Annotated in this window: 53 protein-coding genes, 1 tRNA gene and 1 pseudogene (2 of these 55 only partly in view); 21 read left to right on the top strand and 34 right to left on the bottom strand. The window is 65.0% G+C overall.

Features of this window, described 5'->3' with window-relative positions:
* Positions 1–527, top strand: partial view of an HNH endonuclease signature motif containing protein gene (locus G6R19_RS01035; RefSeq protein ID WP_163161481.1) — the 3' end only. The gene continues 1,594 nt to the left of window position 1, outside the view; only the last 527 of its 2,121 coding nucleotides appear in the window; its start codon lies beyond the left edge, outside the window; it ends in the stop codon at positions 525–527.
* Positions 528–798: 271 nt separating this feature from the next.
* On the opposite strand, the gene G6R19_RS01030 is transcribed toward G6R19_RS01035, so the two are convergent.
* Positions 799–1,623, bottom strand: a complete 825-nt coding sequence (locus tag G6R19_RS01030) for a putative protein N(5)-glutamine methyltransferase (RefSeq protein ID WP_163161479.1) — start codon at positions 1,621–1,623, stop codon at positions 799–801.
* A gap of 181 nt (positions 1,624–1,804) precedes the next feature.
* On the opposite strand from G6R19_RS01030, the gene G6R19_RS01025 reads away from it, so the two are divergent.
* Both G6R19_RS01025 and G6R19_RS01020 read left to right on the top strand, forming a co-directional pair.
* Positions 1,805–2,851, top strand: coding sequence for a beta-propeller fold lactonase family protein (locus G6R19_RS01025; protein WP_163161477.1), 1,047 nt, complete (start codon positions 1,805–1,807; stop codon positions 2,849–2,851).
* Positions 2,852–3,329: 478 nt separating this feature from the next.
* Positions 3,330–6,311, top strand: coding sequence for an alpha-amylase family glycosyl hydrolase (locus G6R19_RS01020; RefSeq protein ID WP_346010070.1), 2,982 nt, complete (start codon positions 3,330–3,332; stop codon positions 6,309–6,311).
* Positions 6,312–6,434: 123 nt separating this feature from the next.
* Here the strand turns inward: G6R19_RS01020 and G6R19_RS01015 are convergent, their stop codons facing one another.
* A complete protein-coding gene (locus G6R19_RS01015; RefSeq protein WP_163161475.1) occupies positions 6,435–7,343 on the bottom strand; it encodes an SDR family oxidoreductase in 909 nt (302 codons plus the stop codon).
* Positions 7,344–7,364: 21 nt separating this feature from the next.
* Positions 7,365–9,599 carry a 4-alpha-glucanotransferase gene (malQ, locus tag G6R19_RS01010; RefSeq protein WP_240341714.1) on the bottom strand — a complete coding sequence of 745 codons (2,235 nt, stop codon included), beginning with the start codon at positions 9,597–9,599 and terminating at the stop codon, positions 7,365–7,367.
* A 401-nt stretch (positions 9,600–10,000) separates the two neighbouring features.
* Here malQ and G6R19_RS01005 point away from each other — a divergent pair, with 401 nt between their 5' ends.
* From G6R19_RS01005 to G6R19_RS20310, 3 genes and pseudogenes are all read left to right on the top strand, one after another.
* Complete coding sequence (locus G6R19_RS01005) at positions 10,001–11,047, top strand: aldo/keto reductase (RefSeq protein ID WP_163161473.1); 1,047 nt, start codon at positions 10,001–10,003, stop codon at positions 11,045–11,047.
* A 96-nt stretch (positions 11,048–11,143) separates the two neighbouring features.
* Positions 11,144–11,677, top strand: a complete 534-nt coding sequence (locus G6R19_RS01000; protein ID WP_163162817.1) for a DUF488 domain-containing protein — start codon at positions 11,144–11,146, stop codon at positions 11,675–11,677.
* A 95-nt stretch (positions 11,678–11,772) separates the two neighbouring features.
* A pseudogene (locus tag G6R19_RS20310) lies at positions 11,773–11,952 on the top strand (DUF3040 domain-containing protein); the annotation flags it as partial.
* Here G6R19_RS20310 and G6R19_RS00990 read toward each other — a convergent pair.
* Positions 11,908–13,044 carry a DMT family transporter gene (locus G6R19_RS00990; protein ID WP_240341713.1) on the bottom strand — a complete coding sequence of 379 codons (1,137 nt, stop codon included), beginning with the start codon at positions 13,042–13,044 and terminating at the stop codon, positions 11,908–11,910. The pseudogene G6R19_RS20310 and the gene G6R19_RS00990 overlap by 45 nt on opposite strands.
* Positions 13,041–13,637, bottom strand: a complete 597-nt coding sequence (locus G6R19_RS00985; RefSeq protein ID WP_163161469.1) for a TetR/AcrR family transcriptional regulator — start codon at positions 13,635–13,637, stop codon at positions 13,041–13,043. Before G6R19_RS00985 ends, G6R19_RS00990 begins: the two co-directional genes overlap by 4 nt.
* A 219-nt stretch (positions 13,638–13,856) precedes the next feature.
* Between G6R19_RS00985 and G6R19_RS00980 the strand changes: the two genes are divergently transcribed.
* Positions 13,857–14,741 (top strand): SDR family NAD(P)-dependent oxidoreductase, encoded by an 885-nt coding sequence (locus G6R19_RS00980; RefSeq protein WP_163162813.1) that lies wholly within the window; start codon positions 13,857–13,859, stop codon positions 14,739–14,741.
* A 50-nt stretch (positions 14,742–14,791) separates the two neighbouring features.
* Here the strand turns inward: G6R19_RS00980 and G6R19_RS00975 are convergent, their stop codons facing one another.
* The 3 genes from G6R19_RS00975 to G6R19_RS00965 are packed head-to-tail and all read right to left on the bottom strand — an operon-like array spanning position 14,792 to position 16,388.
* Complete coding sequence (locus G6R19_RS00975; RefSeq protein ID WP_163161467.1) at positions 14,792–15,232, bottom strand: SRPBCC family protein; 441 nt, start codon at positions 15,230–15,232, stop codon at positions 14,792–14,794.
* A 52-nt stretch (positions 15,233–15,284) separates the two neighbouring features.
* Complete coding sequence (locus G6R19_RS00970; protein WP_163161465.1) at positions 15,285–15,563, bottom strand: hypothetical protein; 279 nt, start codon at positions 15,561–15,563, stop codon at positions 15,285–15,287.
* A 51-nt stretch (positions 15,564–15,614) separates the two neighbouring features.
* The gene (locus G6R19_RS00965) at positions 15,615–16,388 is read right to left on the bottom strand and encodes an SDR family NAD(P)-dependent oxidoreductase (protein WP_163161462.1); all 774 of its coding nucleotides are present in this window, start codon (positions 16,386–16,388) and stop codon (positions 15,615–15,617) included.
* Positions 16,389–16,594: 206 nt separating this feature from the next.
* On the opposite strand from G6R19_RS00965, the gene G6R19_RS00960 reads away from it, so the two are divergent.
* From G6R19_RS00960 to G6R19_RS00940, 5 genes are all read left to right on the top strand, one after another.
* Positions 16,595–17,932, top strand: a complete 1,338-nt coding sequence (locus tag G6R19_RS00960) for an MFS transporter (protein ID WP_163161460.1) — start codon at positions 16,595–16,597, stop codon at positions 17,930–17,932.
* A gap of 35 nt (positions 17,933–17,967) precedes the next feature.
* Complete coding sequence (locus tag G6R19_RS00955; protein WP_163161458.1) at positions 17,968–18,876, top strand: transketolase; 909 nt, start codon at positions 17,968–17,970, stop codon at positions 18,874–18,876.
* Positions 18,873–19,892: a transketolase C-terminal domain-containing protein gene (locus G6R19_RS00950; protein ID WP_163161456.1), complete on the top strand. Its 1,020-nt coding sequence runs from the start codon at positions 18,873–18,875 to the stop codon at positions 19,890–19,892. Before G6R19_RS00955 ends, G6R19_RS00950 begins: the two co-directional genes overlap by 4 nt.
* Positions 19,893–20,013: 121 nt before the next feature.
* Complete coding sequence (locus tag G6R19_RS00945) at positions 20,014–20,673, top strand: GntR family transcriptional regulator (protein WP_163161454.1); 660 nt, start codon at positions 20,014–20,016, stop codon at positions 20,671–20,673.
* Between the two features lie 119 nt (positions 20,674–20,792).
* Entirely contained in the window at positions 20,793–21,245 is a 453-nt protein-coding gene (locus G6R19_RS00940; protein ID WP_163161452.1) for a DapH/DapD/GlmU-related protein, read from the top strand.
* Between the two features lie 11 nt (positions 21,246–21,256).
* Here the strand turns inward: G6R19_RS00940 and G6R19_RS00935 are convergent, their stop codons facing one another.
* The 12 genes from G6R19_RS00935 to G6R19_RS00880 form a co-directional block, all read right to left on the bottom strand.
* Positions 21,257–22,321, bottom strand: coding sequence for a nickel transporter (locus G6R19_RS00935; RefSeq protein WP_163161450.1), 1,065 nt, complete (start codon positions 22,319–22,321; stop codon positions 21,257–21,259).
* A complete protein-coding gene (locus tag G6R19_RS00930) occupies positions 22,321–23,157 on the bottom strand; it encodes an urease accessory protein UreD (protein ID WP_163162811.1) in 837 nt (278 codons plus the stop codon). Before G6R19_RS00930 ends, G6R19_RS00935 begins: the two co-directional genes overlap by 1 nt.
* A 146-nt stretch (positions 23,158–23,303) precedes the next feature.
* Positions 23,304–23,921, bottom strand: a complete 618-nt coding sequence (gene ureG / locus G6R19_RS00925; RefSeq protein ID WP_163161448.1) for an urease accessory protein UreG — start codon at positions 23,919–23,921, stop codon at positions 23,304–23,306.
* Positions 23,922–23,946: 25 nt separating this feature from the next.
* The gene (locus G6R19_RS00920; RefSeq protein ID WP_163161446.1) at positions 23,947–24,615 is read right to left on the bottom strand and encodes an urease accessory protein UreF; all 669 of its coding nucleotides are present in this window, start codon (positions 24,613–24,615) and stop codon (positions 23,947–23,949) included.
* A gap of 144 nt (positions 24,616–24,759) precedes the next feature.
* Positions 24,760–25,239 carry an urease accessory protein UreE gene (gene ureE / locus G6R19_RS00915; RefSeq protein ID WP_163161444.1) on the bottom strand — a complete coding sequence of 160 codons (480 nt, stop codon included), beginning with the start codon at positions 25,237–25,239 and terminating at the stop codon, positions 24,760–24,762.
* Positions 25,240–25,257: 18 nt separating this feature from the next.
* Complete coding sequence (gene ureC, locus G6R19_RS00910; RefSeq protein WP_163161442.1) at positions 25,258–27,060, bottom strand: urease subunit alpha; 1,803 nt, start codon at positions 27,058–27,060, stop codon at positions 25,258–25,260.
* Positions 27,057–27,416 (bottom strand): urease subunit beta, encoded by a 360-nt coding sequence (locus G6R19_RS00905; RefSeq protein WP_163161440.1) that lies wholly within the window; start codon positions 27,414–27,416, stop codon positions 27,057–27,059. Before G6R19_RS00905 ends, ureC begins: the two co-directional genes overlap by 4 nt.
* Before the next feature lie 10 nt (positions 27,417–27,426).
* The gene (locus G6R19_RS00900; protein WP_163161438.1) at positions 27,427–27,729 is read right to left on the bottom strand and encodes an urease subunit gamma; all 303 of its coding nucleotides are present in this window, start codon (positions 27,727–27,729) and stop codon (positions 27,427–27,429) included.
* A 217-nt stretch (positions 27,730–27,946) separates the two neighbouring features.
* Positions 27,947–28,498, bottom strand: a complete 552-nt coding sequence (locus G6R19_RS00895) for an isochorismatase family cysteine hydrolase (protein WP_163161436.1) — start codon at positions 28,496–28,498, stop codon at positions 27,947–27,949.
* Between the two features lie 61 nt (positions 28,499–28,559).
* Positions 28,560–29,564: a LacI family DNA-binding transcriptional regulator gene (locus G6R19_RS00890; RefSeq protein WP_163161434.1), complete on the bottom strand. Its 1,005-nt coding sequence runs from the start codon at positions 29,562–29,564 to the stop codon at positions 28,560–28,562.
* A 100-nt stretch (positions 29,565–29,664) separates the two neighbouring features.
* Complete coding sequence (locus G6R19_RS00885; RefSeq protein WP_163161432.1) at positions 29,665–30,255, bottom strand: HhH-GPD-type base excision DNA repair protein; 591 nt, start codon at positions 30,253–30,255, stop codon at positions 29,665–29,667.
* A gap of 149 nt (positions 30,256–30,404) precedes the next feature.
* Positions 30,405–31,895 carry an alpha-L-arabinofuranosidase C-terminal domain-containing protein gene (locus G6R19_RS00880; RefSeq protein WP_163162809.1) on the bottom strand — a complete coding sequence of 497 codons (1,491 nt, stop codon included), beginning with the start codon at positions 31,893–31,895 and terminating at the stop codon, positions 30,405–30,407.
* A gap of 580 nt (positions 31,896–32,475) precedes the next feature.
* On the opposite strand from G6R19_RS00880, the gene G6R19_RS00875 reads away from it, so the two are divergent.
* A complete protein-coding gene (locus G6R19_RS00875; protein ID WP_240341712.1) occupies positions 32,476–33,288 on the top strand; it encodes an ANTAR domain-containing protein in 813 nt (270 codons plus the stop codon).
* Between the two features lie 85 nt (positions 33,289–33,373).
* On the opposite strand, the gene araA is transcribed toward G6R19_RS00875, so the two are convergent.
* Genes araA through araB form a run of 3 tightly spaced genes read right to left on the bottom strand, consistent with a single transcriptional unit; the run spans position 33,374 to position 37,380 of the window.
* Positions 33,374–34,894 (bottom strand): L-arabinose isomerase, encoded by a 1,521-nt coding sequence (gene araA, locus G6R19_RS00870; RefSeq protein WP_163161428.1) that lies wholly within the window; start codon positions 34,892–34,894, stop codon positions 33,374–33,376.
* Between the two features lie 51 nt (positions 34,895–34,945).
* Positions 34,946–35,635 carry an L-ribulose-5-phosphate 4-epimerase gene (locus tag G6R19_RS00865; protein WP_163161426.1) on the bottom strand — a complete coding sequence of 230 codons (690 nt, stop codon included), beginning with the start codon at positions 35,633–35,635 and terminating at the stop codon, positions 34,946–34,948.
* Positions 35,632–37,380 carry a ribulokinase gene (gene araB, locus G6R19_RS00860; RefSeq protein WP_163161424.1) on the bottom strand — a complete coding sequence of 583 codons (1,749 nt, stop codon included), beginning with the start codon at positions 37,378–37,380 and terminating at the stop codon, positions 35,632–35,634. The genes G6R19_RS00865 and araB overlap by 4 nt, the downstream gene beginning before the upstream one ends.
* A 188-nt stretch (positions 37,381–37,568) precedes the next feature.
* Between araB and G6R19_RS00855 the strand changes: the two genes are divergently transcribed.
* Positions 37,569–38,048, top strand: coding sequence for a hypothetical protein (locus tag G6R19_RS00855; protein ID WP_163161422.1), 480 nt, complete (start codon positions 37,569–37,571; stop codon positions 38,046–38,048).
* A 72-nt stretch (positions 38,049–38,120) separates the two neighbouring features.
* On the opposite strand, the gene G6R19_RS00850 is transcribed toward G6R19_RS00855, so the two are convergent.
* The 4 genes from G6R19_RS00850 to G6R19_RS00835 all read right to left on the bottom strand — a co-directional run bounded on the left by G6R19_RS00850 (position 38,121) and on the right by G6R19_RS00835 (position 41,366).
* Complete coding sequence (locus G6R19_RS00850) at positions 38,121–39,137, bottom strand: LacI family DNA-binding transcriptional regulator (RefSeq protein WP_163161420.1); 1,017 nt, start codon at positions 39,135–39,137, stop codon at positions 38,121–38,123.
* Between the two features lie 137 nt (positions 39,138–39,274).
* Positions 39,275–40,306, bottom strand: coding sequence for a hypothetical protein (locus G6R19_RS00845; protein ID WP_163161418.1), 1,032 nt, complete (start codon positions 40,304–40,306; stop codon positions 39,275–39,277).
* A gap of 515 nt (positions 40,307–40,821) precedes the next feature.
* Positions 40,822–41,046, bottom strand: coding sequence for a hypothetical protein (locus tag G6R19_RS00840; RefSeq protein WP_205484185.1), 225 nt, complete (start codon positions 41,044–41,046; stop codon positions 40,822–40,824).
* 247 nt (positions 41,047–41,293) lie between these two features.
* Positions 41,294–41,366: transfer RNA gene (locus G6R19_RS00835), tRNA-Lys, on the bottom strand.
* 189 nt (positions 41,367–41,555) lie between these two features.
* On the opposite strand from G6R19_RS00835, the gene G6R19_RS00830 reads away from it, so the two are divergent.
* The 4 genes from G6R19_RS00830 to G6R19_RS00815 all read left to right on the top strand — a co-directional run bounded on the left by G6R19_RS00830 (position 41,556) and on the right by G6R19_RS00815 (position 44,799).
* On the top strand, positions 41,556–42,215 hold the full coding sequence (locus tag G6R19_RS00830) for a hypothetical protein (RefSeq protein WP_163161414.1): 660 nt from the start codon (positions 41,556–41,558) through the stop codon (positions 42,213–42,215).
* 296 nt (positions 42,216–42,511) lie between these two features.
* Positions 42,512–43,129: a nuclease PIN gene (locus tag G6R19_RS00825; RefSeq protein WP_163161412.1), complete on the top strand. Its 618-nt coding sequence runs from the start codon at positions 42,512–42,514 to the stop codon at positions 43,127–43,129.
* A 1-nt stretch (position 43,130) separates the two neighbouring features.
* Entirely contained in the window at positions 43,131–44,144 is a 1,014-nt protein-coding gene (locus G6R19_RS00820; protein ID WP_163161410.1) for an inorganic phosphate transporter, read from the top strand.
* 247 nt (positions 44,145–44,391) lie between these two features.
* On the top strand, positions 44,392–44,799 hold the full coding sequence (locus G6R19_RS00815; RefSeq protein ID WP_205484183.1) for a hypothetical protein: 408 nt from the start codon (positions 44,392–44,394) through the stop codon (positions 44,797–44,799).
* Positions 44,800–44,833: 34 nt separating this feature from the next.
* Here the strand turns inward: G6R19_RS00815 and pstB are convergent, their stop codons facing one another.
* From pstB to pstS, 4 genes are all read right to left on the bottom strand, one after another.
* Positions 44,834–45,613, bottom strand: a complete 780-nt coding sequence (pstB, locus tag G6R19_RS00810; RefSeq protein ID WP_163161406.1) for a phosphate ABC transporter ATP-binding protein PstB — start codon at positions 45,611–45,613, stop codon at positions 44,834–44,836.
* 71 nt (positions 45,614–45,684) lie between these two features.
* Positions 45,685–46,797, bottom strand: coding sequence for a phosphate ABC transporter permease PstA (pstA, locus tag G6R19_RS00805; protein ID WP_163161404.1), 1,113 nt, complete (start codon positions 46,795–46,797; stop codon positions 45,685–45,687).
* Positions 46,798–47,730 carry a phosphate ABC transporter permease subunit PstC gene (gene pstC / locus G6R19_RS00800; protein ID WP_163161402.1) on the bottom strand — a complete coding sequence of 311 codons (933 nt, stop codon included), beginning with the start codon at positions 47,728–47,730 and terminating at the stop codon, positions 46,798–46,800. It abuts the gene before it with no gap.
* A gap of 109 nt (positions 47,731–47,839) precedes the next feature.
* Positions 47,840–48,961, bottom strand: coding sequence for a phosphate ABC transporter substrate-binding protein PstS (gene pstS, locus G6R19_RS00795; RefSeq protein WP_163161400.1), 1,122 nt, complete (start codon positions 48,959–48,961; stop codon positions 47,840–47,842).
* 232 nt (positions 48,962–49,193) lie between these two features.
* Between pstS and G6R19_RS00790 the strand changes: the two genes are divergently transcribed.
* Positions 49,194–50,321 carry an FUSC family protein gene (locus G6R19_RS00790; protein ID WP_163161398.1) on the top strand — a complete coding sequence of 376 codons (1,128 nt, stop codon included), beginning with the start codon at positions 49,194–49,196 and terminating at the stop codon, positions 50,319–50,321.
* Positions 50,322–50,353: 32 nt separating this feature from the next.
* Here G6R19_RS00790 and G6R19_RS00785 read toward each other — a convergent pair whose 3' ends face one another.
* The 3 genes from G6R19_RS00785 to G6R19_RS00775 form a co-directional block, all read right to left on the bottom strand.
* Complete coding sequence (locus tag G6R19_RS00785; RefSeq protein ID WP_163161396.1) at positions 50,354–51,220, bottom strand: PRD domain-containing protein; 867 nt, start codon at positions 51,218–51,220, stop codon at positions 50,354–50,356.
* Positions 51,221–51,341: 121 nt separating this feature from the next.
* Positions 51,342–52,763, bottom strand: a complete 1,422-nt coding sequence (locus G6R19_RS00780; RefSeq protein ID WP_163161394.1) for a glycoside hydrolase family 1 protein — start codon at positions 52,761–52,763, stop codon at positions 51,342–51,344.
* Positions 52,764–52,802: 39 nt separating this feature from the next.
* A complete protein-coding gene (locus tag G6R19_RS00775) occupies positions 52,803–54,716 on the bottom strand; it encodes a beta-glucoside-specific PTS transporter subunit IIABC (RefSeq protein ID WP_163161375.1) in 1,914 nt (637 codons plus the stop codon).
* 339 nt (positions 54,717–55,055) lie between these two features.
* Here G6R19_RS00775 and radA point away from each other — a divergent pair, with 339 nt between their 5' ends.
* Entirely contained in the window at positions 55,056–56,429 is a 1,374-nt protein-coding gene (radA, locus tag G6R19_RS00770) for a DNA repair protein RadA (protein ID WP_163161373.1), read from the top strand.
* A 124-nt stretch (positions 56,430–56,553) separates the two neighbouring features.
* A protein-coding gene (locus G6R19_RS00765) for a HAMP domain-containing sensor histidine kinase (protein ID WP_240341711.1) crosses the window boundary here: on the top strand, positions 56,554–56,635 show its 5' end (the start). Its footprint extends 1,616 nt past the window's final position; 82 of the gene's 1,698 nt are visible here — the first part of the coding sequence; it begins with the start codon at positions 56,554–56,556; the stop codon falls past the right edge of the window.

Raw genomic sequence — 56,635 nt, 5'->3', positions numbered from 1 at the left:
ACCGCCCCCAAATCATCGCCACCATCAACTACCAGGACCTCCTCCCCCACCACACACGCCCCAGTGGTACAGCCCCCGGCACCGGTACTGGGAACTTCGCCTTCACCGGCCCCGTCGCCGCCGCGACAATCCGCAAAATCGCCTGCGACGCCGACATCATCCCCGCCCTCCTCGGCACCCACGGCGAAATCCTGGACCTCGGCCGCAAAACCCGGCTCTTTACCCCCGCCCAACGCCAAGCCCTCAACGCCCGCGACCAAGGCTGCACCTTCCCCAACTGCACCGTCCCCGCCCCCTGGTGCGAAGCCCACCACATCACCTACTGGTCCCGCGGCGGCCCCACCAGCACGGACAACGGCGCGCTCCTCTGCTCCGGCCACCACCACCTGATCCACAAAGAACAATGGACCATCACCATCATCAACAACACCCCCTGGTACACACCCCCAAAACACCTCGACCCACACCAAAAACCCCAACAAAACACCTACTTCAAACCACCACCCCCACCAAGACCCCGGGAATGAACCCGGGCCGCTGGGCCTGATAAGTCGTTCAGCCAACAATCAACCCGCTTCTGCCGCTTCCCGCCGCGGGTGTCGAGGCCGGGAACCTGCAGGATCTTTCCCCTCGGTTGCCGCGTCCACGGTTACTGCACGAGTTACTGCTGTATAGGCTGCACGAGTTACTGCAGGACTTACTGCACGAGTTACTGCACGAGTTACTGCAGGAGTGTCGGCCCCGGTTCTTGGAAAGTTCCGGGCCCACAAGAGATGGCGCTGAACTCCGGAATGCGGACTATGCCCGTGCAGTTCCGACCACAACCGTGCCGTCCAGCTCGTCGGAGTGGACAGTCCGCGCCCCAAGCCCTGCAGCAACCATGATTGCAACGGTTCCAGCGGCTTGGCGCTCACTGGTTTCGATGACGAGGTGGCCAGCTGGATCCAACCATTCTGAAGCTTCTTCGATCACCCGCCGGTGCAGGTCCAGCCCGTCGGGACCACCGTCGAGCGAGATCTGCTGTTCGTAGATCCTGGCTTCAGGCGGCATCGTCGGCAACACGCTAGTGGGCACGTAGGGGGCGTTCGCCACGATGAGCTGCGCTTGCCGCTTGAGCCTGGAAGGAAGTGCAGCATACAAATCACCCTGATGGACGTACCCGCCCAGCGGTGACAAGTTTCGTCGGGCACACTGCACTGCAGCTGAATCAATATCCGCCGAGTGGAGTTCCCTCACGGAAACTCGGGAGGCTAGTCCCAAGCCCACTGCCCCCGATCCGCAACACAGGTCCACAACGACGGCGGATGCCGACGAGCCGGGCGGCGTCAAGCTCTCCCGCAGCAGCGAGGCAGCTTCCGAGACGAGCAGTTCGGTGCGTCGTCGCGGCACAAAAACACCTGGGTCAACGGTTACCCGGAGACCGCAGAATTCCGCCCAGCCCACGATGTATTCAAGGGGTTCACCGGAAACGCGGCGCTCCACCCATTCGAAAAGCTCGGCGGGACTGGACGCTTCCGCCAGGAGCAGCTGCGCCTCGTCTTCGGCGAAGACACAGCCAGCCGCCCGCAGCATGGGCACGAGCTCCGCGAGAGTGGGCGAAGCAAGTGAATCAGCAGCGGGCATACAACGCCTTTCGGTGATCCGGGGCCTTCCCTCTCTACCAGGCCAAGAGGCCCGAACGGCACAATAGGAGCCACCCGAAACGGATGAAGCAGGAATCGGACCCACCTCTTTTCAACCGCAGGAGTCCAATGCTAATCCGCAATTCCCCGGTTTGGTGGGCTTTTCTTGGCAGGATAGAGCTATGACTTCCCCTGGCCCGCACTCCCTGATTTGGATCGGCACCTACACCCCCGACGGCGGCGGACGCGCGGAAGGGATCGGAGCGTTGTCGGCCCGCCCCGACGGCTCGCTCGAATGGTTGGGAACGGCCGTCAAGACCGACTCGCCATCGTTCGTCGCCGTTCACCCCACTTTGCCCGTGGTGTACGCGGTGGCCGAGCAGCGCAAAATGGTCAGGGCCTTTCGCCGCACCGGAGATTTCGGGCTGGAGCCGCTTGGTGACCCGCAACCCTCCGGAGAAGCGACCTGCCACGTTGCGGTCGACCCGCAGGGACGCTTCCTCACCGCCACTTGTTGGGGGGACGGCCAGGTCCTGCTGTACGAATTGGATTCCGACGGCGGCATCACGGCACGCTTCCCAGCGCTGCCCTCGGTGGATCCGCACGCCAGCCAGACCCCGGGCGAGCCCCGGCAGAGCCGTGCCCACGCAAGCCTGATGCTGACGGACGGTCGCATTATGACGACGGATCTGGGCCACGACACCCTCCGGATCTGGAATTATGTGCCCGGGTCGGGCCTAGTGGCGGACCACGAGGTGGCCCTCCCCTTCGGCTGCGGCCCGCGACACCTGGTGCAGCATCCCAGCGGCAACGTGTTTGTGGTGTCTGAATACTCGGTTGAAGTCTTCGTTGTCAGGCCGGAAGCGGGGACGTTCGAACTCGTCTTCCGGGGCCCTGCCACATCAGGCGCCAGCCAGCCGGATGATTCCGCAGCAGAAATCTGCCTCGGCCACGAGGGCAAGCACGTCTATGTGGGCGTGCGCGGCTCCAACCTGGTAAGCGTGCTGGAGGTCGGAGCCGACGGGACGGAACTGGTGCCGGTACACGACTTTCCGAGTGGAGGAAACTGGCCGCGGCATCATCTGGTCAGGGGCCGCTGGCTCCACGTGGCCCACGAACGTTCGGACAACATAGCCACTTTTGAGCTGGACCCCGCCACGGGCTTGCCCATGGCCATGATCCACAACCTGGAGGTGCGCTCCCCCACCGCTTTGGTACCCGCAGGATAAACTTCGGCGGCCCGGGCATCAGGACCGGGAGAGCCCGCTTCATCGCGAACAGCAGACATAGCGCGCAAACCTACAAGCGGCATTTCCTAAACGCTGGAGTTATTCAGTGCAAGCGCTTACAGTTGTGACTTGGTTCACAGGGCCGCTGGGTTGCCCGATGAACCTGGCATCCCCACGCCACCCCCCTTGCCCCGGCAAGCCTGTACAGCAGCGCAGCTACCAGGAAAGGTCTCCTGCCTTGAAATTCCGCACCCCCTCGAGCATGCCCCCAAGCGACAGAACAGGCGTGAGAAAACGCGCCAAGGGAAGCACAACAAAAGACGCAAGAACGAGCACAGAAACAACTTCCACTTCAGCACCTCAACCCCCGGCGTCCCACGCCACCACAGCTAAGACCCTCACAGCTCAGACCACCACAACCCGCACCACCACAGCCCGCACGGCCGGTGCGTTGCTGGCAGCCGCAGTAGCAGCCGCAGTGGCCGTTTCAGCGTCAGCCCTTCCCGCGCAGGCAACTCCCGGCCCTAAGGGCCCAGGCGCAGGGTCGGCCCTGCACAGCCTCCGCGGCCCGGTAACAGACGAAAACTTCTACTTCGTCATGGCCGACCGTTTCAGCAATGGCAGCACGGCCAACGACCAGGGCGGCCTGGGTAACGACCCCATGGTGTCCGGCTTCGACCCCACCAAAAAAGGTTTCTACAATGGCGGTGACCTCGCCGGCCTGCTGGACAAGATCGACTACATCCAGGGCCTGGGTACAACCTCCATCTGGCTGACACCGAGCTTCAAGAACAAGGCCGTACAGCCGGAGGACAAATCGGCCGGGTACCACGGCTACTGGATCACGGACTTCACTCAAATCGATCCACACCTGGGCACCAATGCCGAGCTCAAGGCCCTGATCGACGAAGCCCACAGCCGTGGCATGAAGGTGTATTTCGACATCATCACCAACCACACCGCGGACGTCATCGGCTACGAGGACGCCCCGCGCATGCGCTATGCGTCCAAGGATGAAGTGCCTTACGAGACTGCGGACGGCGAGGCTTTCGACGACAGGGACTACGCGGGCTCGGAAAGCTTTCCCGAACTGGACCCCACCAAGTCGTTCCCCTACGTACCTGTCCTCGAAACCGGCGAAGAAGATCTGAAGGTTCCGGGCTGGCTGAACGATCCCAACCTCTACCACAACCGGGGTGACACCACTTTCGCCGGTGAGGATGCCTACTACGGTGACTTCTTCGGCCTGGATGACCTCTTCACCGAGCACCCCAAGGTGGTGGACGGCATGAAAGAGATCTATACGGCCTGGATCCGCGACTTCGGTGTGGACGGCTTCCGGATCGACACCATGAAGCACGTCAACAACGAGTTCTGGCAGGATTTCGGCCCTGACGTTCTGAACTACGCCAAGGAGCAGGGCAAGGACGAGTTCTTTATGTTCGGCGAGGTCTTTGACACCACCAAGAGCTTCACGTCGCAGTTCACCACCCGCAACCAGATGCAGTCAGTGCTGGACTTCCCCTTCCAGGACGCGGCCCGCAACTTCGCTTCGAAGGGCCAGGACGCACGAAACCTGGAAACCTTCTTCGCCGGCGATGACTGGTATACCGACGCCGACTCCAACGTCTACCAATTGCCCACCTTCCTGGGCAACCACGACATGGGCCGCATCGGCAGCTTCATCGCCACCGACAACCCCGGTTCAACCGACGCGGAGCAGGTGGCCCGCGATCAGCTGGCCCACGAGCTGATGTACTTCTCCCGCGGCAATCCCGTGATCTATTACGGTGACGAACAGGGCTTCACAGGCCCTGGCGGTGACCAGGATGCCCGGCAGACACTCTTCGCCAGCCAGGTGCCGGAATACCTCGACGACAACCTGCTGGGCTCCGACGCCACCCACGCCACGGACAACTTCAACCCCGGGCACCCGCTCTATGCGAAGATCAGCCAGCTCGCAGGCCTGACGAAGGAACACCCTGCACTGCGTGACGGCGCGCACCAGCACCGTTACGCCTCCGAAGGTCAAGGCATCTACGCCTTCTCCCGCACGGACGCCGGAGACCAGCGCGAGTACGTCGTGGCACTGAACAACAGCGAGCAGACGCAGAGCGCAGAGGTGCCAACGTACATCGCCAAGCGCAACTACACCCGCGTTTACGGTGAAGGCGCCAACGAGGCCGCAACCTCCGCGGACGGCAAGCTCGCAGTCACCGTGCCCCCGCTTTCTGCCGTGGTGTACCAGTCGTCCGGCAGGATTCCGCACTCCAAGGCGGCGCCCGCCGTCGTCCTCCAGGAGCCGGCGGCAGCGCAAGGTGACAACGGGCGCCTTAAGGTGACGGCCGACGTCGGAGGCTCCTCGTTCTACCAGGTCACCTTCGAGGCCAAGACGGCAGGCGGCGAATGGCAGCCCATCGGCACCGACGACACGGCGCCGTACCAGGTGTTCCACGACGTGGCGGCGCTGGAGGCCGGCACTGGCGTGGAGTACCGCGCCACGGTGCTGGACAACGGCGGCCACACCGCCACGAGCCAGCCGCGCACGGCCGCGGTTCCCGCCCCGGTCCTCACCCTGCAGAAGCCGGTGGAGGGAAGCAGTGCCAAAGGCCCGGTGGAGCTCAGCGCCACCGTGGACCCGGAAAAGGCCAGCCACGTGGTGTCTTTTGAGCGCAGCGTAGCCGGAGGAGACTGGACCGCCGTCGGAACCGACGATTCGTCGCCCGTCTACTCGGTAAAGGATGACGTGACAGGGCTACCGGACGGCATCAATGTCCGGTACCGCGCTTCCATGACTGGGCCCGGCTTCAACGTGGTCAGCGACGCGCGGACCGTGACAGTCGGTGACGCTCCGCAGCCGGACTCGGTGACGGTGGCCGGATCCATGAACCAGCTGATCGGCTGCACCGAACCGTGGCAGCCATCCTGCGCACAGGCCATGCTGAAGCTGGACCCCGCGGACAAGATCTGGCGCCTGACGGCGGACCTGCCGAAGGGACAATACGAGTACAAGGCCGCGCTCAACGGCACCTGGGATGTGAGCTACGGAGCCGGCGGCTCGGCTGATGGAGGGAACATCGTGCTTGACCACCCCGGTGGGAAGGTGACGTTCCGCTATGACAACAGCACGCACGTCATGAGTGCCGTGTACGCGTCCCAGCAGCCCTCGGCGGTCGCCGTGGCTGGCAGCCTGAACACTGAACTGGGCTGCGCATCGGACTGGGAGCCGGCCTGCGACCAGGCACAACTGGTGCTGGATCCGGCTGACCTCGTATGGAAGCTGACTGTTCCCAACCTTGCGGCCGGCAACTACGACTTCAAGGCAGCTTTGGACCGCTCCTGGGGCGTCAGCTACGGCGCGAACGGCTCGCCAACCGGCGGCGACATTCCGTTCAAGCACGACGGCGGAGCGGTCACCTTCCGCTACGACCACTTCACGCACCTGATCACGGCGGGCTAAAGCTTTCCTGCCACCACAGCAAAGGGCCACCTGCCGCCATCCCGAACCGGGGAAGCGGCAGGTGGCCCCGCTGTTGATGGGGTTATTGTGCCGAAACCGGGGTTTCCCCGCCGGGACGAAGGCCTAGCTTCGCACGGCGTGCCCGAGGCCGGTGATGAGCCTGCGCACGGCGTCCTCTGCAGTGGGCGGAGCCCCAAAGACCTCACTCTGGCGGGTGGTGTCAGCCACGTACCGGCCAGTCTGGAACCACGAAATCATTGCTGCCAGGTCGTTGGCCATGGGGTTCACCGGCCCCAGCACGCGCCCTGCCGCCCGCAGGAGGCCAACCGGAACCGACCGGACGCGCATCTCTTCGCCCGTCAGCCGTTCGGTAAGGTCAGCGAATTCCTGCAGGGAGATGGGCCTGTCCCAGCCGATATCAATGCGCTGGCCCTCCACATCCGGAGCATCCACGGCGGCGGCCAAGTACCCGGCGACGTCCGCGGTGAGCACAAACGTCAGCGGGATTCCTGCCGAGCCGAACCACATGACTTTGTGTTTGCTGACCGGGTCGCCGCCGAAGCGGGTCACTTGATTCAGGAATGCTCCGGGCCGCAGCGCGACAAAGGGGACGCCCAGCGCCTGGAGCCGGTCCTCCATAAGCCTTTTGTGCCAGAAATGCGGGACGCGGGGTGTCTGGTCGCAGGTCAGGATGCTGGTCAGCACAAACCTGCGGACGCCGGTACGCTTCGCCGCTTCAGCAAGGTTCGAATTGCCGACCGTGTCGGTTGCCGGGGTGTCGCCTTTGCGGTGCCGGGTGTAGCCGGCAGCCGTAGTGACAACCGCATCCGCGCCGGCCATGGCGTGCAGCAGCGATTCCTGATCCATCATGTCCCCGCGGGCAATCTCAACACCCGCCGATTCCAGCCGGGAGGCATCGGAGCCGGGGCGCACCAGGGCACGCACCTGCCTTCCCCGGTTGAGCAGTTCCGTCACCACCTGGCCGCCGAGCATGCCGGTGCCGCCTACTACCAGTACTGGTCCCTCACCCATCGTGCTCTCCTGACTGTTGACTTAGCCGCGCAGGGCCTCCTCCACCGCCGCCAGCAGGGAGTTGAACCGTGCATTGGCGGGAAGATCATCCAGGAACACCGGCTTGCCATCCGGCCCGCCGAGCGGTACCTGCCAGTTCGGATACAGTGCTTCGGTGGTGCCGGGCTGGTTCTGGACGCGGCGCTCCCCCACGGCATCTACCAGGGCAACGCCCAGCAGTACCGACGGCGCCTGCGCCAGCAGCAGGTGCAGCGCCTCAATAGTCCGCTCCTCGCTGGCCCCCGGAGCGCCGGAAGCACCATCAGGGAGGTAGCCGCGCTCGCGCACCAGGGCAAGCATCTTCTCCAGGGAGGCGTTGTGCTCGGCCCGCTCCTCCGCCTCGGAGCGCTCAAGGAGGCCCAGGTCGCTGCGCAGCGCCACGTGGTCACCGGCGAGGTACCCGGCGGTGGGCGGAAGGTCGTGGGTGTTCACGCTGGCGAGTGCCTGCGTGCGGTACCTCTCGGGCGCAAGGGGCGAATCGCCGTCGTACTCGAACCAAAGGATGGAAGTGCCCAGGATGCCGCGGGCGGCAAGGTAGTCGCGGACCCAGGGTTCGAACGTGCCCAGGTCCTCGCCGATCACCACTGCCCCGGCACGCTGCGCCTCCAGGGCGAGGATGCCGATCAGCGCTTCATGGTCGTATCTCACGTAGGCGCCGTCGCCCGGGGCGTTGCCGGATGGGATCCACCAGAGCCGGAACAGGCCCAGGATATGGTCCACACGCACGCCGCCGGCATGCCGCAGCACGGTGGCCAGCATGTTGCGGAACGGGATGTAGCCTGCCTCCGCGAGCCGGGCCGGATGCCATGGCGGCTGGCCCCAGTCCTGTCCCTGCTGGTTGTACATGTCCGGCGGCGCACCCACGCTGGTGCCGGGAGCCAGGACGTCGCGGAGCGTCCAGGCGTCGGCACTGCTGTGGTCCACGCCCACCGCCAGGTCGTGGACCACGCCGAGCCGCATCCCGGACCGAAGCGCGGCCCGCTGCGCGTTTTCGAGCTGCTCGTCGCAGATCCACTGCAGCCAGCGGTGGAACCCGATCCTGTCCGCAAGCCTTTCCCGCAGTGCCTCGGTCTGCGGCGTGCCAAGGGCACAGGCGGGGTCCGACCAGAACGGGTCCCCGGCCGGCAGGTCCTCCCGGATCGCGGACCAGAGGGCGAAGTCGTCGAGGCCGCTGCCGGAGATGCGGCAGAATTCGTCGAAGGCAGCCTGCCGGGCGGGTGACCGGCGGGTGTGGTAGAGCATCTCCAGGGCCTGGAGCTTGGCCGCGTAGACGGAATCGCGGTCCAGCCGGGCGCCCTCCTTGTTCAGGGCAGCCACTTCCTCGTGAAGCCTTTCCACTGCGGCACGCTTGCGCGCCTTAAGGTAGGCCAGTTCGGGGATCGCCTCGATGCGGATGTACAGCGGGTTGAAGAACCGCCGGGTGGACGGTGAATACGGCGACGGCTGGACAGGCGGAACCGGCTCGGCAGCGTGCAGCGGATTAACCAAAATATAGTCTGCGCCGTGGGCCGCACTCAGCGCGCCAAGGTCCGCCAGGTCGGAGAAGTCGCCGATGCCCCAGGACCGCTTGGAACGCACGGAGTACAGCTGGGTAGCCAATCCCCAACCGCGGCGGGCTTCCAGCGGTGCGGCGGTGGTCAGCCGGGCGGGCACCACCACCAGGGTTGTGGACGCGGTAGCGCCTTCGGATTCCGCGTGGAGTGTATGCCAGCCCAGCGGCAGGTCCTGGGGAAGGGCGAAGGTGGCACGGCCGGTGGCAACCCCGTCCACATCCCGCGGCTGCACCCAGAGGTCCTGCTGAACGGCATCCCGTGTCCCTGCGCCGCCTTCAAGCGTTATGGTCACCTCTGCAGTGGCTCCATCCCGCAGATGGACCGGGACCTGCGCCGGCTCGCCCTGATGGATAACGACGGCGGGAGGCAGCATGCGCCGCCACGGCGCCAGTTCCGCTTCCGCGAGTGCCGCCTCGATGAGCTGGTTGGTGTGGGCCTGCACCCCCAGGGAGGCCAGGACCTTGATCAGTGTTTCTTCGGCGACACTGTGCGGGAGCCCGTCCCAGCCTTGGAAGGAGGTTCCCACGCCATGCGCGTCCGCCAACTGCTGGAGGAGGTGCGGGTCCACGGCGCCCGTGGCAGCTTCACGGGCAGCGGAGGGAAGGCCGGGCGGATCCGCGGGCATCTGTGATTGCTGTGGGTGCTGCTGGTCTGAAGCCGTCATGCGTGTCCGCCTCGTCTGGTGTGATGTGGCCCGAACTTACAGTGCTGCTTGTTGTACCGGGCGCTTGCACCCCCGCGCACAACCGTTGGTTCAGATTATTGCAGGGCGGCGCAGAGGCGAAACCCGGCATGCCCCGTGGAAGTGGCCCAGGACTCGAAGTGGGTGTTGACCACGCCGATCCCGCCCGGGCCGGGATGTCCGCAGCGGGATGGTCAAGGCATCTCCCCACGCCTGCGCCGCCCGGCCTGCTCCATAAAACGTCATACCCGCCGGCTGCATTACTTCGCGAGTCGAAAAGAGAAGCCCTGAGGCGCGAAACCGCCGCCGCGCCGGCCGATCTGTGTAGCCTCGTGACGATCAAGGGCACGCATCGTGCCGGCAATGACCAGAGGAGACCGGAGATGAGCCTCAGCGAACTGCGGGTGTTCGGGCGATCAGGCACCCCTATCAGCCCGCTGACCCTGGGCACCATGAACTTCGGCGAGGGGGCCGGTGGAGCTCCCGGCGCGCCCACCGGAGCAGAGGAGAGCATCCGCATCATTCAGTCCGCGCTGGACTCCGGCATCACTGCGATAGACACGGCAGATGTGTATTCACAGGGTGAATCGGAGCAAGTGGTGGGGCGTGCACTGCGGGGCCGCCGCGACGACGCCTTCCTCGCCACCAAGTTCCACGGCCAGATGAGCCCGAATCCTGCCCATGCCGGCAATTCCCGGCGCTGGATCACGCAGGCCGTCGAGGGCAGCCTCCGCCGCCTGCAGACCGACCGGATTGACCTGTACCAGGCGCACCGGCCGGACTACAACACCGATGTCCTGGAAACCATCACCACCCTCAATGACCTGATCCGGCAGGGAAAGATCCTCTACTACGGGACCTCGGTGTTCACGCCGGCGCAGCTGGTGGAGGCGCAGTGGCTCGCCACCACCAACCATCTGATTCCGCCGCTCGGGAACCAGGTGCCGTACTCCATGCTGGTGCGCGCCAACGAACGGGACGTGTTCCCGATCGCCCAGCAGTACGGCCTCGGCGTACTGGCGTACGGCCCGTTGGCGGGCGGCTGGTTGTCGGGCAGCTTTGTCCTGGAATCCGGAAAGCCGCCCACCCGCGTGCACTCACTTCCCGGCCGCTACGACATCTCCGGGCCCTCCAGCGAGCGCAAGCTGCACGCGGCGGATGCCCTGGCCCGGCTGGCGGACAAGCTGGAGCTCTCGCTGGTGGACCTCGCCGTCGGCTTCGCCCTGGCGCATCCGGCCATCAGCAGCGTAATTATCGGGCCGCGCAGCGAAGATCACCTTGCGGCGTACCTGCGGGCGGCCGAAGTCAGGCTGGGCGAGTCGGTTTTGGACGCGATCGATGACGTTGTACCGCCCGGCACCAACTTCGTGGAGCGGGACGCCGGCGCCATCGTCCCCTCCCTTGAGTTCGCGGAACTCCGACGGCGTTAGGCCAGTCCCGCCGTCGTCCTGCCTCCTGCTGCCGGAGCCCCGGCTGCGGCTCCTTGCTGCGGATGCTCCTACTGAGGAGATGCCCGCGTGCCTATCATGGCTGCCGTGGGCGTTCTTTTTACGGTGGGGCACGGGACAGCCTCCCAGGCTGACTTCGAGGAGCTGCTGAAAAGCGCCGGCGTGACATCCCTTGTGGACGTGCGCATCGGGCCCGGCAGCCGCAAGCACCCCCACTTTGGCAAGGACAGCATGGTCGCCTGGCTGCCGGAAGCCGGCATCAGTTACCGGTGGGAGCAGCGCCTGGGCGGTTTCCGCAAGCTTCCGCTGGAATCACCGGACACGGCCCTCCGCAACGATTCTTTCCGGGCCTACGCCGCCTACATGCGCACCGGGGAGTTCGAAGCGGCCGCGGAACGCCTGATGGCAGACGCACAGGGTCAACCCACTGCGATCATGTGCAGCGAAACCCTCTGGTGGAGATGCCACCGAAGGCTCATCGCCGACCACTGCGTCCTCCTGGCCGGAATTCCCGTGGAACATCTGATGCCCCGCTCCCGGCCCATCACCCATGTCCCGACTCAAGGCGTCAGGGTGCTGGGAAGTTCACTGAGATATGACGTCACGGGATAAGCCGCCACAACCGGGGAAACCTAACCCTTGACTCAACAGGACAAGAATTCTACGGTCTATATCGATACTCCCGACTTAGATTTCAAGGGCGTCCAATGCCAATGTCCGAAGAGGAGCGGAGGCTCCTCAAGGAGCTGGAGCTCGGGCTGATCGCCGACGATCCCCACCTCGCCATGGAACTGCTGTCCGGCTACCCCTCCCGCCGGTTCAGTGCAGGTTTCTACTACGGTTCAGCCGCGGGCCTGCTCGGCCTTGTGCTCTTCATCGCGGGAGCCAGCGGCCAGGTCATCGGTGTAGCTGTCTCGGGGCTGTTCCTGATGGTTTTGGGGGCTTACCTCGCGCTGAACAAGCATCCCCTCGGTCGCCGCCGCCGTCGCGGGCAGCCCACGTAGCCCTGGGCCGTTCAGCCTCTGTTGCCACTGTGGTGAAGCACGCGGGACCAGGAAGAACAGGCCCGCCAGGACGGTGGCGGCTCCGATCCAGCCCGCTGCCGGCAACCGTTCCCCCACTACCAGGACAGCCAATACCGCTGCCACCACAGTTTCCACCAAGGAAAGACCTGTCGCGGTGCTGGCGCGCACCCGCGCCAGGCCCCACCCGAACAGGACGTACCCGGCGAACATCGGCACGAGCGCCATGTACGCCCCGACCGTGAAGTTCGTCCAGGTCTCAAGGAGCGGGCGGCCGGTGAAAAGGAGGAGAGGCATCAGCAGGACACCGCCCACGCCAAACACTGTGCCCATGGCGGCCCGGGAGGACACGCCACCGCCGATGAGGCGGTGGGCCGCCCACGAGTACAGCGCGTAGGTCGTCCCTGCGACCAGGCCCAGGGCTATTCCCGCCGCGCTGGCCCAGGACGTGCCGGCCCAGGACTCAGCGGACGCCGCCGCGGGACGTGCGCCCCCGCCGTCGGACTGGTGACCGGCAAAAGACAACAGCACGGCGCCGCCCACGGTGATCAGCGCCCCGACCATCCACCGGCAGGTGAGTGGCTTCTGGTCAACAAGGCGCTCGATGACCGCGGCTGCCACCGGGGCGGAGCCGATGGACACCACCGTTCCCACGGCCACGCCGGCAAGATGCATTGAGGTGTAAAAGGCCAGGGGATATACCGCAACCGCCAACGCCCCAAGGGACAGCAACGGCCATCGCTTCACTAGGAGTCGCCACTGCGCGCTGATGGGATGGGCCGCGTACAGGGCCTGCAGCAACCCGCCCACTCCCATCGCAACCGCACCGATGGCCAACGGGCTGACGGCGGGGGCAAAGGTGGCTGCAGTTCCTGTGGTGCCCCACAGCACCGACGCGGCGAGCACAAAAACAGCGCCCCGGAACGGACCGGACGCGAGGCCGGTTGAAACAGTCACAGCTCGTCCAGCAACTGCGCGGCAATGGTTCGGCCTTGGAGGAGCCGGGCGTCCCCACCCTCGAGTCCTGCGCGGACCATGGCACCTTCCAGCAGGAAGGCCAGATGGCTGGCCAGCCTCCTACGGGGTTCTTCCTGGCCCGGGAGCAGCTCCGCCAGATGCGCGGCGAGGAGGTCCTCCACTTCTTCCTTGTGCCGCCGTACCGCCATCCGCCCTGGGCTGCCTGCCGGCAGTTCCGCGGCTGCATTGAGTAGTCCGCACCCCCGGAATCCATGTTCGTATGCAAAGCGGGCATGATCGAGGTAGGCGTCAAAGATGGCCAGCACGCGCTCCCTCGGCCCTCGCGCGAGGTCCGCGCGCTTCCGGTAGAGGCCAAGCCATTCCTCGTGCCGGAACTCCAGGTATGCGCCCACCAGGTCCGCTTTGGAAGCGAAATTGTTGTAAAGACTCTTTTTTGCCACCCCCGCCGCGGCAGTGATGGCATCAATGCCCGTGGCTCCGACCCCTTGGGCGTAGAAGAGCCGTGCCGCTGCCGTCAGCAAGAGTTCGCGGGCAGACTTCCTTGGCGGCACAGACACATCAGGCGGGGTCACTGGCGCTCCTTGTTTTGAGGTGTAGGTAGACCAGTCTACCTACACCTCCAGGACGTCTTTCGACATTGCCCGGATGCCAGTAGGAAGAGGCCCGGCGACGGCGTAACCTGAAGGCGCTTGGGGTCTTGGGTCTTGAGGTCCGGACCTCTTGGGTTCCCGTCGAAGGAGCTATGCCTGAGGGCGGAAGGCCGGGGTGCTGAGGAGGCGGCGGTGGGATCAATGGATGGGCGCCTGGCGCTGGTGACTGGCGCGACGGGCGGGCTGGGCAAAGCCGTAGCTACGGGCCTGGCACGCCAGGGAGCCGCCGTCGTGGTCGTCGGACGCTCGGCTGCCCGGGCGGACTCAGCAATGGCGGACATCAGGGCGCTCGTTCCGGATGCCAGGCTCGAACCGCTGGAGTGCGACCTATCGTCCCAGTCCTCCATCCGGCAGGCGGCGTCCGAGGTCCTGGCCCGCCACGAGAGGCTGGATGTACTTGTCAACGCCGCAGGCGTCTTCCGCAAGGAACGCCATGTTACTCCGGACGGGCTGGAACTGACCTTCGCTACGAATGTGGTGGCCTACTTCCTGCTGACAAATCTGCTGCTCGACGCACTCAAGCGCGCCGCGCGTGAAGGAAAGGCAAACGCGGGAACCGCAGGCACGCCTGGTCCGGCGGCCTCTCCGGCACGAATCGTGAACGTTGCTTCAAGGTATGGCAACACCACACTTAACTTCGACGACCTTCAAACAGCAAAGGGCAATTACAGCTACCTTCGCTCCACACCGCCCACAATGCTTGCCCGCGTCCTCCTGACGCAGGAGTTTGGCGAGCGCCTGCGCGGCACGGGAGTGGTGGCAAACGCCGTGCATCCCGGCCTCGTCAAGAACACGGCACTGCTGCAGGACGTCGGGGGCCCGTTCCGCTGGGTCACCAATATCTTCGGTGCCCCCGCCGAAAAGGCGGCAGACACGGCGGTCTGGCTTGCCACCGCACCGGAAACAGCGAAGGTTTCCGGGAAGCTTTGGGCCAAGCGGAAGGAACTCCCGACGCCGGGCATGGGCTCGGATCCCGAAGCCCGCAGGCGTTTATGGCAGGCATGCTCCCGCCTTACGGGACTGTAGCGCTCCCCTCCGGCGACTGACAGGCTCCGTTCATCGCCGGGGCGCTCTGGTTATTCTCCGGCGCGGGAGTTGAGCGTGTCCCTGATCCCGTTCAGCGCGGGGTCGCGCAGCGACATGAAGGCCGGCTTCAGCAGCGGCTGGATGATCTTGGCCGGGCCCTTGATGCTGAACTCCGCCGTGTATTTGACCACCGAACCCGCACCATTGGAGCTCACGTCGATCGAGTCGAAAGCCGTGACCGTTTTGTTCTCGCCGCGCAGCTTGATGTGGTTCTCCGTCAGCTCGATGACCTCGTATTCAAGGGTCTGGCGTTTGCCCCGGAACTCCGATTCGGCGTGGTACCTGTGCCCCAGAGCAACGGGCCCTGGGGTCAGCTTGTCCATCACCGGGGTGCTGGGGTCCCACTCGCTCGTGTTTTCGAACTCCCGCATGTAGGCAAAGGCCTGCTCGGCGGGCAGCTTGGTTTCCACACTTCCGGTGACTGTAATCATCACCCCAGTGTAGGAACCGCGTGGCGGGAAGCCCACCCCTTCACAAGCCTGTCTACCAGGACCTGCTTCCTTGCCGCGGCCCTGAGAGTTGCGCCGCCGCCATTTTGAAGCAGAGCTTCCCGCCAAGCTCCATGGGCCGAATCCACACCTCGTAACCCTCTGCGGCAGCATAAAGGGCCCTGCCTCCTCCTGCGTCGGCAGCCAGCCACAAGGCAGACGAATCCGCCATGGCATCGTCCACAACGCCGGCGCGCACAATTTCGAAATCCCTGCGGACCTCCACCGGTGTTCCGATCAGCCGACTCCAGTCATGGTAGCGATACGGCTTCATCGCGCTGCCCCAATCCACCCGTTCTCCAACCAGGCTTTGCCGCTGCTGCGTTTAGTGGAGGTGGCTTCCGCCGTTGATGTCGATGGTTGTGCCGGTGAGGTAGGCCGAGTCCTCCGAGGACAGGAAGGTAATGACGGCCGCCACTTCTTCCGTGGTGGCGTTGCGGCCCAGCGGAATTCCGGCGTTGATGGCGGCTTCCTGCTCTTCGGTGCTCCCTACGCGGATGTTGGTGTCCACGGCACCCGGGGTGATTGCGTTGACAGTGACGCCGGTGGTGCCGAGTTCGCGGGCGAGGGCCTTGGTGAACCCCAGGATGGCGGCCTTGGCTGCTGAGTACGGGACTTTCCCGAACACTCCCCCGCCGCGCTGGGCCGAGACGGAGGACATGTTGACGATCCGGCCCCAGCCGTTGTCGATCATGTCCGGGAGGAAGGCCTTCGTCACCAGGTAGGTGCCTGTTGCGTTGACGTCCATTACTTTGTGCCACAGCTCCAGGGTGGTCTCGAGGAACGGGACCGGGGAGGTGATACCTGCGATGTTGGCGAGGGCACCCACGGGCGGCAAATTGCCGGCGGCAACCTCCGCCGCGACGGCTGCCTGGGCAGCGGCAACAGACGCTTCGTTGGCAACGTCCACCTCGTGACCGAAGGCGGGGACGTTGAACTCATTGCCGATCTCGGCGGCGACCTTGGCGGACTTTTCGCTGTCGAGGTCCAGGACGACGATGCCCCAGCCTTCGCGTGCATAGCGGCGGGCGGTGGTGATGCCGATGCCCCGGTCCGAAGTTGCTCCGGTGAGGACGGCAGTGCGCTGGATGGTGGTCATGATGCTCCCTTGGATCAATGAGTGAGTGCGTCGGTGAGACTCAGTCAAAGTGACTGGCACCACACTATTGGACTCTACTGTCAACAGTCAACCTCACAAGTCGACTGTTGACAGTGCTAATGATCTCCGTCACGCTTGCTATATCATTTGTTAACAGTCGACAGCGGCAATGCTTACTTGGGCCGCACATCGAAAGGGAAACCACCATGAGCAACGAAGCTCTGAATATGCGCGGCCACGTGCACGGCACCAAGGACGCCAAGCGCGTTGCGATTGGCTCCGGTGTGGGCGCTGTGATTGAGACGTACGACTTCATCGGTTTCGGCACCGCGGCTGCGCTGTACTTCGGGACGGCGTTCTTCCCCACCGGCGACCCCGTCACCGGAACGCTGGCAGCCTTTGCCACCCTCGGCGTCGGCTTCGCTGCCCGCCCCCTGGGCGGCATCATCGGCGGACACCTCGGCGACAAGGTGGGCCGGAAACCCGTCCTGGTCGCCTCCCTGATCCTCATGGGCGTGGCCACGTTCCTCATCGGCCTCCTGCCCACGTACGAGCAGGTCGGCCTGCTCGCACCCGCACTGTTGGTCTTCGTCCGGGTGGTCCAGGGCCTGGCCTTCGGTGCTGAGTGGGGCGGCGCCATCCTGATGAGCTACGAGCACGCGCCATGGAAGTCCAAGGGCAAATACACCGGCATCGTGCAGGCCGGCTTCCCGGTGGGCCTCCTCCTGGCAAACCTCGTCTTCCTGGTGAGCGTCAACCTCGGCGGTGAGCTCGCCTGGCGCGTTCCCTTCCTGGCCAGCATCGTGCTCGTCGCTGTCGGGCTCGTCATCCGCTCCAAGGTGCCCGAGTCCCCGGTCTTCGACGAAGTCAAGGACAGCGGTTCCATCGTCAAGAACCCCATCATCGAGGTCATCAAGACGGACTGGCGGAGCATTGTCCGGGGCATCGGCCTGCGGATCGCCGAGACTGCCGGCTACGCCGTGTCCGTCACCTACATGATTTCCTACCTCCACACGCAGCAACTGGCGGACAAGACCGAAACGCTGGTGGCCCTCTGCATCGCCTCGTTCATTGGAATCTTCGCCACCATGGCGTGGGCCCGCCTCACCGACAAGGTCGGCCGCCGGCCCCTCTACGTCTGGTCCTGCGCCTTCGCCGCTCTGTTCGGCATTCCCATGTTCCTGCTGGTGAATACCGGACTGTTCATCTTCGTCATTGCCACCATCGTCATCTCCTACGCTGTCTGCCAGAACTCGCTTGCCGGCGCACAGGGTCCGTGGTTCCCGGAGCTGTTCCAGGCCAAGACCCGCTCCTCCGGAGCCTCGCTGGCCTACCAGATCTCGGCCATGGTCTCCGGCTTCACCCCCTTCGTCACCACCCTGCTGTTCGTGGCCCTGGGCTGGATGGGCCCGGCCCTCCTCTTCAGCTTTTACGCCGCCGTTGGCCTCTGGGCCGCCATTGTCACCAGGGAAACCTGGGGCAAGCGGGAGCGCGAGCTGGCTGACGAGGCCACTAAAAGCACCCCCAACACGGTGAGCGTCTAATGACTGCCACACACGAAACAAACACGGAGCAAGCAATGGCAACAGATACTGTCCAGTTCTCGGCCGACGAAAGGCAGGTGGCCACCGGCGTCGCGCAGGACCGCATCGTCAAGATCAGCGCTGCTGCCTACCGCATCCGGCACCACGCCCTGAACATGGGCGAGGTCCAGGGCCAAGGCTATGTGGGCCAGGCCCTCGGCGCTGCGGACATGCTCGCCACCGTGTACGGCGACCAGCTGCGCTTCAAGGCCGAGGATCCGCACTGGGAGGCGCGGGACCGGTTCCTGCTCTCCACCGGCCACTACGCGATCGGCCACTACGCAGCCCTCGCCGAAGCCGGGACTGTCCCGGTGGAAGAACTGGAAACCTACGGCTCCGACGATTCGCGGCTGCCGATGTCCGGAATGTCCACCTACACCCCCGGCATGGAAATTTCCGGCGGTTCCCTGGGCCACGGCCTGACCATCGCCGTCGGTATGGCCCTGGGCCTGCGGTTCCAGGGCTCCAGCGCCCGGGTATTCAACTTCCTCTCCGACGGAGAACTGGACGAGGGCTCTACCTGGGAGGCGGCCATGGGCGCCCACCACCACCAGCTGGGCAACCTGACCGCCATGGTGGACATCAACGCCCTGCAGGCCGACGGCAAGACAGACACCGTGCTGCGCACCGAGCCGGTCACGGAAAAGTGGGAATCCTTCGGCTGGTACACGCAGCGCGTGGACGGGAACGACGTCGCCGCCCTGCTGGAAGCGTTCGACAACGCAGCGGCCCAGGCCGCCGCCGTCGGACGTCCTTCCGTGATCCTCTGCGACACGAAGGTAGGCCGGGGCGTTCCCCTGCTGGAGAACCGCGAAAAGGCGCACTTCATGCGCATCGAAGAACACGAATGGCAGACCTGCCGCGAGCAACTGACCGCAGGCTACGAAGGAAAGGCTTCAGCATGAGCACCACTACCGAGGCCCCCGATACAACAACAGCCGCCAAGCCAAAGCTGAAAACCTCGGCGATGATCGCCTCCTTCGCCGACCCGGACCAGAAGACGGCGTCCGCGCCGTTCGGGCACGCGCTGGTGAAGGCCGCGCAGGAGAACGACAAAATTGTTGGCCTCACCGCGGACCTGGGCAAGTACACCGACATGCACATCTTCGCCAAAGCCTTCCCGGAGCGCTTCTTCCAGATGGGTATGGCGGAGCAGCTGCTCTTCGGCGCGGCTGCCGGGCTGGCCGAGACCGGGCTGGTGCCGTTCGCGTCCACCTACTCGGTGTTCGCTGCCCGCCGCGCCTACGACTTCCTCTGCCTGGATGCGGCCGAGCCCAACCTGAACGTCAACATTGTGGGGGGCCTGCCCGGCCTGACCACCGGCTATGGCCCCAGCCACCAGGCCACCGAGGACATGGCGATTTTCCGCGGCATGCCCAACCTGACAATCGTGGACCCCTGCGACTCTATCGACATCGAACAGGCCGTCCCGCAGCTGGCAGCCAGTGACGGGCCAACCTACCTGCGCCTGCTGCGCGGTAACGTGCCCACCGTCCTGGACGAGTACGACTACACGTTCGAACTCGGCAAGGCCAAGGTCCTGCGCGGCGGCAACGATGTAGTGTTTATCTCCTCCGGCCTGATGACGATGCGCGCCCTCCAGGCAGCCAAGGCCCTCGCGGCACACAATGTGGACGCCGCCGTGGTGCACACCCCCACCATCAAGCCGTTCGACGCCGCCACGGTCCTGGCCGAGATCAATACCGACCGCCTGGCCGTGACGCTGGAAAACCACTCCGTGGTGGGCGGCTTGTTTGAAACGGTGGCCTCCGCCGTCGTCACCGCCGGCGTTGGCAAGCGCGTGGTCCCGGTGGCACTGCCGGACCAGTTCCTCGACGCCGGGGCGCTGCCCACCCTCCACGACCGCTACGGTTTGGCCGTGGACCGCATCGTGGCAAAGGTGCTCGCGGAGCTCGGCTAGCGCGGCTCCGGCGAATGTGGGAAGCACGGCACCGGTCCTGCCCGGTGCCGTGCTTTCTGCCGTACTATCGAAACTACGACCGACTGTAAACAGTCGACTTACAACATCGAGGACAGACGCCATGGCCGGACTGACAGCCCCGTTGCTGGGACTGCAAAAGAAGAGCCTGCGTGAGCAGGCACTCTCAGCGCTGAGGACCGCCATCACCAGCGGTGAACTCGCACCCGGGCGGCATTTGGTGGAGACAGAACTTTCCGAGATGCTGCAGATCAGCCGGGGAACGCTCCGCGAGGCTCTGCGCCAGCTTGAACAGGAGGGGCTGCTGTCCGCAGGCCCCCGCGGCAGGCTGTCAGTCCGGCACCTGGATGAAAAGGAAATTCGGGACATCTTCGCTGTACGTGCAGCCCTCGAATCCTTGGCTGCGCGCACCCTCTGCGAACTCCCGGACCGAGCCCACGCTATCCAGTCCCTGCGCCAGACCATTGACGTCATGGAAGCAGCCCAGGATTTGTCCCTGGAAGAGCGGATCGAATCCGACATGAACTTCCACCGCACTCTTTGCCGCTTGACCGGCAATGAAACCCTGCTTCACTCCTGGGAGTCCCTGGAAGGGTCCATCCGGATGTCCATCATGTTCGGCGGCCTGGAAAAGGGCGTTAAGAACATGAGCGTCGACCGGCATCGTGACATCGTGGCGGCGATCGAAACCGGCGACGCATCACTCGCCCGGAAGACCATCCGCGCGCACATGGACAGCGCCGCTGCCAACCTCGTGGCCTGAGGGCGCAGGCTTCAGAGGCCGCCTGCCGTTCTCGTCCCGGTTCCCGGGAATCCCTTTGAGTTCCGAACCGTTAACTGAATGTGCGGCTGAAAAGGCTGCCACCGTTAACGAGGGATTGAATGAACGCGAAGTTTGTATCAGTTGAAGATGACGCCGGGAAGGTTACCCGCTACGCCCGCCATGCCAATGGTGGCGGCCTCGTCGCTCCCGGTGCCACAGCGGCCGAAAGCTCACGCATCGGCCCGATGACCTATGTGGAGTACGGCGCCCGGATCGGCTCGGGTTGCAGGATCGGCCACGGCAGCTGGATCGACCGCGATGCCACCATCGGTGACCGGGCGGTCATCGGCGATGGTGTGCGGATAGGCCGGGGTGCTGTGATCGGAAACCGGGTGCACATCGGCAGCCATTCACGCATTGGCTCCAGCGTCCTCATCGAGCACGGAGTGCACCTGCACGCGGACAGCAGGGTTCCCGACGGCGGGCAGGTGCTGCTGGGCTCGAAGGCAGGTGCTCCGGACCAGGCGAAGAACCGCGGGCACCGGAAGGGCAGGGGCCGGATGGCGGCCTGACCCGCTCCTTCTTAGTGCCGCGGGCCGCATCCCAGCCGCACTTTCAAGGCAGCCACACCCCAGACTGCCAGCAGCAGCGCCACCAGGAGCAGGCCGGCGTCGCCCAGGTCTACCGATCCCAGCCACGCAGTCAGGGGGTCCTCCAGCGCGAAGGCGGCGTTGACGAAGCCGCCCAGCGTGATCACCGCGATGAACAGCGCGGACGCCGCCGAGATACCGGTCACCAGGGCGTTGAAGCCTAGTTTCCGCTGCGGGTCATCAAGCGCCGAGCGGTACATCCGCATCATGGCCATCCCGTTCAGTGAGTCGCACAGGGTCATGGCAGCGGTGAACGCCAGCGGCAGTGCCAGCAGGGCGATGGGCGGCACCCCGGCCAGCGACGCCGCCGTCGTCATCATCAGCAGCCCGATGGTGGTCGCAGTGTCAAAGCCCAGCCCGAACAGGAAGCCGATCACGTAGATGTTCCGCGGCCGCCGCACCCTGGCCAGCGGCCGGGCCAGCAGCCGCGCTACCAGTCCCGTGGGTTGGAGATCCTGGGGATCAATCGCCGCGCCGGACCGGGCCCTGCGGTAGGCATGCGCAGAGCGGGCGAAGGCCGACCCGTTGAAGAGGCCCATGGCCAGCAGGAAAAGGCCGGAAACCCCGCTGCCGATCAGTCCGAGCACCAGGTTGCCGGCCGATCCGTCCTGCATGAATCCACCAATGGCGGTGGCGCCGGCAATGACCAGCACACCGGCCAGGGTCACCACGGAGCTGTGTCCAAGGCTGAAGGCGAAGCCGACGCTGACCGGGTCCTGGCGGCCCGCCACGAACTTTCGGGTGGAGTTGTCAATGGCCGCCAGGTGGTCCCAGTCGTAACTGTGCTTCACACCCGCGAGATAGGCCGTAAGGACCAGGCCACCGGTGAGGGTCTGGCCACCGGTTCCCCCTGCATTGGCTGCTCCGCCGGCGAGAAGAAATACGACGGCGGCGGCGTGCAGGGCGGCCACCGCACCGAACATCCACAGCAGGCGGGTCCGCAGCGGCAAGGCATCCCGCCCGCGGTACAGGGCGGTGAGGTTGGTAACGGCTGTCATCAGTGCTTCCTCAGGTTCAGTGGTTCCTGCCCGTGCCACCGCTCCCGGAGGAGGGAGGTGCAGGCGCCCAGAAGGAGGTTCACTTCCCCGGTGCTGTTGGACAGCGAGCGCAGGACCAGCCCGGTGGTCCCTGCGATGCTGCGGGTCAGCGAAATTCCGGTCAAGGCATCGCGTGCCGACGTGAGGCTGTGCAGCTCATCGGCGAGCGCCTGGTCCACCCGGGCGTCCACCACGATCAGCGAACCCAGGTGGCTAAAGCCCTCCATAAACCCCATCCCGGTAACATCCCCCGACGGCGGCCGGATGAGCAGGTTGTCCAACGCCAGGAGTTCGGACGTCCCGCCGTCGCCAGTTTCCACCCGGATCTCGTTGCGAAGCCGGACTTCTTCGTACCGGAAGGCGGCCCCGTCCGGCGACCAGCCAGGGGTCACCACTTCCGCCATGACCAGGCTCGACGACGGCCGGAGAGTTACGTGCGTCCGTTGCCGGTAGCTGGCCTCCCGGTAGGCGATGAGCTGGTCAGGCATGAGCTCCAGCCGGGCCCCCTCCCCCAGCCGAACACCCATCCGCTGCTCAGCAAAAGACCCGGGAGTCCGATAGACCTTCGTAGCGGACTGCGTGGTCAACAACAGATCAGCGCCGTCCCCAACTTCCACGTCCAGCACAAAGAGATCCGCCCCAAGATAAGCCCCGCCAGGATTAACAACGACGTAACAAACCTGCCCGGAGTCATCCAAATAGTGCGGCCGCAACACTCTGAGGGCGCCCTGATGAAATTGGTGCGCGGCTACTGACCGTCCCTGCCGGACGGCGACTTGCAGTTCAAGCACGCCCATGGGTGCCTGTCCGTGGTCAGCTCCGGCGGCTTCGCCGGATTTGGGGCCGTGCCCGCTTCGCGGTGCCCACCACGCCGCGGCCCCCAAATCCGGCCTCGCCGCCTCTGCGGTCGCCTCACCTTCCGGCGCCATTTGGGAAACCGTCGTCATCGAGCAAGGTCGAGCATCAGGACGTCGTGTCGGATCCAATCGATGACCTTGTCGAGCCCTTCGTCCGTTTTGAGGTTGGTGAAGCAGAAGGGCTTTGCACCGCGGAACTCCTTGGAATCCCGTTCCATTACTGACAAATCCGCCCCGACGTGGGGGGCGAGGTCGGTTTTGTTGATGATGAAGAGGTCGGACTTGATCATCCCCTGGCCGGCTTTGCGGGGGATTTTTTCGCCTTGGGCTACGTCGATGATGTAGATGGAGAAGTCTACGAGTTCGGGGCTGAAGGTGGCGGAGAGGTTGTCGCCGCCGGATTCGACGAAGATGACCTGCAGGTCCGGGTGCCGGGCTTTGAGTTCCTCGATGGCGGCGGTGTTCATGGAGGTGTCCTCGCGGATAGCGGTGTGCGGGCAGCCGCCGGTTTCGACGCCGATGATCCGGTCCACGGGGAGGATGCCGTTGGCTGCCAGGATTTTGGCGTCCTCGATGGTGTAGATGTCGTTGGTGATGGCGGCCATGGAGATTTCGCCGCTCATGTGCCGCGTGAGCCGCTCCACCAGTTGGGTTTTGCCGGCGCCGACCGGTCCGCCGATGCCGATTTTGATGGGTTCAGTCATTCTGTCCTCCTGGGTAAAAGCGCAGTTAGCTCATGAACATCCGGGCACGTTGATGCTCGTGCCGCATTTGTGAAATTTCCAGTCCGGGAGTGACGGCCCCGAAGTCGTCCAGCGTCAGGTGGGAGACCCGTTCGACGGCGGCAGCAACGTCGTCGGCAGCTTGCCGGAGCAGCCGCTGGCCGGCGTTCTGGCCCAGCGGGATGGCGCGGACCGCGTTCTGCGTCAGGGACGTGGCCGCGGCGAAAAGGTAGGCGGCGAGCGCCTCGTTGAGCGGCACGCCCAGTGAGCGGGCGACGACGGCGAAAGCCAGCGGCTGATGTCCGGCGGCAAGGCCCCCACTCACCAGGTCCCGGTACAGTCCCAGCTGAGGCGAGGGAAAGACCTCGCCCCCAATTTCCAGCAACCGCAGCCCCATCTTCACGGAAGCCTCCCGAACCTCCCGGGCCAGGAGAGAGGCGGACAAGAGCTCATCCAACTCCCCAAGATCAACCCCCTCATAAAAAAACCGGATGGCAAGCCCATCAGAGTAAGAAAGCGATTGCGAGATGTAAGCACCGAGCCACACCGCAAAACCAGCCTCATCAGCGATCACACCGGCGTCGATATAGGTCTCAAAGCCAAGAGAGTGCGCAAAAGCCCCAGTAGGCAAAGCGGAGTCCACTAATTGCTGCAGGGCAAGCTGATAACCGCTCACTGCAGGCGCACCAAAGGTGAGAAGAGCAAGCGACGCGAGGGATATGGGGCCGCGGCGTGGCGGGCACCGCGGAGCGGGCACGGCCCCATATCCCTCGCGGCGTCCCAAGCCCGCGCACCAATTGAAGCGCGCAGCGCGGGAGAGTCAGTGCGAGTGCTCAGCATGGCGGAAAGGCACAGGCATAACGCGTTCCTGGCGGGAGTAAGGCACACCCACATGGACGAGGTAGTCCTCGACGGTGTGGTCGTAGGCGCACACCATGACGTCGGCCCCATATTCCGAAGCAGAGTCGAAGAACTGTGCCTGCAGGTGCCGGTTGCCGAGGGAATGGGCCACGACGCCCATCTCGTGGACGGTCCGGGGCGCGATCACCAGGACGTCGGTGGGAAGCACGGACACAACGATCATGTTGGAGTCCGCCAGGTGCAGGATGTCGCCGTCACGCAAGTCGCCAGACCCGGACGGCAGCCGGATGCCGATCTCCTTGCCGTGGTCTGTGGTGGCGCGCTGGATGCGTTTGACCAGTTGGGCGCTGGGCAGCACCACTTTCTCCTGGTGCAGGTTGGCGTAGGCGTGCGGGTCCGGCAGTTCGTGCAGGTTGCCGAGGACTTTTTCGATGATCACGTCGTGCTCCAGTGGAAGTTAGAAGAGGAAGTAGCGCTGGGCCATGGGCAGGACGTCGGACGGCTCGCAGGTGACGTCCTCGCCGTCGACCTTTACCTGGTACGTTTCCGGGTCCACCTGGATTTCCGGGATGGCGTCGTTGTATTTCAGGTCGGCCTTGGTCAGGGTCCGGATTCCCGAGACGGGCCGGATGACCTTCTCCAGGCCCAGTTCGTGGGGGACACCGGCGTCGATCGCTGCCTGGGACAGGAACGTGATGGAGGACTGCTGAAGGGCCTTCCCAAACGCGGCGAACATTGGGCGCATGGTGCGCGGCTGCGGGGTGGGAATGGAGGCGTTGGCATCCCCCATCAGTGCATAGGCGATTTGGCCGCCCTTAAGCACCAGCTCCGGCTTGACGCCGAAGAAGGCCGGATCCCACAACACGAGGTCCGCGAACTTGCCCACCTCCACCGAGCCCACCGAGTCCGCAATCCCCTGTGCGATGGCGGGGTTGATGGTGTATTTGGCCACGTAGCGCTTGAGGCGGAAGTTGTCGCTGCCCGGACCCAAACCCGACGGGGAGCCGTGGGCGCCGGCAACGCTGTCCCCCCGGGGGTCCACGAGCACGCCGCGCTGCTTCTTCATCTTGTCCGCCACCTGCCAGGTGCGGGTGATTACCTCCCCAACCCGGCCCATCGCCTGGGAGTCGGAGGAGGTGATGGAGAAGATGCCGAGGTCCTGCAGCACGTCCTCTGCTGCAATGGTCTCCGCCCGGATGCGCGAGTCAGCGAACGCGACGTCTTCGGGGATGTCCGGGTTGAGGTGGTGGCACACCATCAGCATGTCCAGGTGCTCTTCGATGGTGTTGCGCGTGTAGGGCAGTGTGGGGTTGGTGGAGGCGGGCAGGACGTTGGGCATCCCGGCGATCTTGATGATGTCCGGGGCATGCCCGCCGCCGGCGCCCTCGGTGTGGAAGGTGTGGATGACGCGGCCATCGATGGCGCGGATGGTGTCCTCCACGAAGCCGCACTCGTTCAGCGTGTCAGTGTGGATGGCAACCTGGACGTCGTATTCATCGGCGACGGTCAGGGATGTGTCGATGGACGACGTGGTGGACCCCCAGTCCTCGTGGACCTTCAGGCCGATGGCACCGGCGCGGATCTGCTCAGCCAGGGGTTCGACGGCGGAAGCATGGCCCTTGCCGAACAGCCCGATGTTCATGGGGAAGCCCTCGGCCGCCTGCAGCATCCGCTGGATGTGCCACTTTCCGGGCGTCACCGTGGTGGCCTTGGTGCCTTCGGCCGGGCCGGTGCCGCCGCCGATCATGGTGGTGATGCCGCTGGTCAGTGCGGTGGGAATCTGGTCCGGGGAGATGAAGTGGATGTGGGTGTCCACTCCCCCGGCGGTGAGGATCTTGCGCTCGCCGGCGATGATTTCCGTGCTCGCCCCGATTACGATGTCCACGCCGTCGGTGATCTGCGGGTTGCCGGCTTTGCCGATTTTGAAGATGTGTCCGTCCCTGATGGCCACATCAGCCTTGTAGATGCCTGTGTAGTCCAGGATTACGGCGTTGGTGATGACGGTGTCCGGGACTCCGCTGCCGGAACCAACGCTGTCGGAACCAACACTGCCGGAACCAACACCGTCGCGTGTCACCTGGCCGTTCTGGCCCATGCCGTCCCGGATCACTTTGCCGCCGCCGAACACCACCTCCTCGCCGTAGACGGTGAGGTCCTTCTCGATCTCGAGGAACAGGTCGGTATCAGCCAGGCGGATGGCGTCACCCGCCGTCGGGCCGTACAGGTCGGCGTACTGCCGGCGGGGAATCTCGAAACTCATTTGCCGCCTTCCTTCGTTTCGGACCGTGTGCCTGCGGACTCCGTGACCGCTGTCAGTGGACCGTTGACGGCGTTGCCCAGCCCGTACACTTCGCGGGCGCCGGCCAGTTCAATCAGCCGCACGTTCCGGGAGTCCCCTGGCTCGAACCGCGCCGCGGTGCCGGCGGGAATGTCCAGCCGCCGGCCGTAGGCGGCGTCACGGTCGAACATCAGGGCCGCGTTCGCTTCGGCGAAGTGGAAGTGCGACCCCACCTGCACGGGCCGGTCACCGGTGTTAACCACGACGGCGTCAATCGCCTCCCGCCCGGCGTTCGCCGTCACCGGTTCCGGCCTGAGGACGTACTCTCCTGGAATCATGGCCTGCCCTTCAGCGGATGGGATCGTGGACGGTGACGAGCTTGGTGCCGTCCGGGAAGGTTGCCTCAATCTGCACGTCGTGGATCATCTCGGGCACGCCTTCCATCACGTCTTCCCGGCGCAGCAGCGTGGTGCCGTAGCTCATGAGGTCAGCAACTGTGCGGCCATCCCGTGCGCCCTCGACCAGCTCGTAGCTGATGATGGCAACGGCTTCGGGATAGTTGAGCTTGAGTCCGCGGGCCTGGCGCCGCCGGGCAAGGTCGGCGGCCACCACGATCAAGAGCTTTTCCTGCTCACGTGGCATCAAATGCATGAGGGTCCCTTCGGCGGCCAGCGGACGGCGTGGGACCCACAGTAGGGGGCAGAGGTTTCCGCCACGTTTCAGGTTTGTTATCCCCGGCTCTCACCCCCTGGAATGCGCTCCGGTCTCCGGCGACGCGCTGAATCTCCCCAGGTTTCAACGCGGGAAAGGCGATGCCGACGGCGCGTCCCCGGGACACGCCGTCGTCCGTCCTTAAAGGTGGGGAGATTCAGCGGCTGAGCCGGGCCAGGATCTCGTCCGTGGACTGGACCGGCTGGCGGTAACTGGTGGAGAGGATGCGCAGCATGTCCTTTGCGTCCTGGTTGTCTTCCGAGGCCATCGCGTCCTTGGCGTACGTGACCCGAATGTTGTGCGCGAACGCATCGGCGCCGGTCTGGGCGATGCAGTTGTGGGTGGAGACTCCGGCAAGCACCACCTCGTTGGCGCCCCAGTTGCGCAGCCGGGACAGCAGGTTTGTGCCAACGAAGGCGCTGTCCCGCGTCTTGTTCAGCTGGGGCAGGCCGTCGATGGCAAGGCCCGGCACGGCGCGGGTCTGCTCACTGCCGCGGAAAATGAAGCCCTGGTCATCGTCAAGCATGTTCAGGGTCCAGGTGGATTTGTCCCGCTCGTGCTCGGTTCCCACCATCAACGCCTTGTGTCCGCTTGCCTTGAACGCTTCGAGCAATCTGTTGCAGGAGGCCACCAGTTGTTCCTGTTGGGCCGCCAGTTCCGGCGCCTCGAAGTACGCGTTCTGCATGTCGATGACAAGAAGTGCAATCATGTGGCACCTTTCCCTCGTTGAGCTCTGCGGGAAAGGTACCCTGAGGCCGGCCGGGCGAAACCTAGGGCGCGGATTCCCGGACCTTCAGCTGGAACCCCGCCTCCACGTGCACGCCCTGGCCGGCCGTCTCCTGCCCCTCGATCCGGTCGAGCAGCAGGGCGATGGAGCGCTGGGCGATCTCCTCCATCCCCGGGGAGACGGTGGTGAGGGACGGCGACGCAAAGCGGGCCTCGTCGATGTCGTCAAAGCCTGCCACGGCCACCTCGTCCGGCACCCGGACCCCGCGGATCAGCAGTTCATGCAAGGCTCCCAGCGCGAGAACGTCGTTGAGGCCGAACACGGCGTCAAACGCCACGCCCTTGTCCAGCAGCCCAGCCACGGCAGCCGCGCCGTTGTCCCGGCGCCACTCGCACGGTGCGATCAGCGCCGGATCGAACGGCACCCCGGCCTGCTCCAGCGCCTTCCGGTAGCCGTTGAGGCGCAGGCCGGGACTCCCCGTGGACTCCTCCGGGCGGGCACCCACTACAGCGATCCGACGGCGGCCGGCCGCCAGGAGGTGGGCGGTCAGGGCAGCGGCGGCTTCCTCGTTCTTCATGGTGACGAGGTCGAACCGGGGATCCAAAATGTGTTCGCCCAGCATCACCAGGGGTTTCTTGCCCAGGCGTGCTGCGATGGCATCGGCGTCGATCACCAGGGGTGTGAACAGCAGGCCGTCGGTCAACTGCCGGAACGGCCCCTGCAGGGCGTTCAGTTCCACCTCCGCCACTGCGTCCGACTGCTCCACGAGTACCCGGTAGCCCCGCAGTGAAGCGGCCTTCATCAGCCGGGAGGCGAGTTCCGCGTAGTAGGGCGCGGAAAGGTCGGACAGGACCAGGCCCAGCATGCGTGTCTTGCCGGAGCGAAGGCTGCGGGCCGTCAGGTTGGCTTCATACCCCAGTTCGACAATGGCGTCCTGGACCCGCTGCTTCGTGGCGGGACGGATGAACTCGTAGTCGTTCAGGACGTTGGACACCGTTTTCAGCGAGACACCAGCCGCCCTTGCTACGTCGTTCATGGTGACCGCCATCATGGCTCCTTCTTGTGGTTCCGCTGTTCCTGGCATACATCGTTGCAGACCATGCCATCCGTACGGGAACCGGCCCGGCGCAAAGGGCGCCAGGGGCCCGTCAGTCCTTGGCTTTTGCTGCCTTCGCCGCGGCTTTGGCGGCCTGCTTACTGGCCCGCACTTTGGTGAGCGACTCCGGATCCACGATGTCGGCAACCGACAGGTAGGCCCCTTCCTCGCCATAGTGTCCGGCCGCTTCGCGCCAGCCCGGCGCCTGGAGACCGCGCTGCTTGCCGAGGAGTGCCAGGAAGATCTTGGCTTTCTGCTCGCCGAATCCGGGCAGGGCCTTCAGCCGGCGCAGCACCTCCTGGCCGTCGGGGTCGCCCTTGGTCCAGATTGCGGTGGCATCGCCCTCCCACTCGTTCTGCACGGTTTCGGCCAGCGCCTGCACGCGTGCGGCCATCGAACCCGGGAAACGGTGGACGGCGGGCCGTTCCTTGAACATCTCGACGAAGGCCTGCGGGTCCTGGGAGGCGATGGCCTCCGGCTCCATGGACCCGATCCTGCTCTTGATTTTCTCGGGACCGGCGAACGCAGATTCCATGGTCACCTGTTGGTCCAGCAGCATGCCCGTCAGCAGTGCGAAGGCGTCCTCGCTCAACAACTTGTCCGCGGCGGGATCGCCCGTGATGTGCAGTTCCATGCCGTCCATCCTCCCAGAGGTTGGCAGGTGCGTCAGCCGGGCGCCGGAAACACTGCTTCCATGCCCGGCTGCCGTCCCCCTCCCCCGAAGTTTTTGTCCAGCTATGCAGGCTTTGATGCCACGTAAGCCTGCATAGCTGGACAAAAACTTCCTGTGGATCAGCCGCCCACGGCCAGCCGGATCATGGACCAGGACACGGCCGGCAGCTCGGCGGTGAGCCGGCCGCCGTCGGCCTTGACGGAGACGTTCTCCGACGGCAGGACGGACGTCGAATCATCAGCGGTAGTCTGCCAGTACGGGTCCTTGTTGGCGTACGTGACTGCTTCCACAACGCGCACGTTGCCCAGCCCGGACACCACGGCATCCAGTCCCAGCGCGTCCGTGGCGGAGCGGTTGACGGCAAACACCACGGCCTCGCCCTTCCCGGCGTCGTAGGTTGCGACGGCGGACACCGCGGCAAAGTCCGTCGTCTTGCCGCCGCTGACCAGCGGGGACTCGACGGCGAGCTGCAGCACTGTCCCGGAGGCGTGCCGGGAGGTCAGCGCGAACGGGTGGAAGGTGGTCTGCTTCCACGCGCGGCCGCCGGGCTCGGTCATGATGGGGGCGATCACGTTGACCAGCTGCGCGAGGCTGGCGGAGTGGACGCGGTCGGTGTTCTTGAGCAGGGTGACCAGGAGGTCGCCGACGACGACGGCGTCCGCCACCGTGTAGGTGTCCTCGAGCAGGACGGGGGCCACCGGCCAGTCCTTGCCGGTCGGAGCCCGGGACTCGTCCCGGCTCATGTGCCACACGTTCCACTCGTCGAAGGAAATGTTCACCTGCCTGGCGGACTTCTTCACCGACTTCACGTGGTCGATATGGCTGACAATGTCGTGGATGAAGGCTTCCATCCGGTGGCCTGCGGAAAGGTGCTCCTGCAGGTCGCCGAAGTCCTCGAAGTACTGGTGGGCCGAGATCAGGTCCACGAGCTCGTAGGTCTCGGAGAGCACAACGCGCTCCCATTCGCCAAAGGTGCTCATGGTGGGGCCGGAGCTGCCGCAGGCCACGAGTTCCAGGTCAGGCTCGATCATCCGCATGCCGCGCGCGGTATCGGCAGCGAGCCGGCCGTACTCCTGGGCATTTTTGTGCCCGATCTGCCAGGGCCCGTCCATCTCGTTGCCGAGGCACCACATCTTGATGCCGTAGCCGTTTTCCGCACCGTTGGCCCTGCGCTGGTCCGAAAAGGCCGTGCCGCCATCAATGTTGCAGTACTCCAGCAGGTCCAGCGCTTCCTGCGTGCCGCGGGTGCCGAGGTTCACCGCCATCATGGTTTCGACGCCGGCTTTGGCCGACCATTTGGCGAACTCGTCCACACCCACCAGGTTGGGGTCCGTGGAGTGCCACGCGAGGTCAAGGCGGACCGGCCGTTTGTCCGCGGGGCCAACGCCGTCCTCCCAGCGGTAGCCGGAAACAAAGTTGCCGCCCGGATAGCGGACCGTGGACACCCCCAGTTCCCGGGTCAGCTCCAGCACGTCCCCGCGGAACCCGTCCTCGTCTGCAGTGCGGTGCTCAGGCTCGAAGATGCCGGTGTAGACGCAGCGTCCCAGGTGCTCCACAAAGGCACCAAAAGTGCGGCGGCGGACGGGTCCCACCACAAAGGCGGGATCCATGGTGATCTTTGCTGCGGCCGGTCCTGCCTGGCTGGGCACGGCGGGTCCGGCCGGTTCTGTTGCTGCCACGAAAACGTCCTCGTTCCTGGGTTCTGCTCGATTTTTACAACGTTATAGAAATATTGTTGGGGGTTGCCCGTCAGGAGTCAAGCCCGGGGCCGCAGCCTCCCCCGGCAGTGTTTTGCAGCGGCAAGGGCCGGGAAAGGGGGCACCCACCTGCGAGGACATCGAAAACCAGGCAGCGCAGGCCAAAAACCAAGTAATACCTAATCTCAAAGACAAGTACCGGTTACGCGTTCTCCCCGGGCGGCTACGGAACTAGGTTTTTCACAGAGACAAGCCATCTTCCGGCTCGCGGTACTTGACTCACGAGGGGGTGTGAGACGTAATGCATGCGAGACACGCAAGCTCCAACTTCCCGGTCCGAAGGACTCGGGCATTAAGCGGGGCCGGCGACGAGGAGGCCTTTGAGACCAAGGCCTCTCCCCCAGCCGTCGCCGGCCCTCTCTTTTCCGCGCCAGGTTCAGGCCACCACCGCCAGGGGGTTGCCGCGCCGGCGCACGGCTCACACGGGAATCCATTGGGCCATCCCGCACCGGCACGGCAGGGCCAGCCGCAGACAGCGGCTTCGTCAGCCGCGAAGCCGGATGGAATCCTGCTGGACCTCATGACCGGCGCTGAGACGCTGCACGACTCCCTTGAGCTGCTGGCCGCGGCGTCCGCCCGCGCCGTCGTCCGCACCACGGACGTGGTCATCGAATGCGCTGTAGTGGTGCGCCAGCCCAAGAGAACTCCGGCCATCACCGGTACGACGCCGGACGTCATCCGGCTGTTGGAGTGGGAGCAGCACGAGGGTGAAGGGCCGGTCAGCGAGGTTCTGTCCGGCGGCCATCCCGTGGCTGTGCTGCAAAGAAGCGGCGATTTCCGTTGGCCGCGGTATTGCAACCAGCTGCAGCTGGCCCGCCTGGGCAGCGTCCTCGGCGTACGGCTCGCTGTGGACCAGGGCGCCGGGGAGGCGCGGAATGATGGCACACCGGTCCGCCCGACCAGCGCAGCCTTGGCGTTCTTCGCCCAGGATGCCAAGGCATTCCCCCTGCAGGTGATTTCAGAGGCCCGATCCTTCGCCGGCCTTGCGGCCAAGAGCCTGCAGATGGCCCTTGACCTGCACACCGCGAGGTCCACCGCGTCGGACCTGCGTCTGGCATTGGACAGCCGCACGTCCATCAACGTTGCCTGCGGCGTGATCATGGCCCAGAACGGATGTTCGTACCACGAGGCCTTCTCGATCCTGGCCAAGGCATCAAGCCATCGGAACATCAAGGTCCGCAGGGTGGCGGAGGACATCCTCGAGCGGTTGCCCGAGGGCCCTCCGCGCGCACACTTCGGCCACTAGGAAGGCCTGCAGGAAGGGGCAACAGCCCCAAAACTGGACGCAGCCCCGGAAGACACGTTCCGGGGCTGCTGCCAGGCGAGGCGGCTTAGATGCCGCCGGCCAGTTTGTAGTAGGCCGCGTTCCAGTTGAGGTCTTTCTTGAACTGCCGGATGGTGGTGTCCTCGTTGATGGTGAGCAGTTCGGTTTTGGCGATGTCCGCGAAGTCCTCGAAGACATCCATCCCCACCTGCGTGGACAGTACGGTGTGGTGGGCTGCGCCCGCGGTGAGCCAGGCTGCCGCGGAGGTGGCGAAGTCAGGCTTTGGCTGCCACAGGGCGCGTGCCACGGGAAGGTTGGGCAGGGGCTGGTCCAGGGGAACCACATCGACGGCGTTCGCCACCAGGCGGAACCTGTCCCGCATGTCGGACAGGGCGACGACGACCCCCGGGGAGGCATCGGCGTCGAACACCAGGCGCACGGGGTCTTCCTTGCCGCCGATGCCCAGCGGATGGATTTCCAGGCGCGGCTTCCCGGCGGTCAGCGAGGGGCAGACCTCCAGCATGTGGGCGCCCAGGATCTTCTCGGCCCCGGGTTCCAGGTGGTACGTGTAATCCTCCATCAGCGACGCCCCGCCGGGCAGGTCACCGCCCATCACCTTGGCCGCGCGGACCAGGATGGCGGTCTTCCAGTCGCCCTCGGCACCAAAGCCGTAACCGGCGGCCATCAGCCGCTGCACCGCCAGGCCGGGGAGCTGGCGCAGCGCGCCAAGGTCCTCGAAGGAGGTGGTGAACGCCGCCGAGCCGTTGGCTTCGAGGAAGCTGCGCAGGCCCAGCTCAATCCTCGCCCCGTAACGGAGGGAGTCGTGCCGTGCGGCCCCGGCGCGCAGCTCGGGGACCACGTCGTAAAGGTCCTCGTACTCGGCAACCAGTGCGTCGACGTCGGCCTCCGCGGCACCGTGCACGGCGTCGGCGAGCTCGTTGACGGACCAGGTGTTGACGGCGACGCCGAAGCGGAGCTCCGCCTCGGTTTTGTCGCCTTCGGTGACGGCGACGTTGCGCATGTTGTCACCGAAGCGGGTCAGCTTCAGGGTGCGGACGGCGGCCCAGCCAGCCGCGGCGCGCTGCCACGAGCCCACCTGGCGGGCCACCTCCGGGTTGGAGACGTGTCCCACCACAGTCTTGCGGGCGATGCCCAGGCGGGACTGGATGTAGCCAAACTCGCGGTCACCGTGCGCGGCCTGGTTCAGGTTCATGAAGTCGAAGTCGATATCCGCCCACGGCAGGTCCCGGTTGGCCTGGGTATGCAGGTGGAGCAGCGGCTTGCGGAGCAGGTCCAGGCCCTGGATCCACATCTTTGCCGGCGAAAACGTGTGCATCCAGGCCGTGACGCCGATGACGGAATCGTCCGAGTTGGCCTCAAGCGCAGTCCGGCGGATGGCGTCGGAGTCGGTCAGGACCGGCTTCCAGACGATCCGCACAGGCACCGAGGAGGACGCGTTCAGCTGGTTGGCAATTTCCTGGGACTGGGCGGCCACCTGCTTGAGGACGTCCTCGCCGTAGAGGTGCTGGCTGCCGGTGAGGAACCAGACCTCGTAACCGTCAAGGGAAGTGTTTGCTGCGGTGCTCATGGTTCTCCTTCGGGAGTAAGTCTTTGGTGATCCGTAAAAAAGGGCCGGCAGTTACTGCCCGTAAACGTTCTGGTAGCGGGCGTAGAGCGAATCGATGTGGCCTTGGTCGATGGGGAGGGGCTCGCCCAGCTGGCGTGCAATGTGCACCGTGCGGGCCACCTCCTCGCACATCACGGCCGCCTTAACAGCGGATTTCGCGTCCTTGCCGATGGTGAATGGCCCATGGTTCTGCATGAGCACGGCCGGGGAATTGGAGTTCTTCAGCGTCTCCACGATCCCGTGGCCGATTGAATCGTCGCCGATCAGCGCGAACGGCCCTACGGGGATGGATCCGCCGAATTCGTCGCTCATCATGGTGAGCACACAGGGAATGGCCTCCCCGCGGGCCGCCCACGCGGTGGCATAAGTGGAGTGCGTGTGCACTACCCCGCCCACCTCCGGCATATGCCGGTAGACATAGGCGTGGGCTGCAGTGTCCGACGACGGCGACAACGGCGGATTGCCCCACGTACCTGTTGCATCCCCGTCCACGGGCACCCCGTAGAGATCCGTCACCACCATCTGCTCGGGAGTGAGGTCCTGGTAGGAAACACCCGAGGGCTTAATGACCATCAGCTCCTGGCCTGGGACCCGGGCCGAGACGTTGCCTGCCGTCCACACCACCAGCACGTAGCGCGTCAGCTCGGCGTGCAGGGCACACACTTCCTCCCGGACGCGGGAGATCGTGTCCAGGATGCTCATGCGGACACCTCCACGGCAGCCTCGGAAGCAATCGCAGCGGGGGCCGGAAGCGAACCCGCCGCCCTGCGCTGGATGGCCTTAAGCCGGTGCATCACATGGTTGCTGCCGCGGCCGAAGTAGTCATGCAGGGCTTTGTACTCCTGGAAAAGTTCCTCGTAGGCGGCCACGTTCTCCGGAATGGGTGTGTACACCTCGCCCGGCTGGGAGCCCATAGCGGCGGCCGCTTCACGGACATTCGAGTACTTTCCGGCAGCGACGGCGGCGTGGATGGCGGAGCCCAGGGCGGGGCCTTGAGTGGAGCCGATGGTGGAGAGCTGCAGGTTGGTGGCGTCCGCGTAGATCTGCATCAGGAGCGGGTTCTTGAGCAGGCCGCCGGCAACGATGAACTCCTTCACCGGAACGCCGGAGTCGCGGAACGCGTCCACGATGGTCCGGGTGCCAAAGGCGGTGGCTTCCAGGAGTGCACGGTAGGTGTCCTCCGGGCGCGTGGCCAGGGTCTGCCCCACCACGATGCCGGAGAGCTCGTGATCCACCAGCACGGAGCGGTTGCCCGAGTGCCAGTCGAGGGCGATGAGGCCATGCGCGCCGATGGCCTGGCGGGAGGCCAGCTCGGTGAGGTATTCGTGGATGCCCAAGCCGGCAGCTTCGGCTGCCTGATGGTATTCCGGCGGCACACCGTACTTGGTGAACCAGGCGAAGATGTCTCCGACGCCGGACTGGCCGGCTTCGTAGCCCCACAGTCCGTCCACGATGCCGCCGTCCACCACACCACACATGCCGGGCACTTCGCGCAGTTCGGTGCCGCTCATAACGTGGCAGGTGGAGGTGCCCATGATGGCCACCAGCTGGCCCGGGTCCACTGCCCTCGCAGCAGGAGCGGTGACGTGGGCATCCACATTGCCCACCGCCACGGCGATGCCTTCGGGCAGCCCCGTCCAGGCAGCAGCCTCAGCGGTGAGGTAGCCGGCGGCCTCGCCCAAACGGCCGATGGTGTGCTCGAGCTTGCTGCTGACGAAGTCCTTGAACTGGGGATTCAGGGCTGCGAGGAAGTCCTCAGACGGGTAACGGCCGTCCTGGTAAATGCCCTTGTAACCGGCCGTGCAGGCGTTCCGGACATATTGGCCGCACAGCTGCCAAACGATCCAGTCAGCAGCTTCAACCCAGTGGTCCATCGCCGCATAGGCTTCGGGGTCCTCCTCCAGGAGCTGCAGGCCTTTGGCGAACTCCCATTCCGAAGAGATCAGTCCGCCATAGCGCGGCAGCCACTCCTCGCCCCGTTCCGCCGCGAGCCTGTTGATCCTGTCAGCCTGGCCCTGGGCCGCGTGGTGGCGCCAAAGCTTCACATAGGCATGGGGCCGGTTTCCGAATCCCGGGAGCTCGTTCAGCGGGGTGCCGTCCGCCGTAACCGGCACCATGGTGCAGGCGGTGAAGTCCGTGGCAATTCCGACGACGGCGGCGGGGTCGATCCCTGCCTCGGCAACGGCGGCGGGAACCGCGGTGCGCAGGACGTCGCGGTAGTCGTTCGGCACCTGCAGCGCCCATTCGCCGGGAAGCCGTGCGGCTGTTTCACCGGAAAGGTCCGCGACGTCTGCCGGAAGGGCATCGGTGACCACCGCGTGCGGGTACTCAAACACACCGCTGCCAAGCTCTTTGCCGTCCCGGACACGGACCACCACGGCCCGGCCGGAGAGCGTTCCATAGTCCACACCGATGACGTAGCTGTCCGTGTCCACTTTGACGTCCATAGAAAGTTCCTCCAATAGCTGCCGCAGCTCCGCGACCCTTTCGATTGTGAGCGCTAACAACAGCGGTGTCAATACCGGCGCCGGGTCCTTTTATAGTTGCCGGAGGCAGGACGCCGATCGCGAAAGTGTGGGAACGCTCCCCAACGGGGTAAGGACAGGATGAACCGTGACCAACCGGAAGGAGCTCCGTGGACGACGCGACACCACAGGTCCGCGCCGGCTCCGGCGCGTGGCTGGCGGGCCCCATCTCCACTGGCCTCGGACTGGCGGCCCACTTGGCGGCCGGAGGTCCCGCGCCCGGCCTCCTCATCCTCTTGGCGCTCGCCGCGCTGCTTGGTATGGCCGCCGCCATCCTGGGGCGCGTCCCGATGCCGGGCTGGTTATTGCTGCTCGTTTGCGGAGTGGCCCAGCAACTGCTTCATCTCGGGTTCGCGGTTTTTTCCGGCGGCTCCGGAAGCGGCCTGTCTGTGCACGGCCACGGTGGAATTACCCAGGACGTGCCGCCGGCCGGCGAAGCGGCTGCGCCCGCCGCCCATTCACTCCACCTGATGCTCCATCTGCACATGGCCGCGGCGCTGGCAGCGTACGCGGCCATCAACTACTGGCCCCGGCTTACAGGCTGGTCCCGGCGCAGTTCCACGGACCGCCAGAGCTCCCGCGCCGCTTAGTACCGGGCGGAAGAATAATGACGGGTATCGCTTCAGGCTGGGGCGTGGCGTCAGGCCACAGCGAGGCAACCGCTAATGCCTTGGCGCTGCCGCACTTTCCCGGCGCACCAGCTCCGGAGTTACCACTGTGGAGCTGACGGCGGCGCCCGCCTCAATCTCCTTCAGCATGGTGTCCATACAGCGCCTGCCAAGCTCTGCGAAGTCCTGCCGTACCGTGGTGAGAGGCGGGGTGAAGTAGCTGGACTCGGGCTGGTCGTCGAACCCCACCACGGACACGTCGTCGGGCACCCGGACCCCCGCCTCGTTGAAGGCGCGGAGCACGCCGAGGGCCATCTGGTCATTGCCCACAAACACGGCCGTTGCCCTTCGTTCCGCCGCCAGTTGCCGCCCGATCGCGTAGCCGCTCCCCGCGCTCCAGTCGCCTTCAAATAACAGGTCATCCTGGAGGCCTGCGTGCTGCAGCGCTGCGCGCCATCCCTCGGTGCGCAAGGCACCATCAATCCAGTCCGCCGGGCCGGCAACGTGGCCGATCCTGCTGTGCCCCAACTCGATGAGATGCCCGACGGCGAGCTCAGCCCCGCGTTTCTGGTCCACCATCGCTCCGCTGACGGCCTCGTTGCCCAGCGAACCGACAGCCATCACCGGCACACCGGGGTTGAACTCCTCCAGGATCCGCAAGGTTTCGGTGTGCGGCACCAGGACGGCGATCCCGTCCACCGCCTGGTCCAGAAAGTGCCTCAGCGCATCCAAGATGGCGTCCCTGCTTACGGAACGCAACGCGGCGATGCTGACGAAGTAACCGGCGTCCCGCGCTGCCTGCTCCACGCCCAGCATGGTGTTGGCCGGGCCGTACTGGGAAAGCTCACTGCCCAGCACACCGATGGTCTGCGAGCGCCTCGTCACCAGGCTTCGAGCCGCGGTGTTGCGCCGGTAGCCCAGCTCCGCGATGGCCGCCTCAACCTTTTCGCGGGTCGTTTTGCTGACGTTGGGATGGCCGTTGACCACCCTGGAAACGGTCTGGTGGGAGACGCCGGCAAGTTCCGCAACGTCCTCAAGGCGCGGCAGCCGCCCGGTGCTGCTTTTTGTCATGTCCCCATTGTGCCGGTTGCCAACACCAAGGATTTTCCCGGCGGCCTGGAAGGGGCCGCCGGGGATTGTCCGGTTCTTCGCTCAAAGGGTAGGCCCGGCAGGGCCCGAACACACCACCCACAGATAGGTGGCAGGACTTACCCGATGCCGTTACTGACCTCAAATGGCACGATCAGAACGCCCGAGGTGGTGGAGTTGCGGCCGTACTGGTCGTTGCAATCGGCGCGCAGGAACAGCGTGTGCTTGCCGTTCGCCAGCTGCGTGGTGTCGATACTGATCGGGCCGTCGTACTCCCCGACCGCCCGGCGAACGACTATACCGGGATTATTGTTATGGAGGTCCGGGTCGATGCGGACTTCATGGGCCGTGACGTGCGGGTCGCGCGCATTGCCGTGCCAAACCATCTTGACGGCGGGCGACCATATGCCGCTAACGGGAGTATTCGGGGCTGGAACGGTCACGAGGTCGGCTTCACAATAGCCGCCTACAGCCAGGTTGCGGCCGGGGGCCGAGTACCATCCCTTACCGCGCAAGTAAGGATCGCGGGAGACGTCGCTATTGGCGCGGGTGGGCGACAGATCAACGTAATACTGGAAGTTGAGGTTGGCGGTCATACTGGCTGCAGCTGTCTTGCCGCCCGCAGCAGCGTCATCGACGTCAGAGAAGAAGCGCAGGCGCGTTTCTTTGAGACCATCGGTCGAGAATACGGATGGGTTGACGGTAACTTGGCCCCAGCGGGTGCAGGTACCCGGGGTGGGACACGTCCAACCGGTTTGGAAGATCTTGGACTGCACCTTCTCGATGGATTTATCTTTCATGACCACCGAGACGTATGGCGTTGAGGTACTGCCGGTATTGACCTTTTGGCGGCCAGGATCATGTAGCACCATCCGGATATCAAGCGTAAATGGTCCTGTCACGGTTTCGCGTTCGGGTATACAAGCACCAACGTGGATATGGCCATGGTTGGTACCGGCCGGACTCGCACCCTCGGTGGGCAACCACCAGGACTGGGCATCCACGAAGTGGCGCTTTTCGGGATAACCGGCACAGGTGAGGGGGTCAGGGGCGGCCATGGCCGTCGGGGCGGCGAGTGCTGTGCCAGCTACCAGGAGTAGGGCTAATACGATGCGCGTGAGTCGCTGGACATACATCGGTGTTATCTGCATAACTGGCTCCGTTCGAAAATTTTCCAGTGGCGGTCCCTGCCCAGCGAGGGTCCTTGGTTCTCATGCCATCCAAATCAAAGGGCAGACAAGCCGGCACGCCGAGGCTTTGATGTCCCGGGCTGTCCCTGGGAAAGTCAGGGGCAGGTCCCCTTGATGGACGCAACAGGAGCGGCATTTCCCGATCCGCATGCATGTTCCCTTTTGGGTCGCCGCCAGCGCGGAACTCTTGGAACCGCCATCGGACGATTGGAGAGTTGATCAAGAGCCAGCCCAGTTTTTCGGTGTTTCCGCTGCAGACTGTCTGGCCTGTCAAGGGGAACCCTGTACAGCGCCATGGACATGAGTTATTTTTCCTCGACACACCTTTTACGGCTTCGGTTATACGCCGCCTGGTTTGTCAGCACCTGTTCGGTGATGAGAATTTCGCAACTGCTGTTTGCGGGATCATTTCCACCCAGTCGGGGTGATCAGGGTTCCGCTCTTCAGCTCCTTCCATGTGGCGTGGATCCGGGATGTTAGGGGTGACGTTCCCCGGTTAGCACTGCGCGGGCCGGCACCAGGAGAGCCGCGTAGGGCGGGTCAGCCCCAAGGCCGCAGGCATGCGAATCGCCCAGCGCAGCAGAGTGTGCCTTCAGGCCCGTATCTCCGGGCATGGCCGGTGCTGCAAAGGCAGGCATCGCTGCAGTCATGAGGAGAGCGGCCACGGAAAGGAACATCGCGGCGAACGCGCGGACACGCACGTCGCGGGTTGTTCAAGGCGGTTCATTGGGACAATTTACGTCTTCACGGCCGTGAGCGGAAGGGGGTGGTCCTACCCATAAAACCCCCAATCCAGGGTGGCTGGTGAAGGCTCGTGTGCCCACGCCCGGAGAAGGCGCTGAACCGCTCCGGGAACAAAAAGAGTACTAATAATCCGATGAAACGCTGGGTTAAGCCCCGAAAACCCAAGCAGGTCAGAGGCTAGATGCCTCTGACCTGCTTAAACGGTGGGCCCTGTGGGGCTCGAACCCACGACCCACGGATTAAAAGTCCGATGCTCTACCAACTGAGCTAAAGGCCCCTGCCGGGCTGCTTCGGCACAATGTACCGGCCGACCCGGCCCAGTCCATTTCTGGACGTTAATACTCTAACCCATGGTCACGGCACCATTCGCACGCATGTCTGGTCACGCCGTCGGACAATCTGCGGCGCCGACCGGCATTGTCCGGATGCTCGATTTCCCGCAGGGCACAGGAGTAGCGTGGGGGGCATGAGCGAGCAAACAGGTCCCAGCCATTACGGCGGCGCCAACCGGCACCACAAGCCGAAGCCTTTCGCGCCCGTGGACTTCGAACCCTTCGCCGGCGGCGCCGATCCCGCCCGCGTATCCGAAGCCGCCCACCTCGCTGCCCAGGCGCTGGTCCGCCACGGCCGGGACAGCGATGATCCCGTAGTGACCGACCGGCTGGTCAAGCTTGCGGACGAGCAGGGCCTGGAAGCCATCGCAGAGATGTGGGCAGAGAGCCCCGCCCGTTCCCTTCCCGGCGCGCTGTGGCGGTTGTACGCCTTGCGGGCGGCTACGGTCCAGGACCCGGAGCGCATTTCGGTGTACTTCCGCGCGGGCAAGGACACTGCACAGGTCTCCAACGTGGTGGCCGGAGCCGCTGAGCCTCCCGGCGCGGACGAGATGAAAGCGATGGCTGATGCCATCCTTTCCGGCGCCTTCGACGGCGAGTTCGACGTCGCGCTGGAGCGTTCCGCCGCGTTCTGCCGGGTTGTGGCGCTCGGCCAGGCGACTCTCGCCGATGGCGCCGAACACGGCAACGAGGCGCACGCCAGCAAACTGACCCGCAATTCCCACCAGTTGGTTAAAACCGCCGAGGACCTTGAGCACGCCGCCAACGCGTGGCGCCTGGGCGAACTCGACTGACCCAATACCCCGGATCTGTCAATGTTGACTTGGGCCAACCAACGTAGAACACTGAAACTGGTGCCGAGCCGCGAAACCCCCGGGCTTCAACATTCAGCCGCCTAGAGCGGCCTACCGCCGAGAGGCGTATCCGGTTCGGCACCATTTTTCTGCCCAATTGCTGTTGCCCGCTTTCCTGTTTTCCCATTTCAGGGGTGCAGTTCCGGGCCGGTAGAGTTAGCGTCAGTTGCGCGCCGGGGTCAAGTCACACGGCAGGCAACTCCCGCCCTGTACTTATCCCGGAGACCGGTAACTACGTGAAGCTGCGCCTTTTTCCCCAGGAGCCCGCCGGGCTGAACCTCTTATCCCAGATGGCGCAGCAAATCGTGCTGGCCACTGCCACCCTGGCGGAGATCCTCGGCGTCCCCGCCGACGAGCACGGCAAGCTCGTGGAGGACATGCACAACCACGAAGCCAGGTCCGCCGAACTGCACTTCGCCCTCCTGACCCACATGCGCACCAGCTTCGTGAACCCGCTCCCCCGCGAAGACATGTACGCCTTGTCCCGCTACCTCAACGAGGCCATCGAGAAGCTGGATGCCGCGGCGGAGCTGGTGGCGCTTTACCGGCTTGAAAGGCTGCCCAAACGGGCTGCGGACCAGCTGGAGGTCATCAGCCGGCAGGCCGAGCTCACGGTGGACGCCATGCGCCGGCTCGACAACCTCGATGACCTTGAGGACTACTGGATCGAAATCCTGCGGCTTGCCAAACGCGCTGAACGGACGCACCGGGTCTGGGTGGCGGACATGATCAGCGACATGAAGTGGGCGCAGTACTCACGCAACCGTGATGTTGCCAACCAGCTGGTGGAAGTCACAAAGGACATGCGGCGCATCGCCACCCAGGTAGGCAGCATCATCGTCAAGGAATCCTGAAGTGACAGCAGTCATCTTCGGCGCGGTGGTTGTCCTGACGGCCGTGTTCGCCTTCGTCAACGGCTTCCGCGACGTCTCCACCTCTGTTGCCCTTGCCGTGCGCACCCGGGCGCTGACGCCGAGCGTGGCCGTTCTGCTGGCCGCCTTCTTCAACTTCCTCGGCGCCCTGCTGAGCGCGCTCCTCGCCGTCGCCGTCAGCCAAACCTGGATCAACCTTCCCGGCGGCACGGACGGCCTCAACATACTGCTCGCCGGTTTGGGCAGCGCCGTTGCCTGGGGCATCCTGCTGTGGTGGCGGGGCATTCCGGCCTCTTCCACACACGCTTTGGTAGGCGGCCTTGCCGGTGCCGGGCTCGCCAGCCTTGCAGTGGGCGGCACCGGTGTGGGTGGGGTGGACCGCTCCCTGCTGTTGCAGGTCGTCCTGCCACTGGTGTTGTCGCCGCTGGTTGCCTACAGCGGGTCCTTCCTGCTGGTTTACCCGGCCACGTGGGCTGCCCGCTATACGCAGCCCAGTGTGGTGAACCAGCGGTTCCGCCGAAGCCAGTCCATAGCTGCCGGGGCGGTGGCATTCGGCCACGGCCTGCAGGACGGCCAGCGGGTAAACGCGGTGCTGCTCCTCGCCCTGCTGGCAGCAGGATATTCCGACGGCGGGACCGTCCCCGTGTGGGTGGCGCTGCTTTCTGCGGTCATGATTACCGCCGGCACGCTGTACGGGGGCTGGCGGATCTCACACACCATCGGCTACAAAATCACCCGTGTTGATCCGTTGCGCGGCTCGGTGGCACAGATCTTCAGTGCCGTCATGCTGTTTGTGGGCGCAATCGGGCTGCAGTGGTCACTCTCCACTACACACACCGTTACCTCGGCCGTGCTGGGCGCAGGCGAGAACCAGAATTTTTCGGTGACCAACCGAAAGCTCGTGATCCGCATCGTGGGCCTCTGGGTCCTGACGCCTGCGGCAACGGCTGCCCTGGCATTTGTCCTGGCGTTGGCACTTTCCCCGGTGGCTGGATAGGCGGTTCCGGTCGTCTGGCTGCCGGCGGCAGCGACGGCGCCGCGGTGGCCGGGCCTCCACCCTTCCCATAGCCTGTCCGCCGCTGACGGCCTGTACAGGCCGATCCATGTGACGTAAATTCGGAAGTACGCCTCCAACGCACTATTGCCGGGGGATGATATCCGCCGCCGGGTGCAGGGCCGCGGACGAACGCCGCTGCAGCATATCGGCGGCCTGGATGCACCTTGTGTGGAAAAGAGCAGGCATCGTGGCTAACTCGAATCCCCTGCACTCCCTGCCCCAGCCACGGCATATGGAATGCGAAGTCTGTGGAACGGAACATCACCTGACCATCCACGCCATCATGGCCATGGGTGCGGCCAACGGCGACCTGGTCACAGTTTCCTACACCTGCAATGACTGCCGGCGCTTCCACGAACACCTTGCGTACGCGGCAGACGTGGCCGCGGCCCTGCACCAGGTGCGCTGGATGGCGAAAGTCATCATGTTCGGTGATGAATACATCCACTGCGGCTTCCCCATGGAGGAAGCCGAGTTCGAAATCGAGCGCCTTTGCTACCGCAGCAGTACCGGCGGTGGCGCCCTCAGCTCTGTCTCACTTCCCACCAGGGTCCTGCGCTGCCGGTGTGGTTTCCAGCTGGAAGTGCCGGAGTAGCCGCACCCGCCCCTTGTGCCCGCTGGTTCGGTATTTATCCGAAGCGGCCGGAAACGTAGTCCTCAGTTGCCTTCTGTGTGGGATTGCTGAAGATGGTGTGGGTATCACCGATCTCGATCAGTTTGCCCGGCTTGCCGGTGCCCGCGATGTTGAAGAAGGCCGTACGGTTTGAGACGCGGGCGGCCTGCTGCATGTTGTGGGTCACGATCACCACTGTGTACTGGTCCTTGAGCTCGTTGATGAGGTCCTCAATGGCCAGGGTGGAGATGGGGTCCAGGGCCGAGCAGGGTTCGTCCATCAGGATCACCTGCGGTTCCACGGCAATGGCCCGCGCGATGCAGAGGCGCTGCTGCTGGCCGCCGGAGAGTCCCGAACCGGGCTTGTCCAGCCGGTCCTTGACCTCGTTCCACAGGTTTGCGCCCTTCAGCGAGCGTTCCACCAGGACGTCGGCCTCACCCTTGGAGATCTTTTTGTTGTTCAGCTTCACGCCGGCCAGCACGTTGTCGCGGATGGACATCGTGGGGAACGGGTTTGGCCGCTGGAAGACCATGCCGATCTGCGAGCGGACGGTAACGGGGTCCACGCCGGGGCCGTACAGGTTGTCGCCGTCGAGCAGGACTTCGCCCTCCACGCGGGCGCCGGGAAGCACCTCGTGCATGCGGTTCAGCGTGCGCAGGAAGGTGGACTTTCCGCAGCCGGACGGACCAATGAACGCGGTGACGGACTTGGCCTCGATGTTGATGGTGACGTCCTCCACGGCAAGGAAATCGCCGTAGTACACGTTCAGGTCCTTGACGTCGATGCGCTTAGACATGGTGTTCCTTCACTAACTGGGTATGGATTGAAGTCTATGGTCCGGCCCAAAGGACCGGAAGGAGCTGTGCCTCAGCGGCCCGTCCTGGGGGCGAAGATCCTGGCGATCAGCCGGGCGCCCAGGTTCAGGACCATCACCAGGATGATCAGCACCAGGGCGGCGCCCCAGGCCCGCTGCGAGGACGGGTCCGGGTTCGCCGGCGACGTGGGGTTCAGGATCTGGGTGTAGATGAACGTGGGCAGCGAGGCCATCCAGCCGCTGAACACGTTGGAGTTAATGCTGGTGGCAAAGCCCGCGGTGACCAGGATGGGAGCAGTCTCACCAATGACCCTGGCGATCGCCAGGGTCACGCCGGACGCGATGCCGGAGATCGCCGTCGGGATGACAACCTTGATGATGGTCCGCCACTTGCGCACGCCCAGGGCGTACGCCGCTTCGCGGAGTTCGTTGGGAACGATCTTGAGCATTTCCTCACTGGACCGCACCACCACAGGGATCATCAGCACGGAAAGCGCGACGGCGGCAACGGCACCGGTCTTGGTACCGGGGCCGACCACGGCGAAGAAGAAAGCCGCGGAGAAGAGGCCGGCCACGATGGACGGGATGCCGGTCATCACGTCGACGAAGAAGGTGATGGCGCGTGCGAGCCGGCCGTCGTGGCCATACTCCACCAGGTAAATGGCGGTCAGCAGGCCCACCGGAACCGAGATGACGGTGGCCAGCAGGGTGATCTGCACAGTGCCGAGGAATGCGTGATAGATGCCGCCCAGGACGGGTGCGCCTTCTTCCACCGCCTTGTTGTCGTAAACGCCGGTTACACCGTTCATGGAGGTGGTAAGGAATCCCGGGTTGATAAGTCCGGGAACGCCGTTGGCCAGCACGGTCCAGATCACTGAGAAGAGCGGGAGCAGCGCCACCAGGAAGGATCCCACCACCAGGCAGGTGGCGAGTTTGTCCTTTGCCTTGCGGGAACCCTCAACGGCGGCGCTCCAGGACACCAGTCCGATGGCGAACAGGATCGCGGAGACAATGCCCCAGCCGAACGGGTTGAAGCCGATCAGGGCCAGGATCGCGGCGCCGGCAATCAGTGCGGCGGCCAGGACGGCATAGGGGGCGTACTTTGGCAGCTGGCCCTTGGTCAGGGCCGAGCGCTTGCTGCGGACCGGAGTAAGCGTGGAGGTCATTTAGTTGGCTCCCGAGAATTCTTTGTGCCGGGTGATGATCCAGCGCGCGATCATGTTCACGGCCAGGGTGATGATGAACAGGACCAGGCCGGCGGCGATCAGCGTGCTGACCTTGAGTCCGCTGGCCTCAGGGAAGTTCAGGGCGATCTCGGCTGCGATGGTCTGGTTGCCGGACTGGATCAGGCTTGCGGTCAGGGCGCCGGAAGACAGCACCAGGGCTACAGCCATAGTCTCACCGAGTGCGCGGCCCAGGCCCAGCATGATGGCGCTGATGATGCCGGGGCGCGCGAAGGGCAGGACCGACATCTTGATCATTTCCCAGCGGGTGGCGCCCAGGGCGAGTGCGGCTTCCTCGTGCAGTTTGGGGGTCTGGAGGAAGATCTCGCGGGACAGGGATGTGATGATGGGCAGGACCATGACTGAGAGGACGATGCCGGCAGTCAGGATCGTCTTGCCGGTGGCCGAGGCTGGGCCCTGGAAAATGGGCAGCCATCCCATGTTTTCCGCCAGCCAGTTATAGGCCGGGGAGATTTCCTTGGCCAGGAACGCTGCACCCCAGGCGCCATAGATGACGGACGGAATGGCGGCGAGCAGGTCCACGACGTACCCCAGCCCCGACGCGAGGCCACGCGGGGCAAAGTGCGAGATAAACAGTGCCACCCCGATGGCGACGGGTGTGGCGATGACCAGTGCGATGACCGCGGCGATGAGCGTGCCGATGACGATGGGCCAGATGTAGGCGAAGAAGCCTTTACCGCCCTGGATGTCGGCGGCCGGTGCGGTCAGCGCCGGGATGGCCTGTACCACCAGGAACAGTGCGACGCCGAAGAGGACGGCGAGAATTAGGCAGCCGGCGGCCAGCGCGGCACCCGAAAAGATTTTGTCCCCGGCGCGGCCGGCGCCCTGGGTGCTGGTCAGGGAGGTGGCGGTCATTCGACGGCCCTTCGATCGTGGTGGTACTGGAACTGGAAAGGGTGGCTTTCAAAGCCAAGTTCCCCGCACTGCCTGTCGGCAGGCGGGGAACCCGGATTCAGAGCGGTAATTAGGACTTGACCTTGATGGACTCGATGGCCGCGGTGGCCTTCTCGGCCAGGGCCGGGGAGAGCGGGGCGGACTTCGCGGAATCCGCGGCGGCCTGCTGGCCCTCCTCGGAAACTACGTAGTTCTCGAAGGCCTTGACCAGGTCAACGGTTTCCTGCTTGTCGTAGGCGCTGCAGACCACGTGGTAGGAAACCAGGACCACCGGGTAGGCGCCGGATTCGGTGGTCTTGCGGTCCAGCTTGATGGCTACGTCGTTGCTGGCGCGGCCCTCGACGGGGTTGCCTGCTTCCACGGCCTTGGCGGCGGCGCCGGCGGAGATCTTGACGAATTCCTCGCCCACCTTGATGGACGCGGTGCCGAGCTTGCCGCCCACGGCAGAGTCATCCGCGTAGGTCACGGCGCCGGGGGTGTCGGTGACGGTCTTGACCACACCGGAGGTGCCCTTGGCGTTCTCGCCCTGCAGGCTTGCAGGCCAGACGCCGGAGGACGCGTCCGTCCAGACCTCAGGTGCTGCGGAGGCCAGGTAGTCGGTGAAGTTGGTGGTGGTGCCGGAATCGTCCGAGCGGTTCACCGGGGTGACCTTGAGGTCCGGCAAGGTGACGCCCTCGTTCAGGGCGGCGATGGCGGGATCGTTCCAGTTGGCGATTTCGCCGCGGAAGATCTTGGCAACCGTGGCTGCGTCCAGCTTCAGCTCGGTGACGCCGGGAACGTTGAAGGCCACGGCGATCGGTGAGATGTAGACGGGGATGTTGATGGCGCCGTCGGGACCGCACACTGCCTTGGAGCTTTCGAGCTCTTCGTCCTTCAGGTAAGCGTCCGAACCGGCGAACTGAGCGGAGCCGTCGATAATGGCCTTGCGGCCTGCGCCGGAACCGTCCGGGGAGTACTGCACGGTGGCGCCCTGGTTTGCGGAAGCGAAACCGGCTTTCCAGGCGTCCATGGCTGCGCCGGTGGAGGATGCGCCGATGCCGGTGAGGGTGCCGGTGACCTTCGGGCCGCCGGAAGTCTGTTCGCCGGCGGGGGTGGTGCCCGTGGCGTTGTCTGAACCGCAGGAGGTGAGCGCGAGTGCGCCGGCTGCGAGAACAGCGATAGCCGCGTGGCGGCCGAAGCGGAGTGCCTTCACTAGATGTACCCCTTCCAGGGTTATTCAGGTGCGGGCAGGGACGGAGAACCCTGCAGCGCGATGCGTACGTTCTGTACTTTTATCGAAGGTATGGGCCGCAGGTAACGGGATGGGCTGTCCAAAGTGAACGGAACATTAACGACGGCGGGATAATGGCTTACAAGTGCCGGGTTCCCATTGCGCAGATCACATGTCCGGCCGTAGTGGACGTCCAGCAAATACACTGGAACGCATGGCTTCGGCAGCAGGACTTTCAGCAGGCAGGCGGTTCCTGCGCGGCCGTATCCGCACCGGGCTCATCCGCAGCCGGAACTCGTTGGTTCCTGCAATCCAAATGACTGTCTGTGCCGTGGGTGCGTATGCATTCGCCGAGTATGTGCTGGGCCACTCCGGGCCCTTGTTCGCCGCCACTTCATCCCTGATTGCGCTGGGTTTTTCCCGGGAACCGCGGCTGCGCCGGGTAGTGGAGGTGGGCCTGGGCTGCACCATCGGCATCGCCGTAGGTGATCTGCTCCTGCACTGGCTTGGCGGCGGGATCTGGCAGGCCGCCGTCGTCCTTCTTTTCTCCATCCTGCTGGCCCGCTTCCTGGACAGCGGCACAATTTTCACCACGCAACTGGGGCTGCAGTCGTTGCTGGTTGTACTGCTGCCTGCGCCGGCCGGCGGACCGTTCACCCGAAGTATCGACGCCGTCGTCGGCGGCCTCTGCGCGCTGCTGGTGACCATCCTTATCCCCAAGGATCCGCGCCGGGAGCCGCGCAAGGACGTGCAGAAGCTGCTGCATGAACTGGCCGAGGTGCTGCGCGAGTGCGGGGACGCCCTGGTTAAGAGCGACTCCACCCAGGCCTGGCATGCCCTCATCCGGGGGCGGAACTGCCAGCCGCTGGTGGACGGAATGCGCCAGTCCCTCCGCGCGTCCGGGGAGGTGGCCACCCTCGCGCCCGCCTACAGGCGGCACCGGGAAGAGCTCGACCAGCTGAAACAGTCGCTCGACTTCATTGACCTGGCGCTAAGGAACAGCCGGGTTTTCGCACGGCGGCTCACCAGCGCCATCAACCACGCGGCGCTTTCCGACGAGGCGACGGAAAACATCGCGGAGGTACTGCAGGAGACCGCTGCCGCGATTGATGAGCTTTCGCTGGGCCTGGCGGAAACGCACGACGGCGTCCGCCGCGCCCACCTGCGCACCGCCCGGCGGGACCTGAGCGAGATCGCCCTGCGCCTGCATCCGAAGCTGCTGGAGGTGCAGCGGCTGGAAGGCGAAACGGTGGTGATGCTGTACCGCCCGCTGATGGTTGACCTGCTGGAGGCCACCGGGATGGACGCGCGCGAAGCCCGCGATGTGCTGCCTGCGCTCTAGTTGAGATGTTGCCGCAGCGCAGCCTGGTTGCCTTACCTGCCAGTTTCGGCGCTTTGGCTGAGTCGCAGGTCGTCCGCCATCCGGGCGACGTGGAGCGTCAGGTAGGTCACCTCATCATCCGTCAGCGGCTCGCCGAGCCGCAGTTCCAGCACCGCCTGCAGCTTCAGTGCCGTGCCAAACGCTTCGGGGTAGGCCTCGCGGATTGCTGAGCCGAGGCCGGTTGCTCCTTCCGCCAACTGCCGGCCGGTGTGGGCGCGGACGAAGAAGTACCGCAAATGCGTGATGAAGCGGGCGGCGTTGACTGTCTCCCGGTCAAAGGCGCGGCCGTAGGCCTGTTCCAAAACCTCGAAGAGCTGGGCGAAGACGCCTGTCATTTGGTAGGTGTAGGACAGGTCGCCGCTGGCGAATCCTGCGTTCACCAGGTGGAGTGCCACGGCAACCGACTCGTCGCGGGGCAGCTGTTCCTCGAGCTTGCCGTTCACGAAATCAACGATCTGCTGCCCCATCCGCAGCTCGTCCGGATACAGGTGCGCAACCTCGGCCCGGAGCGGGTATTCAATGTTCAGCCCCTGGCGCAGCCGCTTAATGGCGAAGCTCAAATGGTCCGCGAGCGCCACCACGGTGGTGGAGTTGAGGGGTCCTGTCATTCCGTTGCGGGCAATTTCCAGCGCCTGGTCGGCCAGGGTCAGGTGTTCGGGTGGAATTGCCGCCACCAGTGCACCGAAGTTGTCGGCGTTGCGCCCGTCCTCGGGGACGAAGACCCTTACCACTTTTGTTTCGTCCACCTGGTGCCCGGGTTTGGCCTGGAAGCCGAGGCCGCGGCCGGTGAGGATGACCTCTCCCCTGTCGGCGGCGCGGGCGAGGACGACGTTGTTGTTGAAAACGCGCAACACCTCCACGTCGTCCTCCTTTCGTCGTTGAGCGGATCTGGTTCGGATCCAGGGAGTTTTTGTCCAGATACGCAGGCTTTAAGGCTCTTTTGGTCGTCGTATCTGGACAAAAACTCCGCTGGTGCAGGTGCTAGTTTTTCAGGCTGGCACCGTTGCTGGCGATAACTTCCTTGTACCAACCGTAGGACTTCTTGGGGTAGCGCTCCATGGAGCCGGTGCCATCATCGTTGCGGTCCACGTAGATGAAACCGTAGCGCTTGCTCATCTGGGCCGTTGAGGCGCTGACCAGGTCGATGCATCCCCACGAGGTGTAGCCCATCAGCTGGACTCCGTCTTCAACCGCTTCACGGGCCTGCACCAGGTGATCATTGAGGTAGCCGATGCGGTAATCGTCGTTGACGGTCTTTTCGCCGTCGACTTCTTCCAACTGGTCCACCGCGCCCAGTCCGTTTTCCACGATGAAGAGCGGCTTCTGCCAGCGGTCCCAGTAGTCATTGAGCGCCACCCGAAGCCCCTGCGGGTCGATCTGCCAGCCCCATTCGGAAGCCTTCAGGGTGGGGTTGGGGACGCCGCCCATAATGTTGCCTGGCCCCTTGACCTTCTTGGCCGGGTCAGCGGTCTCGCAGATGCTCATGTAGTAGCTGAACGAGACAAAGTCCACCGTGTTCTTCAGGTCTTCGCGGTCCTGGGCGGTGATGTCCAGCTCGATACCGTTGTCGCGGAAGTACCGGAGCAGGTAACCGGGGTACTCGCCGCGGCAGTGGATGTCGCCGAAGGCATAGCTGTCCTGGGCCGTGTGCATCGCCGCAACGACGTCCGAGGGGTCCGGCGTCAGCGGGTAGGTGGGGAGGGCAATGATCATGCAACCTACCTGGGCGTCCGGCATCAGCTGGTGGGCCAGCTTCGTGGCACGGGCCGACGCCACGAGCTCATGGTGGATCGCCTGGTAGAGGTCCTGCTTGGTGAGCTGTGCCTTGGGGGTGGGGATGCCGCCGGAGAGAAACGGCTCATGGATCACCGAGTTGATCTCGTTGAACGTCAGCCAGTACTTCACCCGGCCGCCGAAGTGCTCGAACAACGCACGGCAGTAGCGCTCGTAGAAGCGGATCAGTTCACGGTTGGTCCAGCCGTTGTACTTCCGCGCCAGGTGGAGGGGGGTTTCGTAGTGGCTGATGGTCACCAGGGGTTCGATGCCGTGCTTCTCGAGTTCATCGAGGATCCGGGAGTAGTAGGCCAGGCCCTCGGCATTGGGGGTTTCCTCGTCGCCGAGCGGGAAGATCCGGCTCCAGGCGATGGAGAAACGGAATACCTTGAAGCCCATGTCCGCAAAGAGGGCGATGTCCTCTGCGTAGCGGTGGTAGAAGTCGATCGCCACCTGCTTGAGGTTCTCCGGCGTCGGACCTTCGGTGGGCGTCTCCGTGATGCCCTTTGGCATCACGTCCTGGATGGAGAGCCCCTTGCCGCCCTCGTTGTACGCGCCTTCGATCTGGTTGGCGGCGGTGGCGCCGCCCCAGAGGAATCCGTCGGGGAAAGTGGTGGTCACAGTAATCATTCCTTCATCGGTAGGACTGGAAAGTGGAGGGACGTGGGCTCAGACCTGGACGGTGATGGCGGTGTCGCCCTGGGCGAGCGTGCCGCCGGCCACCGGATCCACAGCGGCGAGCTGGGCGGTGTTGGTGACCATCACCAGGGTGGTGGTGTCGTACCCGGCTTCGGTGACGACGTCCAGGTCGACGACGGCGAGCAGGTCACCGGCGCGGACCTGCTGGCCCCGGGTTACGGCGGATTCAAAGCCGCGGCCCTGGAGCTGTACGGTGTCGATGCCGATGTGCACCAGGACTTCCACGCCGTCCTCGGACTTGATTCCGAAGGCATGGCCGGTTTTCATGGCCGCCTTGATGGAACCGGATATCGGCGAGTAGATATGGCCGTCCGCGGGGATGATGCCCAGGCCCTTGCCCATGGCGCCGGAGGCGAACACCTTGTCCTGGACATCGGCGAGCGCTACGGCCTGCCCCGCGACGGGGGCCAGGACGTCAACGGTGCCGGACATGGTGGCGGCATGTGCCGGGGAAGCCGGGACGGGCTCCCCTGCTGCCGGGGTAGCCGCAGAAGTTTCAGGAACGGACGTGCCGGCGTCGGACGCTGCTGCCTCCTCGCGTGGGCCGAAGAAGAAGGTCAGGGTGAAGGCGATGAGGATGGCCGCGCCGGTGCCCAGCAGCTGGAGAGCGAAGTTGCCAACGGTGCTGAACGCAGGCAGGCCGAGGAGGGACGGGAACACGAAGGATGTGGCACCGCTTCCGCCGGCGGCCGCGATGGCACCACCCACAACACCGCCGGTGATGCCGAAGTAGAAAGGCTTCTTCAGGGGCAGGTTGACGCCGTAGATGGCGGGTTCGGTGATGCCGGCCAGGAACCCGGACAGGGCGGCGGGGCCTGCAACGGTGCGGCGGGCTTTGTTGCGGGTGCGGAACATCACGGCGAGGGTTGCGCCGGCCTGGCCGAGGACTGCCGCCAGCAGCGGACCCATCAGGAGGGAGTAGCCCTGGGTGGCAATCTCGTTCAGCATGCCCGGGACCAGGCCCCAGTGCAGGCCGAAGAGGACGAAGACCTGCCAGAAGCCGCCCATGATGCCGCCGGCCAGCCAGGGCGCGAAGGTGAAGGCTGCGTTGATGGCCGTGGAGAGGCCCTGGGCGGCGTAGGTGGTGACCGGGCCGACGGTCAGGAGGACCAGCGGCACCATGACCAGCAGTGTCAGCAGCGGGGTGGTGAAGTTCCGGATGGCGGACGGCAGCACACGGGTGAGGAAGCGCTCCAGGTAACCCTGCAGCCAGACTGCCACGATGATGGGCAGCACGGAGCTGGTGTAGTTCATCATCACCATCGGGATGCCGGCGAAGTTGACGGGTTCCGGTTGTCCGGCGAGCGCCACGATGCTCGGGTAGACGAGTGCGCCGGCGATGGCCATGGACGTGAACTGATTGGTCTTGAACCGCTTGGCGGCGGTGACGGCCAGGAAGATCGGCAGGAAGTAGAAGAGGGCATCCGCGGTGGCTGCCAGGATCACGTTTGTCTGCGATGCAGGATCCAGCCAGCCGAACTGGGTTGCCATGCTCAGGAACGCCTTGAGCAGGCCGGCTGCGGCAAGTGGCCAGATGACCGGGGAGAAAATCGAGGAGATGAGGTCGATGAAGCGGTTGAAGAGGTTGCCGTGCGCGACGGGTTCCTCGTTGGTGCCTGCGTCTTCGCCGAGCCTGGTGATCTTGCCGAGTTCGGCGTAGACGGTAGGGACGTTGTTGCCGATGACCACCTGGTACTGGCCGCCGGCCTTCATGACCGTGATGACGCCGGGGAGTTTTTCGATGGCTGCGGTGTCAGCCTTTGCGTCGTCCCGCAGCCTAAGCCGAAGCCGGGTAGCGCAGTGGGTGGCGCTGGCGATGTTCTTCTCGCCGCCCACGCCCTGCAGAATGTCTCCGGCCAGCGACCGGTAGTCCACAGTTGCCATGTCAGACCTCTCTGTCCATTTTTGGGCACAAAAAAAGACCCGAGACGCACATAGTGTGCTTCTCAGGTCTTGCCCCGTTCGGGTAACAATCCTGTAGGCGAAATTGCCTTCGACGGAAGACTATACAGGTGGCGAAGGTCACCTGCAAGTGCTTTCCCGCCGGGTGGGCTGGGGCGGGGTGCCAGCCGAGCGGGCCCACGCGCGCAGGGTTCCCTGGCCGTGGAGCCGCTCCGGCGAGGGCCCCGGCCCGAGCTTGCGAGGGCAGTGAGCCGGTGCGGCCTTGCGAGGTTAGGGTGCGGGTGGGGAGGAATGTCAGTGCCCGCCACTAGGGTGGAACGCATGGCTACCAAGACTTCCCGGGCATCCAAGGCGCCCGCCTACAAGTGCGCCGAATGCGGCTGGACCACTGTCAAGTGGGTGGGCCGGTGCGGCGAGTGCCAGGCGTGGGGCACCGTGGAGGAAACCGGCACCGCAGTGGCGCGTACGACGGCGGCCACCACCGTTCTGGAGCCGGCGCGCCGGATCGCGGAGGTAGACGCCACCACTGCCGCCTACCTGCCAACGGGCGTTGACGAACTGGACCGGGTGCTGGGCGGAGGGCTGGTACCTGGTGCCGTCATCCTGCTCGCCGGCGAACCCGGCGTGGGCAAGTCCACGCTGCTTCTGGACGTAGCCGCGAAGTTTGCCCGGACAGCGCAGGACGTGTTGTACGTGACCGGCGAGGAGTCCGCAGCGCAGGTGAAGCTGCGCGCCGAGCGGATCGACGCCGTCGCGGAATCGCTGTACCTCTCCGCGGAGACGGACTTGGGCCAGGCCCTCGGGCAAGTGGAGAAGATTGAGCCACGGCTGCTGATCGTGGACTCGGTACAGACCCTCAGCAGCGCCGACGTGGATGGCAGCGCCGGCGGCGTTTCGCAGGTCCGGGAAGTGGCAGCTTCCATCATTGCCGCGGCCAAAAGGCGGAACATGACCACCCTGCTGGTGGGTCACGTGACCAAGGATGGCTCCATCGCCGGTCCGCGGCTCCTGGAGCACCTGGTGGACGTGGTGTGCCAGTTTGAGGGTGAACGCCATTCCCGGCTCCGGCTGCTCCGAGCGGTCAAGAACCGCTACGGGCCCACCGACGATGTGGGCTGCTTCGACCTGAACGAAAACGGCATCGAAGGGCTCGCCGATCCCAGCGGGCTCTTTGTCAGCCGCACAAAGGATCCTGTGTCGGGCACGTGCATCACCGTAACCATGGAAGGACGGCGTCCGCTCCTGGCGGAGGTGCAGTCCCTGCTCGCCGAGAGTCCCAACTCCCAGCCGCGGCGGGCCACCAGCGGCCTCGACAGTTCCCGGGTTTCCATGCTGCTGGCCGTGCTGCAGCAACGTGCGGGTACCTTGCTGCATAAGGATGATTCCTACGTGGCCACGGTGGGCGGGGTAAAGCTGAGCGAACCCGCCACGGACCTCGCTGTTGCCCTTGCCGTGGCCTCGGCAAAGGCCCGCAAGCCGTTGCCCATCCGGCTGGTTGCCTTCGGCGAGGTGGGCCTGGCCGGCGAGGTCCGCCCTGTCCCCGGCATCAACCAGCGCATCCAGGAAGCCCACCGGCTGGGATTCACCCACGCGGTGGTTCCGGCAAGCCATACGGGGCCGGGGCCGGTTCCGGCCGGTTTCTCGGTGCGTGAAGTGGAGCACTTGACGGAAGCCCTAAGCCTGCTGATTGGATAAGGGCATGCAGCATGGGTAGAGCTTGCGGGTGGGAAACACCAGCGATACCTTGCTTTCACCGGTACTCTGAAGCTACTTTCAGGCAGCCGGAGGGTTATTATTTCTGCGCTGGGGGGCCAGATTGGTGAAGCAACGTCAAGAACCGGACAGGGCTGCGCTTGGCAGTGCCGGAGAACTGGCCATCAACGGCCCCCTTGCAGACCGCG

The organism is Arthrobacter sp. Alg241-R88 (assembly GCF_900537115.1).
GTDB lineage: Bacteria > Actinomycetota > Actinomycetes > Actinomycetales > Micrococcaceae > Arthrobacter.
The sequence above is the reverse complement of the archived record's forward strand: the minus strand, read 5'-3'. Positions and strand labels throughout refer to the sequence as shown.

Excerpts from the sequence above, each read along its gene's own strand:
- G6R19_RS00970 (WP_163161465.1), bottom strand. The coding sequence starts at position 15,563 with ATGAAGCCGTATCGCTACCATGACTGGAGTCGGCTGATCGGAACACCG.
- G6R19_RS01025 (WP_163161477.1), top strand. The coding sequence starts at position 1,805 with ATGACTTCCCCTGGCCCGCACTCCCTGATTTGGATCGGCACCTACACC.
- G6R19_RS00980 (WP_163162813.1), top strand. The coding sequence starts at position 13,857 with ATGGATGGGCGCCTGGCGCTGGTGACTGGCGCGACGGGCGGGCTGGGC.
- G6R19_RS01015 (WP_163161475.1), bottom strand. The coding sequence starts at position 7,343 with ATGGGTGAGGGACCAGTACTGGTAGTAGGCGGCACCGGCATGCTCGGC.
- G6R19_RS01000 (WP_163162817.1), top strand. The coding sequence starts at position 11,144 with ATGGCTGCCGTGGGCGTTCTTTTTACGGTGGGGCACGGGACAGCCTCC.
- pstA (WP_163161404.1), bottom strand. The coding sequence starts at position 46,797 with ATGACCTCCACGCTTACTCCGGTCCGCAGCAAGCGCTCGGCCCTGACC.
- G6R19_RS01005 (WP_163161473.1), top strand. The coding sequence starts at position 10,001 with ATGAGCCTCAGCGAACTGCGGGTGTTCGGGCGATCAGGCACCCCTATC.
- G6R19_RS01030 (WP_163161479.1), bottom strand. The coding sequence starts at position 1,623 with ATGCCCGCTGCTGATTCACTTGCTTCGCCCACTCTCGCGGAGCTCGTG.
- G6R19_RS00960 (WP_163161460.1), top strand. The coding sequence starts at position 16,595 with ATGAGCAACGAAGCTCTGAATATGCGCGGCCACGTGCACGGCACCAAG.
- G6R19_RS00885 (WP_163161432.1), bottom strand. The coding sequence starts at position 30,255 with ATGGACGGCATGGAACTGCACATCACGGGCGATCCCGCCGCGGACAAG.
- G6R19_RS00890 (WP_163161434.1), bottom strand. The coding sequence starts at position 29,564 with ATGGCGGTCACCATGAACGACGTAGCAAGGGCGGCTGGTGTCTCGCTG.
- G6R19_RS00880 (WP_163162809.1), bottom strand. The coding sequence starts at position 31,895 with ATGGATCCCGCCTTTGTGGTGGGACCCGTCCGCCGCCGCACTTTTGGT.
- araB (WP_163161424.1), bottom strand. The coding sequence starts at position 37,380 with ATGGACGTCAAAGTGGACACGGACAGCTACGTCATCGGTGTGGACTAT.
- G6R19_RS00930 (WP_163162811.1), bottom strand. The coding sequence starts at position 23,157 with ATGGGCGTGCTTGAACTGCAAGTCGCCGTCCGGCAGGGACGGTCAGTA.
- G6R19_RS00975 (WP_163161467.1), bottom strand. The coding sequence starts at position 15,232 with ATGATTACAGTCACCGGAAGTGTGGAAACCAAGCTGCCCGCCGAGCAG.
- G6R19_RS00950 (WP_163161456.1), top strand. The coding sequence starts at position 18,873 with ATGAGCACCACTACCGAGGCCCCCGATACAACAACAGCCGCCAAGCCA.
- G6R19_RS00790 (WP_163161398.1), top strand. The coding sequence starts at position 49,194 with ATGGCTTCGGCAGCAGGACTTTCAGCAGGCAGGCGGTTCCTGCGCGGC.
- G6R19_RS00940 (WP_163161452.1), top strand. The coding sequence starts at position 20,793 with ATGAACGCGAAGTTTGTATCAGTTGAAGATGACGCCGGGAAGGTTACC.
- malQ (WP_240341714.1), bottom strand. The coding sequence starts at position 9,599 with ATGACGGCTTCAGACCAGCAGCACCCACAGCAATCACAGATGCCCGCG.
- G6R19_RS00935 (WP_163161450.1), bottom strand. The coding sequence starts at position 22,321 with ATGACAGCCGTTACCAACCTCACCGCCCTGTACCGCGGGCGGGATGCC.
- G6R19_RS00965 (WP_163161462.1), bottom strand. The coding sequence starts at position 16,388 with ATGACCACCATCCAGCGCACTGCCGTCCTCACCGGAGCAACTTCGGAC.
- G6R19_RS00945 (WP_163161454.1), top strand. The coding sequence starts at position 20,014 with ATGGCCGGACTGACAGCCCCGTTGCTGGGACTGCAAAAGAAGAGCCTG.
- G6R19_RS00830 (WP_163161414.1), top strand. The coding sequence starts at position 41,556 with ATGAGCGAGCAAACAGGTCCCAGCCATTACGGCGGCGCCAACCGGCAC.
- araA (WP_163161428.1), bottom strand. The coding sequence starts at position 34,894 with ATGAGCACCGCAGCAAACACTTCCCTTGACGGTTACGAGGTCTGGTTC.
- G6R19_RS00850 (WP_163161420.1), bottom strand. The coding sequence starts at position 39,137 with ATGACAAAAAGCAGCACCGGGCGGCTGCCGCGCCTTGAGGACGTTGCG.
- G6R19_RS00955 (WP_163161458.1), top strand. The coding sequence starts at position 17,968 with ATGGCAACAGATACTGTCCAGTTCTCGGCCGACGAAAGGCAGGTGGCC.
- pstC (WP_163161402.1), bottom strand. The coding sequence starts at position 47,730 with ATGACCGCCACCTCCCTGACCAGCACCCAGGGCGCCGGCCGCGCCGGG.
- radA (WP_163161373.1), top strand. The coding sequence starts at position 55,056 with ATGGCTACCAAGACTTCCCGGGCATCCAAGGCGCCCGCCTACAAGTGC.
- G6R19_RS00780 (WP_163161394.1), bottom strand. The coding sequence starts at position 52,763 with ATGATTACTGTGACCACCACTTTCCCCGACGGATTCCTCTGGGGCGGC.
- ureG (WP_163161448.1), bottom strand. The coding sequence starts at position 23,921 with ATGACTGAACCCATCAAAATCGGCATCGGCGGACCGGTCGGCGCCGGC.
- G6R19_RS00900 (WP_163161438.1), bottom strand. The coding sequence starts at position 27,729 with ATGCATTTGATGCCACGTGAGCAGGAAAAGCTCTTGATCGTGGTGGCC.
- G6R19_RS00905 (WP_163161440.1), bottom strand. The coding sequence starts at position 27,416 with ATGATTCCAGGAGAGTACGTCCTCAGGCCGGAACCGGTGACGGCGAAC.
- G6R19_RS00775 (WP_163161375.1), bottom strand. The coding sequence starts at position 54,716 with ATGGCAACTGTGGACTACCGGTCGCTGGCCGGAGACATTCTGCAGGGC.
- pstB (WP_163161406.1), bottom strand. The coding sequence starts at position 45,613 with ATGTCTAAGCGCATCGACGTCAAGGACCTGAACGTGTACTACGGCGAT.
- G6R19_RS00845 (WP_163161418.1), bottom strand. The coding sequence starts at position 40,306 with ATGCAGATAACACCGATGTATGTCCAGCGACTCACGCGCATCGTATTA.
- G6R19_RS00865 (WP_163161426.1), bottom strand. The coding sequence starts at position 35,635 with ATGAGCATCCTGGACACGATCTCCCGCGTCCGGGAGGAAGTGTGTGCC.
- ureC (WP_163161442.1), bottom strand. The coding sequence starts at position 27,060 with ATGAGTTTCGAGATTCCCCGCCGGCAGTACGCCGACCTGTACGGCCCG.
- G6R19_RS00895 (WP_163161436.1), bottom strand. The coding sequence starts at position 28,498 with ATGATTGCACTTCTTGTCATCGACATGCAGAACGCGTACTTCGAGGCG.